We start from the raw sequence: 57,671 nt of genomic DNA on the forward strand, positions 1-57,671 counted from the left end.
CTATATTTTAAAAACAAATATGAATAGCGACAACATCTACGATAATCTGCTAAAAAATATAAGCAATAATCAAATTTGGTCGCACGATGATTTTATAAGCAAAACAAAAAATGGCGTTCTTATGTATGAAAAGGTCGTAGCCGTGCCTACATTTAATGAATACTACGAAGTAAGTGGCGCCGTCATTCTTAAAAAAGATATCACGAAAGAAAGACTCATCGCAAGAGAGTTAAATTTCAAAACGCAAGAGATCAAGAAAAACTCTCTCATAGATAAGCTAACTGGGCTTAAAAACAACATAGCTATTATGGAAAAAATCGATAGAAAGAAATTTGGCAATATTATTTATATAAATCTAAATAACTTTACAAATCTTAGATTTTTCTATAAAAACTCAATAATAGAGCTCATACTCATAGCAGTAGCTCAAACATTAAAACTTTGCATTGATGCTTATAAGATGAACGGTGTGGCTTATAGGATCCAAGGCGATGAGTTTTGCGTATGGTATGAGGGTAACACTTTACAAGAAGACATAAAACGCATCATAGAATACTTCAGTGCTAAAAATATAGAGATAGTCACGGACTACGGAAAAGAGATCTTGCCAAACATAGGCATAACCATAGGCGTAAGCTTGACTCAAGATACGCAAAATACAAATAGACTGACCCAAGCCATACTAGCTCACCACGAAGCCAAAGCAAACGACTCTCAAGTCGCGTATTATAAAGACAATAACTCTACAGAGCAACAGTATCATACAAACCAGCTAGTCTCGAGAATGATACAATACGCGCTAAACCAAAACAAAGTTATAGTAGAGTGTCAAGGGATATTTGATATACAAAATTTCTCTACTCCAAAAATCGCATCTTATGAAGTCTTGATCAGGATATTAGACGGAGAAAATAAAATTCACTATCCAGGAGAGTTTTTAGGAGTTGCAAAACATACTTCGCTTTATATAGCGCTGACAAAAGAGGTCATAAACAAAACTTTCGATCTAGTAGAAACATTTGCGGATAAAAGATTTTCGATAAATTTATCAAGTATAGATATGGTAAATGAGGGCGTTAAAAAGCTCTTTATCCAAAAGCTAAAAGCCTGTTCAAATCCAAACCACTTAACAGTAGAGATTCTAGAAAGCGAAGGAATAGATGACTACGCGTCGATAAATCCATTTATCGAAAGTATAAAAGATCACGGATGCAAGCTTTCTATAGATGATTTTGGAAGCGGATATTCGAACTATTATCGTATGCTAGAGCTAAACATCGACTACTTAAAGATAGACGGTTCTATCATCAAAAAGCTTCCAACTGACGAAAACGCAAGAAGCGTCGTGCGAACTATCGTTGATTTTGCAAATAGACAAGGCTATGACGTTGTAGCTGAATTCGTCGCAACGGAAGAAATTTTAACTCAGGTTAAAAGTTATAATATAAAATACGCTCAAGGTTTCTTGCTAGGAAAACCGACTCACCCTAGTAACATAGACTAAAGGAGTAAGCTTGCATGATATAATAAATGGTGCGGTTAAATTTATGGAAGAAGACTTTTTAGAACATAAAGAACTATTTGAGCATTTAGGAAACAAACAGTCCCCACACACTCTTTTTATAGGTTGTTCAGATTCTAGAGTCGTGCCAAATTTGATAACAAATACGTTGCCTGGCGAACTTTTTGTTGTAAGAAATATAGGAAATATAGTACCGCATTATCGGATCAGCGAAGAGTTTTTAGCAACGACTTCAGCTATAGAATACGCTATAAACATCTTAAAAATCAAAAATATAATCATCTGCGGACATAGTAATTGCGGCGGTTGTGCATCTTTATACGAAGATGAAAAAAAGCTAAATTTAGTTCCTGCGGTAAAAAGATGGCTAGATCTGATATCTGATATCAAAGATGAGGTTTTAAAATACAAAAATTTAGATAACGCAAAAAGAGCGTGGATAACAGAACGATTAAATGTTATAAACTCGCTTGAAAATTTAAAAACATTTCCTTTTGTAAAGGATTTGATAAAGAGTGGAGATTTAAAGGTTTATGGTTGGCACTATGTTATAGAAACAGGCGAACTATATGATTACTGCGAGGATTCAAAAAGTTTTAGATTACTTGAAAAGAGCATAGACTATGATAAAATTTATAACGAAATTTTTACTGATTTTTAGTATATCCGTTTTCGCAAACGAGATCAAAGACGAGCAAAGCTTACCGCAAGTAGTAACGCAGATAATGAACGCCAATCATCAAATTTTGCTCATCAAAGATCAAAATAAAGATAAAAATCAAACCGCAACTTCCGATCTATCACCTATAAATGCACAAAAACACAAGTTACTTGAGAGCATCGCGGTGTTCATCACAAACTACACTGCGCAAGATAACAATCAGTTCAAAAAAGACAAAGCCGCTATAGATAAAAAAGTAAAATTATATGAAAACAACACAAACTCTGAGCGTTATATCACGGCTAAAATTGACTCACTCAGCCTTGAGCTAGATGAGTTTTTCTATCAAACTATTTTAAATTTAAGCACCGCATTTAGTAAAAATGCCAAGCAAGATACTATAAACTCTATCTTACAAGAAGGCATAATGAGTATCCAAACAGGCGGTTATCTTGATATTAAAAATTTCAAAGATACGCTAAGCGATGTATCTAAAAACACATTCGAACAAGAGCTTATAAATTTAGATATCAAAAAAACAAGCTACGATGAAATTTTAGCTTATTTAAAAGACCACTCAGACTTGCTTGCTAGCAACTTTTTATTTTCTAGCTTAAATTTAAACGATGTGATAAGCTATATAAACAAACAAATTCCTATCGATACAAAGGTTTTTAATCCGGGTAAATTTACACTTATAGTTTTGATTTTTCTATTTTTCTTTTCTATAAGAGTAAAACTCTCAAAGATAGTTTTTGTGCTACTCACAGCTTTTTTATCAAAAGACAAAAAAGCACATAGAGATATACAAGAACAGTTTATACTAGTCATCAAAAAGCCTATGGGGATATTTTTAAGTGCGTACGCCATAGACGTTTGTTTGAGTATATTTTACTATCCAAGCCCAGTGCCTATAAGATTTGCGAACTTTTTCGTTATAGCCTATATCATACTTGTTTCGTGGCTGCTCATAGGCATACTTGATGGTTATGGAATGATGGCACTAAGCAAAATAGCGCAAAAAAGCGGTAAAAAAGAAGTTATAAACTTGATCATCAAGATCTTGTATTTTATAGTTATCGTCATCACGATACTGCTCATTTTAAGTAGGCTTGGCTTTGATATCAGCACGATCATCGCATCTCTTGGTATAGGTGGTCTTGCAGTAGCTCTTGCCACAAAAGACATCATAGCGAATTTCTTTGCTTCTATCTTACTGCTTTTTGATAACTCTTTTTCTCAAGGCGACTGGATAGTTTGCGCAGGAGTTGAGGGAACAGTTGTTGAAATAGGGCTTAGGAAAACGACTATAAGGACATTTGATAACTCTTTAGTCTTTATACCAAACTCAAAAATAATGAGTGAAAACGTCAAAAACTGGAACAGAAGAAAAGTAGGACGTCAGATAAAAATGAGCATAGGGCTTACATACTCTACTACACCAGACCAACTAAAAGAGTGTATAACCGAGATAAAAACTATGCTTCAAAATCATCCTGGTATCGCAAAAAGTGGCGAAGATAGCGCACTAAATTCAAGCGATTTTAGACTAAAATACAAACAAAATATGGTTTCTGTAGATGATCTAGCAGGATATAAAAGTAACCTTTTTGTGGTGCTTGATGAATTTGGCGACAACTCTATAAATATACTTATATACTGCTTTAGCAAAACAGTCGTTTGGGGTGAATTCTTAGAAACAAAACAAGACGTTATGCTAAAAATAATGGATATTTTAAGCAAATATGAAACAGAGTTTGCATTCCCATCTCAAAGCATATATATTGAAAAATTACCTAAAATTGAGTATGATATAGTAAATTCAAAGGAGGCAAAAGATGCGTGATGAATTTGATGAAATGAACGATGAAGAGTTAGAGGATTTTGATGAGCAAGATGATGATTATGATGATGCCAAAGAAAACTATGACTATTCATACGATGAAAACGACTACTCATACGACGATGAGAGCGACGAAGAAAGCTATGAGTACTAGCTTATAATAATGCATAAAGGCGAACGTTTTTGTTTGCCTATTCAAAACACACCAAAATAATATTTTTTCTAGAACATCATAAATATAAATTTATAATACTTCCAGAACGCCATTTGCTTATATAATTTTATATATTAGCAAAAACTAGCAATATAAGTAGCTCTTTTGCTAGCTCAAATATCAAATTTAAGCTAACCATCACAGCTACAAACAAATATCAACTCTATAAAGTATGGCTCATCTTATGGATATAGCATAGATGGTAGTGAATATATGGGAACTGATTTTAATAAAGCAGAGATTTACAAAAATGAAATAGACTAGATAGTTTTAAGACCCCACTAAAATAGCATAAAATCACAACAAGATAAAAGCTAAACCATAAAGAATTTAGCCTTTATATCAAATTAAACTAACAGTATATTTTCTTTAAATTTTCGAGCTTAGAGCTTACATTTAAAAGTAACATATCAGCTATCACTAACCTAGCCATAGCAGTTGCTACCACGCTTCCACGAATTCCTATACAAGGATCGTGGCGTCCTCTTAAAGCACATATTACCTCATCGCCATTCACGTTTAAAGTCGGTTGATCCATAAAAATGCTCGGCGTCGGCTTAAAATAGCTTCTTATGATGATATCTTGTCCATTTGAAATTCCGCCCAGAATTCCTCCGGCGTGATTTGACTTGAAGCCATTTTTATCCATAAGATCATTATTTGAAGAGCCGTTTGCTTTTGACGCTTCTATACCATCGCCGATCTCTACTGCTTTTACGCCATTTATCCCCATAAATGCGCCTGCAAGAGCAGCGTCTAGTTTATCGTATAATACTTCTCCAAGCCCTACTGGAACGCCACTTATCACACTTAAAATAGTCGCGCCTACGCTATCTCCACTGTTTTTAGCGTTAAGTATGATCTCTTTCCAAGCTTCATCTTTATTTTTGTCTAAGCAAAATATTTCGCTTGTTTTAGCAAATTCAAAATCAACCTTTTTAGCATCATCTAAGCCCACGCCAAATACACCACTTTTTACGCTTATACCAAACTCACCAAGCATCATCTCTGCTATCGCGCCCGCAGCTACCCGCACCGCAGTCTCTCTAGCACTACTTCTACCGCCACCTCTATGATCGCGTATGCCAAATTTATGGTAATACGTAAAGTCTGCGTGACCCGGGCGAAAAATCTCTTTTATATTATCATAGTCTTTTGAGTGCTGATTTGAATTTTTTATCATAAAACCTATAGGATGACCTGTACTAAAGCCATCAAATACACCGCTTAAAATCTCTACTTTATCGTCTTCTTTTCTATTTGTTGCGTATTTTCCACCCGGTTTTCTCTTATCTAGTTCGCTTTGAAGATATTCTTCATCGATTCTTACTCCAGCAGGTAACCCATCTAGTATCCCACCGATAGCTACTCCATGACTCTCTCCAAACGTACTTAGCCTAAGCCTTTTCCCAAAAGTATTCATTGCTCCATCCCTTGTAAAACTTTAAGAGCAGCACTTTGCTCGGCCTCTTTTTTACTTGAACCAAAGCTTCTTGCAAGCTCTTTACCCTCCAGATACACGGCCATTTCAAAAACTTTTTTATGATCTGGTCCGCTTGAGCTTACTAGCTCGTATTTTGGAGTAACTCCAAATCTAGCTTGAGTGATCTCTTGAAGCGTGGTTTTATAGTCTTTACCTAAACTCTTTAGATCGATATTTTGATACTCTTTTTCTAAAAGTTTCGTAAATATCTCCTTTACTTTTTCAAGCCCACTCTCAAGGTATATCGCCCCCATAAGAGCTTCTAAAGCATCGCTAAGCAAGCTTGGTTTATTTCTACCGTTATTGTTTTCTTCAGCTGTTGAGAGATACAAAAACTCGCCTAAGTTTATACTATTGCTTAGTTTTGCAAAGCTTTTTTCATTTACTAAAGCAGCTCTGAGTTTACTTAAATTCCCCTCATCAGTATGCTCAAATTTAGAAAATAGGTACTCTCCTACTATGAGATCTAAAACAGCATCGCCCAAAAACTCAAGGCGCTCATTATTACAACCAGTTTTCATGCTTTTGTGAGTTAGAGCTTCTTTTAAAAGCTCTTTATTTTTAAATTCGTAACCTACTAAATTTTCTAGCCTTTTTAGCTTATCCATTTTGCACCTTTATCGCTTCGTTTCTTGCTAGAGTGTCGCACTCTTCGTTTTGCGGATGACCATTATGAGCTTTTACCCAGTGAGCACTTACTTTATGGCGTTCTAAAAGCTCTAAAAGTTCCTCCCAAATAGCACTATTTTTTACGTTTTTAAACCTTTTTTTTACCCAACCAGGAAGCCATAAATTTATACCGTTTGCCACATACGAACTATCTGTATAAAGCAAAACTTCACAAGGCTCTTTGAGAGCTTTTAGACCTTCTATGACTGCTATGAGCTCCATTTGATTGTTTGTCGTATTTGCTTTACCGCCGCTTGCTGATTTTTTAGCTCCCCCATACTCGAGTATATATGCCCAGCCTCCACTTCCAGGATTTCCAAGGCAACTTCCATCGCTAAAAAGGCATACTGTTTTCAATCTCATCCTTTGAAATTTGAGTAAGGATCTTGCAGCTTCCTAGCCTCGCACAATTTGGGCAACGATAAAAAAAGATAGGATAGCTAGTCTTACACTGCGAACAAAAATAACTAAAACTAAGAGTCGCATTTATTCCGTTATCTTTTGCCGCTTTAAAAAGAGATAAATTAAAATCTTCGATTTCTATCTCGTCTTTTATTAAATTTAAGCTCTTAAAAAACTGCCTAAACTCGCTGTCTTGTAAATTTACCGGTTCTTTTAGCCTAAACATCAGATCCTTACAGATATCAAGTTTTGGGAAAGTGCTAAGAGAACTAAGCGGTTCGCCGTTTTTTATAAACTGCTCTAAAACCATACGTTTAAGCGGTTCAAAATCATCACTAAGCTCTAAAAATTCCTTTATCTTTTCATCGAATTTCATAGGCTCGTCTCTTAATATAAGCGCTTTTGTATAAGCTATCTCAGCTTTGTCTATCACGCCTTGTTCATCTAATGCGTCAAGCGCTTCAAGGCAGTTTTTATACATCCTAAGTTTTTCGTAACAAACGCTTAAATGCCTAAGGGCCTCATCGTTTCTAGCTCTTAGTTTTATCGCTTCTAAAAACATATCGCTTGCTCGTTTTAAAAAACCGGCTTTTATATAAATTTTACCCAGACTATTTAGCAAAAACTCACGCTCTTTTTTGTCTTTTGATTTTTCAAGCGCGACTAAATATACACTTATGGCTTTGTCAAAATCTCCACTTTTAGCAAATGTAAGAGCTAAAACGCTAAGTGAGTTTATATCGATATCAAGATCTAAAAGCATCTTTTTGTGCTTTTGGCTCAAGCCACTAGAGTTTTCAAATTTTTTGACAAATTTTTCTATACTGCGATTTTCATCTTTTGCGCCCCAAATTCCCAAAGCATAGCTTGAGATAGCGACTAAAAGAAGCGTCGCGAAAAGAACAATTAGCCCAAAAATAGGATCACGATATTCTATAAAAAAGAAATCCAAATGCTAAACCTAATAATCAAATTTAAAGACCATTATAGCAAATTCAAGGTATAATCTCGCTTATGATAGAATCAAGTAGTATAGAAAATTTAAAAGCCATAATAGATATAAGCGATGTCATAGGTAGCTACATACCGCTGAAAAAATCAGGTGGAAACTTTGTGTGCGTATGTCCATTTCACAACGATAAAAATCCATCAATGAGCGTAAGTCCTAGTAAAGGAATATTTCACTGTTTTGCTTGCAAAGCAGGCGGCGACGCTATCAAATTTATAATGGACTATGAAAAACTTAGCTATCCAGAAGCGGTTGAAAAGCTTGCAAATATGTATAACTTTACCCTAACTTATACGCAAGAACAAAACAGCCATAAAATAGATAAAAAAGTACTTGAAAACCTAAATTTGCACTACAAAAGCCTACTTTACAAAAATCAGGAGGCATTAAACTATCTATATAATCGCGGTATAAATGACGCTATGATAGAGATCTGGGAGCTGGGCTGGGCTAGCGAAAACCAAAACACGCTAAATTTACTTCAAAATGAAAATATAGACAAGGAAGCAGCCTTGCAAACAGGCGCGATAAAACAAAACGAACACGGAATTTATGCAAGTTTTATTAACCGCATAACTTTTCCTATCTACAATCATCTTGGAAATTTAGTCGGATTTGGCGGTCGCACGATATCGGGCAATCCTGCAAAATACGTAAATTCGCCCCAAAGCCAGATCTTTGACAAATCCAGACTTCTATACGGATATGACAAAGCTAAAAACGAAATTTATAAAAAAGGCGAGATAATAATCTGCGAAGGCTATATGGACTGCATAATGCTGCATAAAGCAGGATTTAACAACGCCGTAGCCGTCTTAGGAGTAGCCTTAACAGACAAGCATATACCGCTACTAAAAAGAGGCGATATAAAGGTGGTTCTTAGCTTTGATAGTGATGACGCGGGCAGAGGTGCGGCATTTAAAAGTGCTAGACTACTTGCACTAAATGAAATAGATGGACGCGTAGTTCTCATAAGCGGCGAAAAAGATCCAGCTGATATGATAGTAAGCGGCAAAGCTAATGAGCTAAAAACTATGCTTAGCGGTGGAGTCGAGCTTGGAGAGTTTTACATAAAAGAGCTGATATTAAGTAAAAAACCGCAAACCCCATTAGAAATCAGCCATACACTTGAAGCCGTGCAGGAATTCACAAAGAATTTAAAAGAAGTTGTAGCAAACTCATACATACCACTAGTTGCGACTATGCTTAGCTTAGATCCTTCTAGCTTTAGCTTAAGCGCAAAAGGATACCGCAAAACTACAGCAAATTCGGCAAATTCTTTAAAGTCACAACCTAAAAAAGATCTACTTGAACTTGAAATTTTAAAAAATATGCTGATAAATCCGCAAATCTTACAAATAGTAAAAAACGAATGTGACGAAAGTATGTTTATGACGCACAAAGAGACTTATAAGGCTGTAGTTGGCTCACAAAATCCAAATAATCCTTATATTAGAGAGCTAAATTTACAAGGCGATTTAGAGGTATATAAAGACTTTGAGCCTTTAAAACAAGCTATAAAAATTCTAAAAACAAATTTTTGTGATAAAGCTATAAAAACAATCGCAAGTTCGAATTCGCAAGACAAATTTGAACAGATAAAAAAACTTCAAAATATAAAAAAACAACTCAAAGGAATTTGATGAAAACAAGCGAAGTAAGTACTGCTAAAACAAAATGTCTAGCGCTATTTAGCGGAGGTCTTGATAGTATGCTTGCAATAAAGCTTATGAGCCTTCAAGGTATAGAGGTTCACGCGCTAAATATCGATATTGGATTTGGTGGTGATCCAAATAAAATAGAAACTATGACCAAAAGAGCTGCCATGGCAGGAGCGAGCTTTGAGAGCGTAAATGTCAGGAGTCGCTACTTACAAGAAGTACTTTTTAATCCAAAATTCGGCTATGGAAAACAATTTAATCCTTGCATTGATTGCCATGGGTTTATGTTTAGGACAGCGATCTCTATGTTAAAAGATTACGGTGCAAGCTTTGTCATCAGTGGCGAAGTCATCGGTCAGCGTCCTATGAGCCAAAGAAATGATGCTATGGTTCATGTCAAAAATCTAGCCTTAGACACCGAAGATATCGTGCTTCGCCCACTTTGTGCTAAACTACTAAAACCAACAAAAGTTGAGCGCGAAGGCTTAGTAGATAGAGAAAAACTCTTAGCTTTAAATGGTAGAGGCAGAAATCCTCAACTCTCTCTTGCAAAAGAATTTGGTTTTGAAGACTACGAAACGCCTGGTGGAGGCTGTTTATACACTATGGAAAGCTTCGCAAATCGCATAAGAGATTTTATAAAATTTGATAAAGATATGAGCGAAAACGACTTGCAAAGTCTGCGTTATGGTCGTCATTTGCGTCTGCTAGAAGGCGCAAAAATGATAATCGGACGCGATGAAAATGATAATGCTCATCTAGAAGCTTTAAATTTAGATAAGATGCATAGCATCAACTTTGATGATATAGTAGGTGCTCATTCATTCATATCAAAAGATGCTTCAAAGAGAGATTTGGAGTTTGGTGCAAGACTTGCTATAACATACTGCAAAAGTGATCCATCACAAATTTACACCGCAAAAATAGGCGATTTGACCATAGACGTAAAACCTTTTGAAGACAAAAAGGTCGCTAGTGACTTCTTTATAAAATAATGTTTAAAAAAGTCTATATCGAGATAAGCGATATCTGCTCGTGTAAATGTAGCTTTTGTCCATCACCAAACCAGCCAAAAAAAGGCACGATGAGCTTAGAGCTTTTTGAGTATGTTTTAAATCAGATCTCGCCATTTACAAAATGCGTTTGTCTGCATATTTTGGGCGATCCTTTGGAAGTAGCGAATTTAAAAGAGTATATAAATTTAGTAGCCAAATTTGATCTAAAGATCGATCTAGTAACGACTGGTAAAATGCTTTATAGACATAGTTTTGATATGCTTTTAGAGCCTCCTTTTCATCAAATTTCATTTTCTTTGAGCGCATTTTTGGATAAAAACAGTAAATTTAGCGATGATTACGTCTCAAATTTACTCGCATTTTGCAATGCAAGTTTAACAAAAAAAAGCGATACATTTATAAATTTACGCGTCCAAAGCGACTTTTTACTTACAAACGATATAAATTTACAAAAGCTCATAAATGCGTTTGAAAAGCATTTTAATATAAATTTAAATAGCGAGTTAAAACGTATAAAAGAGGACTTTGCAAAAGGTATTTATCCTAAAAATACAAAAATTCGTCTTGCTAGAAAAATACTACTAAACTTAAAAACATCATTTGAATGGAAAAATTCAAACTCGAAAACCATTCAAAAAGCCTGTTACGCACTAAAAGATCAGCTAGGAATTCTCAGTGACGCTTCTGTCGTGCCTTGTTGTATCGACTACGCAGCACAGATAAATCTCGGCGATCTAAAAACCGCAGATCTAGGTCAAATTCTAAACTCACAACGCGCTATAAATATCAAAAAATCATTCGCAAAAGGTATTGCGATAGAAAAAACTTGTCAAAAATGTGGATATATAACAGGCGTTAGTTAACCAAAATTTGCTAAAATTCCAAAAAAATATTTAAAGGATAAACCATGGAAAAAAACAACTTTATAGCAATCAGTCTTGTTATTTCAGCTATAATTCTAGCTTTTGGATTTAGCTCAATAATCAAAGACGAAAGAAGCGTAGTAGTCAAAGGACTAGCTCAAAAAGAGGTAAAAGCGGATCTTGCCTTGTGGCAAATGAGCTTTTCTTTAGGGGATAATGACCTTGCAAATCTTAAAAAAACTATAGAAGAAAAGACAAAGATAGCATCAAATTTCTTAAAAAAACAAGGTCTTGAGAGCAAAGATTTTAGCGTACAAGCTCCAACTATCACAGATAATTCGGTAAATCCGTATATGGACACGCAAAAGATCCGCTACACATACATAGCTAAAGTAAATTTGCTTATTAGAACAGACAAGATAGAACAAGCCAAAAAAGCTCAAAGCAACTCTTTAGATCTAGCAAGTGATGGTATCGCCGTGTCAAATGACTTTGACAATAAAATCACTTTTGAATTTACCAAGCTAAATGATATAAAACCAGAAATGATAGCCTTAGCCACTAAAAACGCCAGACTAGCCGCGCAGCAGTTTGCTAATGACTCAGGAAGTAAAGTTGGCGAGATCAAAAAAGCCACTCAAGGACTATTTAGCGTAGAAAACGCAGCCATAGGGTTAGAAGATATCAAAAGCATAAGAGTCGTTACTCAAGTAGAGTACCAACTAAGATAAACTCACGATATCAAGAGCAAAATATACGAATTTTGCTCTTGAGACGTTTTTTATCTATAAATTTAATAGGCCAACATTGTAATTTTCTCTTTTTACCAAGTATTTTTTCTTGCCGATTTTTTTATCTCTTCATGATAGAAAAAATTTACTATAGTCGGCAAAGCATCAAACGGCTTAGCCCAACTATCGTCGTTATGTATGTATTTTAGTGCATTTTGAGCCGCATATAAACGAATTTCTTTATCAAGCTCTTCCCAGTAAAAACGACTTCTGAGCTGATAAATTTCTTTATATAAAGGCATAAGCTTTGGATATTTTGCTTGTATATAACTCATAATGTCCGCCTTGTAAGTTCCGCGTAAATTTAGATTTTCTAGCCATATTAGATTGCATTGCTCTTTTACTCGCTTTACTATCGCCTTTACATCAGTAATCCCAGGGAAAATCGGCGAGATAAAACAAGTCGTTCGTATCTGCTCATCGTGTAAACGCTTCATCGCTACAAGTCTTCGCTCTATACTCACGGCTCTATCCATATCATTTTTAAACTCTTCATCTAGAGTATTTATACTAAATCCGACTCTTGCATTAGCAAACGTCTTTATCAGATCCATATCTCTAAGCACCAGATCGGACTTTGTCTGGATACTGAGCTTTACATCGCTACCTTGGAGCTGTTCTAAAAGCGCTCTTGTACGTTTGTATTTCTCTTCTTGTGGGTTATACGGATCGGTCACAGAGCCTAAAAATAGCTCTTTTCCGCTGTATTTTTGAGTATCTAGCTTATCCCATAGTTTTACATCCAAAAACTCACCCCAAAGCTCTTTGTGCCCAGTAAATCTTTTCATAAAGCTAGCATAACAATACTTGCAAGCATGAGTGCAACCTACATAAGGATTGCACGAGTAATCACTAATAGGCAGATTTGATTTCGTAAATACGCTTCCCACTTTGATCTCTTTTATGATCGGTTCCAATTACTTTCCTTGTATAAAGCTTTTTTGCGCACTTTGTTGCAAAATATCCGTATCGTTCAAATGCCCCAAGATCAAAGGAGAAGTAAAATCGTGATATTTATAATTTTGGATTGCTTTCTTAGGAGATTTATTTGCGTAGCAGTATTTGCAACCGTTTAAACAGCTATCATAAGCACCGATATCTCTGCTTTCTATGCAATGACAACCCTGCCTCATACCTTTGTGTTTTAGATCTTTAAATTTAACTCCGTTTGCACTTCCTAGCATCTCTAACGTCATACAACCAGATGTTTGGATACCGTACTTAGAATAATCCCCGTTTGTACCACAAGTCTGGATATACAAGCCTTGAGCATTTGCTATGGCTCCAAGCTCACGCGCGATAGCGTCTTTATCTGCTTCACTAAGAGCTTTTAATTCAGGCATATTTACTTCTAGTCTTTTATACATCTCAACAAAACTAAAAATACAACGCTGAACATAAGGAACGATCTGCTTTGCCATATATCCAAAAGTCTTTATATGCGTATCTAGCGTATATATTTTAGTAAAAAGCACTGGATCATACCGCCATGCTATGCGATTTTTGCCCACTATCTCTGAGAGCTTTTGAAGCGTTTGAATGCTTTTATCGATAGATGGTACGCCAGGCTCTATATCTTTGCCATAAGCAGTGATAGTATAGTGAAAATACGTATTAAATTTATCCGTGATACTTCTTATATCTTTCAAAATCGGCTCATAATTTTTCGAGCAGAATACGACGCAATCTACCGTGCGCGGATCTAACTCGTACCTTGAGACTTTATTTGGAAAAAGCGGATTGCGTGAAAGTACATAGCCTTCTTCGAAACGCTTCAAAAGCCATTTAGTATAGTACTGTACACTATCTGTGCGGCCGCCCGTGTTGATGATCATTTTTGATTTTCCTTATTTTTGGTTGTTACCATTGATTATTATGGCCCTACTTGCGATATATCTCTTTTTGTTTTAAATTTGGCGATTTGTCTGATTTGTAACCAATAGCTAAAAAACAAGCCAAATCATAGTCTGCCGGAGCTCTTACTGCTTGCTTAGTATGCTTACTTTCATCTATGATCTAGATATGTTTCTCATGCTCTAAACATCTTCATATCAATGCGGATTAGTATAGTATTATTTAGAATTATTTGCAAATAGTCCAATGGCAAAGAATATCTCTTTTACCGCTTATAAACCATTTCATACGGCGCTATAAGTCATCTGAAATAAGCTCTCGTTTATGATTATTTTATTAAAGCTTAAATTTACTACATTTTACTTTAAACTAGCGATATAAAAATAAAATAAGAAATAGATCAAAAAAGTATAGAATAATTATAAAAATAGAATATATAAATTTAAAAGAGCGAGCAAAAGCTCACCGTTCCTACAAACCTATAAAATCCTATAAAAAGATATAAAACTCTATAAATAGGATTTTTGTTGTATTCCTGTTTCAACCTTGCTAGTTGCTATTTGATTTATTGCTAAATCATTTAACAGAGCTGTCAAGTCCGCAGGCGTAAATTCGGCAAGAACTTTGCCTATTTTTTGCTTTAATTGTGAAAGCAAATTAAGACTAGCATTGTAGTCTCTATCAATGCTAATTTCACATTCATCGCAAATATAAACTCTATCTTTTAGAGCTAAATTTTCTTTTATAGTTCCACAATTAGAGCATAATTTAGAACTAGGATAAAATCTATCTACTTGATAGATTTCTTTATCGTTGTAGCTAGATTTATATTCTAGTTGCCTTTTAAACTCATAAAAACTTACATCGCTTATAGATTTAGCAAGTCTATGATTACTCATCATCCCTTTTACATTTAAATCCTCTAAGCAAAAATATTTAATATTTGCTACCAAGCTAGAAGTAAGCTTGTGTAAAAAATCACTTCTTATATTTGCTATTTTACGATGTAATTTATTTAGCTTAATACTTGCTTTTAGATAATTGCTAGATTTTTTAATGCCTTGCATTGCTTCTTGCTTGGTTTTTGCGTGTTGCTTTTTACTTAGCTGTCTAGCTCTTTTTATCATTAAGCGGTTAAGCTTAGCTAATGGTTTAGGTGCTTTTATCTCTAAGCCATTAGATAAACTTAAAAACGATTTTAAGCCTACATCTATGCCAAGTGCTAAATCATTATTTTTAGCTTTATTATGAGTTTTTAGATACTCATCTTTACTAATTTGCATACTAAAAGAAGCAAAGAATTTATCACCCATTTGAGAAATTGTTACAGAATTAACTTTGCCATTAAATCTCAATTTCTCTTTCATTTTTACAAGTCCTAAATTTGGCACTTTTAAATACTTTTCATCTTTGATTATTGCTTGGTCTCCACCTATGTAATAAGAGCCGAAATTATCTTTCTTTTTCTTAAATTTTGGATAGCTTACTTTACCTTGTTTTAAATCTCTAAAAAATTTTTGAAATGCTAGATTTAGATTTAAAAAAGGCTGTTGCGTAGCATATTTACTTACTTCATACACAAAGGGGAATTGTTCTTTTTTAATGGCATTAAATTCCTTTTTTAAATCTAAATGTGTTACTTTAATGCCTTGCTTGTAGTATTCTTGCCATTTTGCAAGTCCCCAATTATAAGCAAGTCTAGCACAACCAAAGGCTTTTTTAAAATGAGTTTTAGCTTTATTATTTGGCTTTAACTCTATCTTATGAGAAATGCTAATAAGCTCATTATTATTTGCTGACATTTTCTACCACCACTTCTTGCATTTCATCTAAAAGTTTTTTATTTTTCTTTGAGCGTGAGCCATAAAGTCTAGCTGAAAATACTGTGATTATTTCCAACACATCTTTGGCTAATTCTTCTTCAAATTTTACGCTTTCTTCGCCTTTATTTATTATTATTACTTCTACTTCTTTGGCTTCACATATAGCAAATACTAGCTCAGCACCAAAGCGTAAAAGTCTGTCTTTGTGAGTTAAAACTAATCTTTTTACTTTGCCATCTAGAATTTGATTTAGCAATTTAGTTAAGCCTTTTTTATAATAATTCATACCAGAGCCTAAATCTTGTATAACTTCATAATTAAAGCCTTGTTTAGAACAATATAGCTCTAAGACTTGAACTTGCCTTATTAAATCATCTTTTTGGTCGTGGCTAGAAACACGAGCATAAGCAATAGTTTTTAAGCTATCTTTATTAAAAACTAGGTTTTTATTTATAGCTTTTAATGTTTCTAGCTTATACCTACGCTCTCCACCCTTAGTCATATCATCAGGTTTTAATAAGCCTTTTTTATCCCAATTTCTAAGAGTTTGGATAGTAACACCAAGAGCTTTACTAGCTTGACCGATTGATAATAATTTATTCATAGGACTATTTTAGCAAATTTTAAAAAATAAGTCAAGTAAAATCTATAAAATATTTATATAATTTTATAGATTTTTTTAGAATTTACTTAGCAGTTATAAGCCCTTTAAGCAGTCACGTTCTAAACTCTGATAATTTCGCATTTAGCGTTTCGGTCATTTTGCTTAGATGATCGGCTGCTTCAGCCATTTCTTCAGCACTTCTTGCATTTTCTATCGAAAGCCCGTTGATGTTTTTGATGCTCTCAGCCATAAGATCTATCTCATTTACATTTATCAAATAATTATTGACTGTTGCTTCTGTGATCTTAATGGTTTCATCCATAGTACTGCTCATACTAAAGATTTTATCTTTAACTTGATTTGAGATATCGACTAAAGCACTAACATTCTTAGCATTCTTAATCATTCTTTCACTAGAATCAGCGATAGACTGAACGATAACGTTTATGGTAGAGTTTATCTCTATCAAGCTCTTTTGAGTTCTCTCAGCTAGTTTTCTTACCTCATCGGCAACTACGGCAAATCCTCTGCCGTGTTCTCCTGCGCGAGCTGCTTCAATGGCAGCATTTAGAGCGAGTAAATTTGTCTGATCTGCTATATCGTTGATAACAGTTAGTATATCTTTAACTTGTTCTGCATCTTTAGAAAGCTGACTGATAGTCCCGGCAAGCTCGTTTTCGGTATCTGCACTATTTTGAATTTCTTTTGTAAGTCTAGCTATAGACTGATTTGATTCTTCCATATATGCATTTGCTTGTTCTAAATTTATCTTATTTTCTTTAGCGATCTCTATGCCCTCATGCATTATAGTTTTTATATCATCTGCTTTTTGCGTAGTTTGTTTGACTATAGATGATGATTCGTCGATCCTTTTTCTAGATTGTAATGACGTAGCAAAAAGCTCTCCTGCGATAGATGAATTTTCCGATGAGAGATTTTTTGCGTCTATGATCAATTTGCTAAGATTATCTGCGGCTACTTTTAACTGTCCCATAGCGCTTGATTTAGAATTTGCAATGATCTCTTGAGTCAAATCACCTAAAGCTAGACCGTTTATGACTTTTTCTAGTCCAGCTGGAGTACCTCCAAGTACGCACTCAGTGATCTTTGATCCAGCAAAAACTATAAGACCAACTAGGACAATAGTTATAATCAAAACTGCAACAAACAGAATTTGAAGAATATTTAGGTTATTTTGAGCTGTATCGACTTGAGATTTTGTTCTTTTTTCCATTAAAACAAAAAAGTCGTCTAAAGGCTTCATAATCTCTGCTTTGTATTTATGATATTGTTTGCCATTTACAAGATCCATAGCCATCTTCAAGTCTGGTTCGCCTTTTATAGTAAAATTTCCAGAATCATCCTCAAAAATTCCATCTACGGCGTTCATTGCTTTAGTCTCAAGCTCAGCTAGACTACTTGATCTAGCGCTGGATTCTTTTAGTTTTTTAAATTCCTCGTCGCTAAAACCATTTTTCTTCATCAAATCTTCTAAAGATATAAGCTCATTACTATCAGCTCTTGGTTTATCTACACCACCAGCTACAAAATCCCAATATATCCTGTAGTAATCCACAGGACGTACTCTTTTACCAGCGCGTATATCAACTACAGCCATATACTGATCTTTATATGACTTATCTCCAGTAGCCACATATGATCTAACTAGCCTAGTTAAATCATCAGAACTCTGCCTTAATTCATCGGCTAATTTATAAGATAAAAGTTGATAGCTTGCAGCTTGATTTAATGAAGAAGAAGCATTTAGTAATTTGTAGAAAATAATACCCAATGCAAACACCGAAATCACGGAAAACAAGATTAAAAATTTTTGCAAATTTTTATAAAAACTTAGCATGGCTACCCCCCCCCGGACCATTGAGAAATTTAAGATTTATTTATTAAACAATAATTTAGCTTAATTTTAAATTAAAATAAATTATATAAATATAAGGTAGGACGTCATAGATCGTTATGATTAAAATTCGTATTAAGTTTTAGACTTTTTCTTCAAGCTAGCCAAGACTCCAGAGACTATGACTAACGCAAGCGAGATGAGATAAACCCCCAATATTTCTTCGCCAAATACCAAAACCAGCAAAAATGCAGAAAGGATAGGAATCACGAAAATAAACATAGCAGCAAAAGACGCTTCTAGTCCTTGCAAAGCTTTTATCCAAAACAGATACGAAATACCGTTTAAAAACACGCCGTTTATGAGTATAAATCCCCACTCTTTCAAATTTGGAAGTTTAAATTCGCTAAAACAAAAAACACTAAAAAATGAGTACAAAACAGCACCGAAAAAATAGATACAAACTGCATTTATCGCACTAACTTTTACTTTTTTGCTAAGTACGGAAAACAGAGCGAAACTAAAAGCGCCCAAAGCGACAAACAAGATCACGTTCATTTGAGTAAAGTTCACGCTCCATATATCGCCTTTTAAAAGCACTAAAATAGTAGCACTAAAGCCAAACACCAAAGACAATATTTTATTTCGTCCCAAGCTTTCTTTTAGCAATATGACGGATAATAAAACGATAAAAATAGGCCACGTGTATTGCACCACAAGGACTTCTAAACCATTTGATCTTTGGTATCCAAAATATAAAAGAAGATAGTAAAAAAAGTCTAAAAATCCAAGAAAAAATAAAAAAACATAAGTACTAAACTTATAAGAAAATACGCTTTTAATGCTTTTGCTAAATATCAAAACGACCAAGAGTGATGCAAAAGAAACTATGCTTGAGTAAAAAAGATACTGATGATGATCCAAGCTAGTCCCAGCAAATTTAGCAAATACCGGTATAAAAGACCAAAGCAGTATGCAAAGAGCCAAGTAGATACTGCCTTGTAAGTTTATCTTCATTATTTAAAATGATTCTAAATTTAGATAAATAGCGAAAATATCACGCCAAATACGATTAGCGGGATATTGAAAAATATAAAAGTCGGTACACAAGTATCATAGATGTGGCTATGCTTACCATCGGCGTTTAGTCCCGAAGTCGGCCCTAAAGTACTATCGCTCGCAGGGCTTCCGGCGTCTCCTAAGGCAGCGGCTATACCAACTAAAAGTATAGTAGCAGGAACACTAAATCCAAGGCTCACGCAAAGCGGCACGTAAATAGCTGCTATGATAGGGATAGTCCCAAAACTAGTTCCGATACCCATAGTTACAAGAAGTCCGATAACTAGCATTATGATAGCTCCACCAAGCTTACCACCGCTTATAGAACTCGCAAAATTTATAAGCTCACTTATACCGCCAGTTTCTCTGATAACCGAACCAAATCCAGCAGCCACAAGCATAATAAAAGCGATAAACGCCATCATAGCAAGACCTTGTTCCATCACTTTATCCATCTTTTTATACTCTATACCGCCAAATATTATCATAACGATAAGTCCCAAAATAGCTCCTAAAGGAAGAGAACTGCTCCAAATTTGCACACCAAAAGCGATCACTGCACCGCCAAGCACTACCCACTCTTTTTGCCCCATACAAAGATCTTCTTTTTGTGCTACTTTTAGCTCTTTACTTTCTAAAGCACTTTGCGTATAATCTCTAGGTTTTCTATAATAAAATAGAGCCAGAACTAAACCGATGAGCATAGCTACGCCGCCTATCCACATAACGCTACTTATATCGCCTATCTCTACGTTAATGCCGTTATTTCCAAGCTCTTTTTTAAGAATAGTATGAAACAAAAGACCAAAACCGACTGAAATACTGACATACGGGGCTTGTAGTCCAAAAGTAAGTGCGCACGCCACAGCTCGTCTATCTATCCTAAGCTTATTCATCAAAGCAAGCAAGGGTGGTATCAAGATAGGTATAAAAGCTATATGAACTGGTATGAGATTTTGAGAAAAACATGCTATAAAAGCTATACTCAAAGAAAACCAAAAAACCTTTTTACTGATAAATTTACTAACGTAATGTATCAAAATAGGAGTTAAATTTGTCATACTGATAGCCGCGGCAAGCGCTCCAAGAAGTATGTAGCTAAGTGCGGTTTCTAAGTTGCCTTGCATTCCTGTTATAAGTAAATTCGTGGTCTCTACCAGACCTTTTCCAGCAAGCATTCCAGCGGCCAAAGCCGAGATAAGTATGGCTAAAAAGACGTTAAAGCGCAGTAAGCACAAAACACACATAAGTAAAACGCTAAGCACCACGGGATTTGTTAGTAACATTATCACCCTTTTTTTGTTTATATTTTATCTGCCATTTTACAAATATATAGCTTAAATTTAAGAATTATTTACTACTAAATTTGCTAAATCATCATTTTATAAACGACACTGCTGATAGTAAGAAGCCCTGTGAGCAAAACAAAACCATCAAGAACTAAATTTTTATGTTTGTGTAGTTTTTTAACACTATAAATAGCAACGATAGGCATAACAAACAAAATAGCAGCTATGATAGGACCACCTAAATTCTCTATAAAATCAAGTATGCTAGGATTTACGTAAGCCACTATGATGATGGTAACTAACATAAAAGTCGTACTGAATTTCTTGATATTATATACGTTTGGTCGCTCGTTGCCGCTCATTTTGATACCTTTACGAATTATCCCATTTAGTCCTTCATAAGCTCCGAAATAATGTCCAAAAAACGAACTAGCAATAGCCAAAAACGCGACAAGTGGTGCGCCATAAGATATGAGATTATTATCAAATTTATCGGCAAAATATGAAAGGATAGGTATATTTGCCGCTCTAGCTGCGCTAAAATCATTTACATCTAGACACAAAATACAAGAAAATACAAAAAACATAGTAAAACTTACTAACATTATAGTGGTGTTAAATAGTATCTGATTGCTCTTTGCGTGAGCATTTTGCGGATATCTTCTTTTAACGCTCATAGTAAAGGTTGAGATCGCAGGCGAATGATTAAATGCAAACACTAGCACAGGAAGCGTTAGCCAAACAGTGACCAAAAAGTCTTTTAAGCTTCCTATTTGAGACACTGACTCTAATTTCCAATGAGGAATGAGATACAAAGAAAATGCAAATAAAACAGCGCAAAGCGGATAGACTAGCATATTACAGGCTCTTGTGATAAACTCTTCTTTTAAAAACATTACCATTGTCATAAGAGCGACTAATACAGCAGAAAGCACGGCTCTTATCCACGGATACAAAGTCATAGTCGTAGGATCAAACAAGCTAGTAAGACCTAATTGATAAATGAAAAAATTTGCAAATGTATTTGTGATGCCAACTCCATAAGCCAAGCATATAGGATAGATAGCGAAAAAATACAAAATCGTAATAGCAAAGCTAACTCCCCTGCCCCAGTACTCTTCAGCTGCTTGTGTGATGTCGCGCTCACCATCGGCCGAGCCTACGAAACGACTAAGAGATCTATGCGATAACCAAACCATAGGAAATATCAAAAAAGTCATAACCACAACAGGAGGGAAGCCGCCTACTCCGGCTTTTATCGGTAAAAAAAGAATTCCCGCCCCAATAGCCGTTCCAAATAGCGACAACATCCAGCGAGTATCAAATTTAGTCCATTTCATATAAATCCTTATGAAAAAATGAGTTAAGTATAATATAAAAATTCAAAAAATCAATTTAAATTTATAAGAAATATTTAATATAAATTTACGAATTTTCACATATTGTTTTATCGCCTAGCCAAAGCTTACGTATTTTTAATTTTTTTAAATAAATTTTGGCTACAATGCAAGCAAAAATACAAAAGTAAAAGGATACAATATGCGAAGCGATATCATAAAAGACGGTTACACAAGGACTCCACACCGCTCACTTCTAAGAGCGACTGGGCTTAAAGATGACGACTTTAAAAAACCGTTTATCGGCGTGGCAAATAGCTTCATAGAGATAATCCCTGGACATTTTTTCTTAAACAAATACTCAGAGATCCTTAAAGACGAGATCCGCAAAAACGGCTGCGTACCGTTTGAGTTCAATACTATCGGTGTTGATGATGGTATCGCTATGGGGCACGAGGGTATGCTTTACTCGCTTCCAAGCCGTGAGATCATCGCAAACTCTGTTGAAACAGTGATGAACGCTCACGCACTTGACGCACTTGTTTGCATACCTAACTGCGACAAGATCGTCCCTGGAATGCTTATGGGCGCACTAAGAGTAAATGTACCGACCATATTTATAAGCGGCGGTCCTATGGCTGCTGGAGTCGGAGCTAAAGGTGAAGCTTTGGATCTAAACTCTGCTTTTGAAGCAGTCGGTGCTTATGAGACAAAGCGTATTGATGAAAAAGAGCTTAAATTTATCGAATGCAACGCCTGTCCAAGTGGCGGAAGCTGCTCAGGAATGTTTACTGCAAATTCGATGAATACGCTTTGTGAAGCTATGGGCGTAGCTTTAGAGGGAAATGGCACCGTGCTTGCACTCACTCCTGAGCGCGAAGAGCTCATCAGAAAAGCAGCGCGCAGGATCTGCGAGATTGCACTTGATGAGCGCTATAAGATCAGAAATATAATCAATGAAAAAACTATCAAAAACGCTATGGTCGTAGATATGGCAATGGGCGGAAGCTCAAATACAATTTTACATATGTTAGCTATAAGCCGTGAAGCTGGCTCACCGCTAGACATAGCTAGTCTAAATGACATAAGTCGCTCAGTACCACACATAGCTAAAATAGCTCCGAGTCTGCCTAGTGTACATATGCAAGACGTCGCTAGAGCCGGGGGACTAAGCGCAGTTATAAACGAGATAGCTAAATTTAATAGCGATTTACTAAGTTTAGACGCTCTTACCATAAGCGGCGAGAGCTTAGGAGATAGGGTAAAAAATGCTGAGATTTTAGATGAAAGCGTGATCCATACAGTAGAAAATGCTTACTCAAAAGTAGGCGGACTAGCTATTTTATTTGGAAATTTAGCAGAGCAAGGATGCGTGATAAAGGTTGCTGGTATCATCGGCGGCAGACAATTTAGCGGAAAAGCGGTCTGCTTTAACTCTCAAGATGAAGCTATAAATGGAATTTCAAGTGGGAAAGTTCAAAAAGGGGATGTCGTAGTTTTAAGATACGAAGGACCAAAAGGAGGTCCCGGAATGCAAGAAATGCTAAGTCCAACTAGCCTTATAGTGGGACGTGGGCTTGGAGCGGACGTAGCTCTCATAACAGACGGTAGATTTAGCGGAGCGACAAGGGGACTTAGCATAGGACACGTAAGCCCAGAAGCAGCCGAAGGCGGTATGATAGGGCTCTTAAAAGACGGTGACATTATAGATATCGACGTAGATAAATTTAGTATAAACGTACGTTTAAGCGACACTGAGATAGAAGCGAGACGCAAAGAGTGGAAATACGCTGGAAAACAAGTAAATAGCCGCTGTCTAAGACAGTACCAAAAACTAGTCACAAATGCAAGCAACGGCGCGATTTTAGAGGCGTGAGAGTTAAAATATAGGGATAACAGAAATTGTAGCAATTTTCTCAGTTATTATTTCAATTATATCACTGTGTTATTCTTTAAAATATAATAGACTAGACCAAAACTTTAAAGAATTAGATGCACTATTAAAAGTTCAGGGTTCAAATCAAAAATACACTGAACTTTTATTTGAAACATACTTTTTATTTAAAAATATGTTTAATCAATTTATAGATTTAAATAATGAAATTTATGAAAATATCAGATATAAAATTGATAACTACAAAACAGAAAATGTTTTAAATTTACGCCATAAATTAGATGATGTTATAGATATCTTTAAAGAAAATCAAAATGTTAAATATCAAAATATAATATACATTAGAAACAATATAGCAAATTTTATTTATAACAAAATGGCTAATGATTTTATTTTAAATAATAATAAAGAAAGTATTGAATATCGCTTAAAAAATATCTATGAGAATTTTGATTTGAGTAAGATAGATGAATTTTGCAGTTATACCGAATGTGAGCTGGAAAAGCTAACAAAATTTCATTTGAATCATAAGGATAAAATAGATGAAAGTATAGAAATTTTAAAAAGAGAATTTATAAAATTCAAATTTATGAATAAAAATATAAATAACCCACTAGAACATAAATTTAAAATGCTAATTGAAACGCTAGAAAGCATAAATGAAATACAATATCATTTTAAAATATACAATGATAAAAACTATTTTCTTACTAATATTATTGCTAATCTATTACTAATTGAAACCATAAATATAAAAATACAAGATATCATATGTCAAAATTATGAATAATTTAAATTTACCATACCATAAAAAAACTTTTGATATAATCCTCAGATTAAAATCAATAGGAAAAAAGTAATGGATAAATCAAAACAAAATCATTCGCAAGGCGATGTTTCTTCAAAGCAAACAAAGTATATTTTCGTAACGGGTGGCGTTTTATCAAGCCTTGGAAAAGGTATCGCTGCTGCTAGTATCGCTACACTCTTAAAAAATGTAGGATTGAAAGTCAGCATACTAAAAGCTGATCCGTATATAAACGTAGATCCAGGTACAATGAGTCCGCTTGAACACGGCGAAGTTTTTGTTACTGATGATGGAGCCGAAACCGACCTAGATCTAGGACATTACGAAAGATTTTTAGATGAGAGCTTAAGCCAAAAAAACAACTTCACAACAGGAAGAGTTTATAGCTCTGTCATAGAAAAAGAGCGTCGTGGCGACTACCTTGGTAAAACTATTCAAGTCATACCGCATATCGTCGGTGAGATAGTTGAGCGCATAAAAAAAGCTGGAGAGGGAAAAGATATCCTTATAGTCGAGATCGGAGGGACGGTAGGAGATATAGAAGGGCTTCCATTTTTAGAAGCTATACGCGCTCTAAGAAGTGAAGTAGGACGCAAAAACGGTATGTTTATACACTTGACTTTGGTACCTTACATAAAAGTTGCAGGTGAGTTAAAAACAAAACCTACTCAGCATAGCGTAGGCGAACTACGCCGCATAGGCATCAGTCCTGATATGATAATATGTCGTTCAGAAATTCCACTTAATCGTGAGCTAAAAGATAAAATAGCAAGCAGTTGTGGAGTTGAGCGAAACTCTGTTATAGAAAGCCCAGATCTTGGGAGCATTTATCAAGTCCCACTCAGCTTTTTAAAACAAGATATTTTAACGCCTATCGCAGAAGTTTTAGATCTTGGAGAGCTTAAACCAGATATGGAAAAATGGGATAATCTAGTAAAAAGAGTCATAGCTCCGAGCGATAGCGTAACCATAGCATTTGTCGGAAAGTACATAGACTTAAAAGAGAGCTACAAAAGCCTCACTGAAAGCATCATCCACGCTGGAGCAAATTTAGACGCTAGAGTGAATATAAAATGGTGCGATAGTGAAAAAATCGATGAAAACAACGTAGAAGAGACGCTAAAAGACGTAGATGCAGTGCTAGTCGCTGGCGGATTTGGCTCACGTGGCGTACTTGGTAAGATGCAAGCTATCAAATACGCTAGAGAAAATAAAATACCATATCTAGGCATCTGCCTTGGTATGCAACTTAGTATGATAGAATTTGCCAGAAATGTTCTAAATTTAGAAGACGCCGACTCGATCGAGTTTAAAGAAGACTGCAAAAATCCTATAATCTATCTCATAGATAGTTTCATAGACGCAAGCGGTAAAAAACAACTCCGTACGCACAAAAGCCCACTAGGTGGCACTATGCGACTTGGAAGCTACAAATGCAACATATTACCAAATTCGCTTTTGAGCAGAGTTTATAACGGAGTAAAAAGCATAAAAGAGCGCCATAGACACAGATATGAAGCTAATCCAGCTTTTAGAGAAGCTTTTGAAAAAAACGGACTTATAGTAAGCGGCGAGAGCGACGGGCTAATAGAAGCAGTCGAACTAAAAGATCATCCGTTTTTCTTAGGTGTGCAGTTTCACCCTGAATTTACGTCTCGTCTAACAAACCCAAATCCAGCAATTTTAGGTTTCATAAAAGCTGGAATTGAAAATAAAAATGTTAGATAAAAATGAAATTAGGAATCTACTTAGCCAAAGATTTGAGAGCGATCTACACAAGAAACTTTCAGAGATTCCTTTACCTTGCGAACTCAAAGATACCTATAAAGCCGCTCACCGTATAAAAACTGCCGTGCAAAACGGTGAGCTTATAGCTATAGTTGGAGATTACGATGTCGATGGCGTAGTCAGCACGGCTATAATGGCCGAGTTTTTCACCGACATCAGCGCTGATTTTATCATAAGAATCCCAAATAGATTTAAAGACGGATACGGCTTAAACGCCGATATCATAAACGAGCTAGAAAACGTAGGACTCATAATAACCGTAGATAATGGTATAAGCGCAAACGAAGCCGGAGAGCTTTGCAGCGCAAAAGGTATCGATCTCATCATCACAGATCATCATATGCCTCCGCCGATCTTGCCAAAAGCCTATGCTATCATAAATCCAAAACAACCAGAATGTACATTTCCAAATATCGAAATTTGTGGTGCACAAGTTGCTTGGTATCTAGTCGGCGCTCTAAAAGAAGTATGCAACATCAAAAACTACGATATGGGTAAATTTTTAGATCTCTTAGCTCTTGCTATCGTAGCTGATATGATGGAACTTAGGGATCTAAATCGTATATTAGTAAGACTTGGCATAGGTAAAATAAACTCAAGTAAACGCCCTTGTTTTGAAGCTATAAAATGCTTTTATGGCAAAGATAAATTTGAGTTTGATGATATAAGTTTTCTCATATCTCCGCTTATAAATTCAGCTGGAAGAATGGATGATGCGAGTATATCATTTAAATTCTTGCGTAGCAAAACATTAGAAGAAGCAAACCGCTACTTCGATATGATAGTCGATTTTAATAACTCCAGAAAAGAAGAGGAAAAAGCGCTTTTTGAGTCTTCTATAAAAGACATAGACGATAATGAAGATATCATCATCACTTGGGGCGATGAATGGCACGAGGGCGTCATAGGCATAGTCGCATCGCGTCTTGCTAAACGCTATAAAAAACCAGCTATCGTATTTAGCATCGATGGATGTAAGGCAAAAGGAAGTGCAAGAAGCGTCGGTAAATTTGATATCTTGGCGTTAATAGCCTCGCAAGAAAAGCTTTTGTGCGGTTTTGGAGGACATAAGGGCGCAGCAGGACTCGTCATAGATACAGATAAACTCGAGATCTTCAAACACGCCATAAATAACTCGTGTTTTTTACAAGATCTTTATGATTTTAGCGGAAATGATGAAGTTTTAGGCGAGATAGATCACAACTCTATTGATTATGAGCTTTTGGAAATCTTAGAATACTTCGAGCCTTATGGTCAAAAAAACCCACGTCCTCTTTTCGAGCTGAAAAACGCAAGAGTGAAAAATATCAAATTTATAGGTAAAGACGAAAATCATCTAAAAATAATCATTCAAAAAGATAACAAATCCTATGAAGCGATATTTTTCAACTACGACTACGCTCCAAAAGTCGGAGATGTCATAGATATGCTAGTTTCTATCTCAAAAAACTCATTTAGAGGACTTATCACACCGCAACTTCTTATAAAAGAAATTTACACGTAGCTTCTTTTTTGAAGCTACATATAGTTAAATTTGGCTATTAAAAAAATATATTTTATACTAATTTTATATTATAAATTTACCATTTGCTACACATTATAAAAATAAATATTGCTTATATAAAAACTTAGTAAAAAGCCTAAAAATAGAGATTTAAAGAGCAAATTTAAAGCATAAAATGCCTATTTTTCTATAAAATATAAATATTTTACAAAGCAAATTCGAAGTAAATTTTAAATGAAGTTGGTATAATAATTACTCAAAAGTAACCTCAAAGAGTTTAAACATAATAGAGCCTTAGTTATGCTTGAGCTTACCTAGATTGGTGTTATATTTTTTATTTGATGATTTAAATAGGAGAGCGTATGAATTTAATCTTAAAATTTGTAAAGCACGAGTCTTTTGGCGGTGTTTTATTGATCATATCTACAGTCTTAGCACTGATCTTCCAAAACGGTTTTTTAAGCGAATTTTATAGAGAAATACTAAGAGCTGAGTTTAGTATAGGTTTTCGTGATTTCAACCTTTCTAAGCCACTTATTTTATGGGTAAATGACGGACTTATGGCGATATTTTTCTTTGTCGTCGGACTTGAGCTTAAACGAGAAATAGCAGATGGCGAACTATCCAAACCATCTCAAATAGCACTTCCTACCATAGCCGCACTTGGTGGAGTGATCTTCCCTGCGTTTATATTTTGGTTTTTTAACCATTCAAACGAATTTGCTATTCGCGGCTGGGCGATACCTACTGCAACAGACATAGCTTTTGCTCTTGGAGTTTTGCTCTTGCTAGGCAAAAGAGTGCCATCAAGCCTAAAGATATTTTTACTAACTCTTGCTATCATAGATGACCTATGTGCCATTATCATCATCGCGTTATTTTACACAAGCACGCTTTTATTTAGTGCATTTTTAATGGCCATTATCTGTCTTTTTGCTCTTGGCGTACTGAATTATTTCAAAGTCGGCATAAAATCAATCTATATCTTGATAACGATAATTCTTTGGCTAAGCGTTTTAAAAAGCGGAGTACATGCTACTATAGCAGGAGTAGTAGCGGCGTTTTTCATACCTTTAAAAGACAAAGACGGTAGAAATTTTTTAGAAGAGTTAGAGCAAGACTGGCATGGGATCGTAAGCTACATCATACTTCCAGTTTTTGCCTTTGTCAATGCAGGAGTCGGACTTAGCGGAGTTCACATAAACCAGCTTTTAAACTCAGTTAGCCTCGGTATCTTCTTTGGATTATTTATAGGAAAACAAGTCGGAGTATTTTTATTTAGCTTTATATTTATAAAATTAGGATTTGGAAAACTACCAGAAGGCTCGACGTGGAAGCAGTTTTATGGTGTTTGCATACTAACTGGTATAGGATTTACGATGAGCTTATTTGTGGATTCTTTAGCTTACAACGACAGCGCCGCGTTTTTCCACGCCGATAAGCTTGCTATCTTATTAGCTTCATTTACTGCAGGAGTTATAGGTTTTATTTATTTATATATCTTTTCTAAAAAGATTAAAGATTAAAGAGTTAAAATGCAAAATTTAGATAGCATTCAAAATGAAATGGACTTTTTTATAAATTCATTTAAGAGTCTTTTTATAGCTAGTTTTAGCTCTCATCCAGTAGCTTCTTACGCTCCGTTTATCAAAGAAAACGATAGTTTTTATATCTGCATTTCTAGCGTGGCGGAGCATTTTGAAGCTATCAGATCAAATAGCGATAAAATTTCCATAATGTTTTTAGAAGACGAGAGCAGCGCAAGCACCGTTTTTGCTAGAAAAAGAGCGAGTTTTAGAGTAAAAGCTACTTTCTTTGAAAACGAGCCTAGGGACGAACTATTTGATAAATTTCAAGCTAAATTTAAAGATGAACCGGTTTTGGAAATTATTAAAAATATGCTTGACTTTCATATAGTAAAACTTGACGTGCTTGAGGGAAGATTTGTAAAAGGTTTTGGGAAAGCATATAGCACGGACGGATTAAAAGTCGTAAGCCACATAGCAAAATCCCATATAAAAAATATCTAAATTTAAAGTACGTTTAGCTTTAAAGTTCAAACAAATAAAATCAACGTGAAATTCTGTATTTAAGAATAAATAATGGTGCCTAGGGGGAGACTCGAACTCCCGACCTCCGGCTTATGAGACCAGCGCTCTAGCCAGCTGAGCTACCGAGGCGCACCAAAAGAAAGCGAATTATATCAAAATTAAGCTTATATTAAAATTAATATTTTTAAATCCAAATTCATCTTTTTAGGGTAAAATAATAGAAGTAAATTTTTAAAGGATATAAATATGAAAAATTTTCTTACTAGCCTAGGAACAGGGATTTTGTTTTTGATACTTTTTGTAGCTGGAGCATTTTTCAATGAGTTTTTAACAGCCGAAAAAAGCTTTAATGCGAACAAAAGTATCAATTTTTCAAGAGACATAGAGGTCTCAAAGTCTATCACACCAAATTTATTTGTATCTGAGCCAAATTTCGTAGCAACTGAAATTTTAGCAAATAAAACGTCTCTAGATACAGATGAAAAGGCACAAATTTCAAAGCTATTTTCTATGATTATAGAAAGAGCAAAAAAAGACGGGATTTGCGTAGGCGGTAGCTACTCAGTAGAGCCAAGGATCAGCTATAAAGACGGCGCGGAAAATATAGTCGGACAAAGAGTAAATGCTCATCTTACTTGCACCATCACAAAAGACAAACTTCCGCTTTACAATGAGCTTTTAAACGATATAGATTCTATCCTAAAAACTAGCCAATTCGTAGCGGTTTCTCTACCTTCACTAAGAGCCATAGTAGATTTGAGTGAGGCTCAAAAAAATGAAGAAGCATTATACGATGAGCTTTTACAAAAATCACTCGAGCTTGAAAAACACTACTCACAAACATTAGGTAAAAACTGCTCAGTCTCAAATTTAAACCTAAGCCCATCTATATCTCGCGTAGCATCGTTAAATAGTATGAAAGAAAGCACTCAAATGGACTTAGCGCTTCCTATAGTAAAAGATGAAATTCAAAAAGCAAGTGCAACCGTAGTTTATATTTGTAAATAGTATTTTAAAGGCTTTAGTCAAAGCTTGTAGTAAAAATTGCAACGACGTAAAAATCGTTGCAAGTAAAGCGTAGAAAAAAGGGCTTTAAGCTCCTAAAATCATTGTTTTAATTGTAAAAGAGTATTTAGCATTTGGTCACTTGTGGTTATGGTTTTAGAGTTTGCTTGATAACCTCTTTGAACGATGATAAGCTGAGTAAGAGAGCGAGATAGATCGACGTTACTCATCTCAAGACTGCTCGCATTTACTTTGCCACGACCTGCTGTTTGAGCTGTACCGATGACTGGATCGCCTGAGTTTGCAGTTTGTACAAATACATTTCCACCATTACTTTCTAAACCTTCATTGTTTGTAAACTTAGCAAGCGCTACTTGAGCTAGTCCAAAACTTCTACCGTTTGTAAAAGCTCCTATGATAGTTCCGCTTTCATCGACTCTTAACTCGTTTAATGTTCCGCCGGTATATCCGTCTTGTTTGATGTCATCTGTGCTACTTTTACTATCGTAGCTAGTCATACCGTTAAAGTCTGCAGTTTTACCGAAATTTAGCTCTATGCTTTGCTCAGCAGCACTACCGTTGTTTGCTGTAAAAGTTATATTTGAAGGGTTAAATCCTAGTAAGCTACCATCTGGTTTAAATCGTAAATTTCCAGTCAATACGTTTGTAGGTTCACCATCAAGGTTATTTATCTTTGCAGGCTCTGGGACTTGTATCACCATAGACCATTCAGTTCCATTTTCTGCGCTATATCCTGTTTTTGCAAAGTCTATCTTGATCTCATGTTTTGAGCCAAGACTATCAAAAATCTCTATAGTAGAGCTATGAGTCGCCATATATACTCCAGCTGAAGTTCTATTGCCATCACCGGTACTTAAACCACCTGCTAATGCTTTGAACGTGTCGGCAAATTTAGTATTTTCATTTATATTTGCTGCAGCATCACTAAATCCAGTAACAGCTAAAGTGATATTATAGTCGTTGGTGTATGTGTCTCCATTTGTTGGTGTATTCGCAACTCCATTGGCTCCAGTTGTAGCGTCCGGATTATCTGTAACAGAAGTATTACCTGTTCCAGTCAAATGACCATCATTTTCTCCAAAAGGAGCGTCACCTTCAGGGTTTTTGATGACAAACTGCCCTTTTTCGTTTATAGTTACTTCTACACCATCATTTCTATTTCTTTCTTGAATACTGCCGTTACCATGAGCATTACCAGTAGCAGGAGGAACATTGCCTCCAGGAGCAACTTTAGGAGCAGTCCAATCATTAGCGTTATTACCGACAAATTCACCGGTATAGTTTACATACTCCCTAGCATCTGTTTGCATAGCTTTTCTTAGATCTTCGGTAGTATGCACAACCCTTGCCATACTATCGTCATAAGAGTGAGTTGCGGTTCCAGCAACAGTACTATATGTATATTTATATGCAGTGATCACATTAGTTGCTAAACCAGTGATGGCATTACCATTGAGTGCAGTAATATTGATATTTTTCATGCTATCGGTAGTCCCGGACGCATTTTGGTTTACTAGTTGAATTTGATTACCGTTTATAATGCTAGCAGTTACTCCAGTTTTATCTGTTATGCTATTTATCTTAGATACTACATCATTTAAAGTAGTTACATTTGTAGCGGGTATCTCTATACCATTTATAGATATATGTAATTGCGCTGCCGCTCCGCCTGCTGCAAGACCACCTGGGGTTAAAGTAGCCTTAGCATCGGCGTAGCTTACCCACATACCTTGTCCCTCTCTTAGGTTAAATCCTTCTCCACTATCATTAAACAGTACTCCAAGATCTACGCCGCGCTCTTCAAGTTTCATCTGTTTGTTGCTATCTACATAAAATTGGTTGTCATTTACATCATTTTCATTATGTACTTCATTGTCTTCTTTTATATTATTGCCATTTAGATCTATCCAACCGTTTTTAGAGTCAAGCGAATAAACTGGGGATTTTTGCGTACCGATAGAGCTACCTGAGTTTAGGTTACCTTTCATGCTTATTTCACTTGTCGGATTTGCAGGAGTGCTAAGACCTGGCTGAATTTGGATATTTTTTATAGGACTAGTAGGATCTATGACGCCAGTTGCGTCATCTCTCATCCAGCCTTGAACTATATAGCCATTTTTATCGACGAAATTTCCTAAGCTATCACGGCTAAAATCACCATTTCTGGTATAATAATTTGTCTTACCGCCATCAGGTGAAACTACGAAAAAGCCGTCGCCTTGTATCGCAAGGTCTGTATTTTTATCTGTTGTTTGAACAGAGCCTTGTTTAAATATTTTGGTTACGGCATTGACTTGAGTACCAAGACCGATTTGCATAGAGTTTTTACCGCCGAGCTCTCCTTGAGGGGCAGTGGCGACCTTTGCTGTTTGGCTAAAAAGGTCTGCAAAACTAACTCTTGAGTATTTGAAGCCTACGGTATTTACGTTTGCTATATTGTCACCTTCGACATCCATCGCTATCTGGTGAGCTTGAAGTCCGGTAACTCCAGCCCAAAGTGATCTCATCATGTTTTATCCTTTTATCAGCTTTTTAATGGTCGTACCAATTAAAAATTAAAATTTGGAAAAATATAAGCAAAAAATATTCCAAATTTAGCTAAAAAAGAGAATTGATTAGATTTATGAATGAATTTTGAAGTAGCCAAGCGATTTAAATTCTATCAAATTTAGTTAGGTCGTAAAGCTTTATGGTTTTTTCGAGTTGTTTTACATAAATTTCGCCCATTTGAGAGTATGATTCCATAGTTTTTGCAGCGTCAAGCCCAGTGTATATGAGATCATCTTTACGAAATTTAAGTCTGATCTCACGAAACTTTGAGTATGCTGGATGCGAGTTTAAATTTAGCACATATGCATCAACAGCTGCACTTGGGCTATCAAAGATCTTTATCTTGTGTGTTTTGTTTTCATCTCTATTTAGTGGTACGAGTCCTTTGCCGCCCCAAGTCCAGTGCCCATAAAAGTTATTTGCTTCTTTAGCAAAACGGCTCTTTCCCCAGCCACTCTCGACTGCTGCTTGAGCGATAGCGAGTGAAACGGGAATGGCGTCTAGTTTGCTTATGTATTCGTTTGGATCAAAGATTTTTTGGATTTTATAAGTCTTAGCTATGCTAAGGAGTTTATCTAAATTTGATAAATCCAAATCCCTAAATGATTTTTTATATATCAAATTTAGATAATTTAGGGCAAATTCCCTACTGCGTAAAGTATTTTGGTTGGAGTCTTGAACCATTTGGCTGATGATCTTTGGAAACTCCTCTTTTTGTTCTTTTATGCTCAGTTTATAGTAGCTCTGTTCAAGTCCACCAAAAAGCTCACAGGCTACTAAAATGAGCAAAAATTTAATAAATCGTCGTATCAAAACAGTGCTTTACCATTCCTTTAAAATAGATAATATCATCATCAAATCTAAGCCAAAGATCTTCGCCGCTTTTTGGATTTACTTTTAGACCCCTACCAAATATTTTGGTATCAAATCCGGCATAAAAAGAAGCCGCCATACCTGTGCCACAGGCGTTTGTTTCATTTTCTACACCGCGCTCAAAAGTCCTAACTTTCAAGCTTTCACTCTCAAATTTAGCGAAATTTACGTTGGCGTTATATTTTTTTCTCATATTAGCACAGATTTGTAAATCAAACTTATCTAAATTTGTAACAAAGGTTACTAAATGAGGAACACCAGTATCATAAAAATGCCACTTAAAACCACCTTCTATAAAAGGCTCTTTTAGTTTTTTTGGACTAGTTAATGCGACTTCGACTAAATCCTTTTCTATGCTTGCTTTTATGACGCCAGCTCCAGTTAGAAATCTACATTCATCATCGCAAAGTCCGTTATTTTTCGCATAAAGCACAGCTGCCCTTGAACCGTTTCCGCACATCTTTGCACCGCTACCGTCACTGTTGTAAAACTCCCATTTAAAATCATTTTTATCATCGGGCAAAAGCACGATAAGACCATCTGCCCCAACTCCGCTAAAACGATCACAAAGCCTCCTAGCTAGCAAGCTTCTGTCTTTGCCTATAAATGTATGAAAAATCACGAAATCATTTCCGCTGGCATTATATTTTGAGAGTTGCATATCTTTCCTTTAGTTCTCTTATAAAATTATCCACTTCTAAATTTAAATTTTTTAAATCTTTATCGTTGTTAATGATGAAATTTGCTTTTTGCTTTTTAAGCTCGATGTCAAGCTGGCACTCTAGCCTTTGCAAAGCCTCTTTTTTGCTAAGTTTATCACGACTCATAACTCTATTTATTAGCGTATTTTTTGGCGCATAAACTAACAAAACATTGCTAAAATCGTAGCCTTGTTTTTCAAAAAAAAGCGGTATATCTACAAAATAAGGCAAACCTTTGATCTCTAAATTTAGAGCTTCTTTGTAAATTTTATCTCTTATGAGCGGATGAAGGATATCTTCTAAAAGCTTTAGTTTTGACTTATCGCCAAAAACCAAAGCTCCTAACTTTTTGCGATCGACTTTAGATCCACAAACAAACTCTTTACCAAATGTTTGCTCTATGGTTAGTACATTTTCATCAAGTATTTGATGTGAAATTTGATCCGCATCAATCACGCTAAAACCGTAAAGTTTTAGTAAATTTATGACCGTACTTTTTCCTGAGCCTATACATCCAGTTATAACATAAGCGTTAGTAAATTTGTTAGCTTTTATGAGCGATTACCTCAACTTCAAGCTTTACACCTTTTGGCAAGTCTTTTACCGCTACGGCGCTTCTTGCTGGGTAAGGCTTCTCAAAATAAGTAGCGTATATCTCATTTACAGCGCTAAAATCATTTATATCGCTTAAAAATACGGTAGTTTTAACAACGTTTTTATAGCTTAAGCCAACTTCATTTAGTAGTCCGCCGACATTTTTCAAAGCCTGATGAGCTTGAGCTTCAAGGCTTGCAGGAATCTCATTTGTAGCTGGATCTATAGGGATTTGACCTGAACAAAAAACAAGATCTCCTACTACTCTATACGCACTATATGGCCCGATCGCCGCTGGGTAATTCATCTATCTTCCTTTGGTTTAATAACTTTTATTTTAATAGATTGTAAGTTAAATTTAGATAAAATCGCTCAAATTTTTTAAAGGCAAGGTATGATAAGTTATAAAGAAGCCGGTGTCGATATAGACGCTGGAAATAGTTTTGTTGAGCAGATAAAACCATTTGTAAAATCAACTATGACTCCAAATGTTATCGGCGGTATAGGCTCATTTAGTGGAGCTTTTAGACTTCCTAGCGGATACAAAAAACCTGCTTTATTAGCCGCGACTGATGGAGTGGGAACAAAGCTTCGCCTAGCCATAGATACAAATAAACTTGATACTATAGGACAAGATCTAGTAGCGATGTGTGTAAATGATCTCATCTGCAACTTTGCAACCCCTATGTTCTTTTTGGACTATTACGCTACGGCTAAACTCGACGTACAAAGTGCAAAAAGAGTCGTAAAAGGCATAAGCGACGGCTGCAAACTTGCACGTTGCGCCCTTATAGGCGGTGAGACTGCTGAAATGCCAAGTATGTATGAGGGTAAAGACTTCGACCTAGCCGGCTTTGCAGTAGGTATAGCCGAAGAAGACGAGATAGATAGAACCAAATTTGTGGGAAATGGCGATATCTTAGTAGCATTGCCTAGTAGTGGACTTCACTCAAACGGTTACTCACTAGCCCGCGCAGTGATAGCAAAAACAGGGCTTAAATTTGATGATAAATTTGCAGATACGACTCTTATAGACGCACTTCTTGCTCCTACAAAAATATATGTCGAAACGTTTTTAAATTTAAAAGATAAGATCAGCGCGCTTGCACACATAACAGGTGGTGGCTTGGTAGAAAACTTACCGCGCGTATTTCCAGATGGTCTTGGCGCAAAGATAGAAAGAAACGCCATAAAAACGCCTGAGATCTTTAAACTAATAGCTAAAAACGTAGAACAAAGTGAAATGGATAGGACATTTAACTGCGGCGTAGGCATGGTCTTAGTCGTACCAAAACAAAATGTTGATTTAGTGCTAAGTGCGAGCGATGGTTACGTGATCGGTGAAGTCGTGAAACAAAGCGGCGTACAGCTATGCTAAACATAAAGAAGTCATACTTGTATTTATGACTAAAATGCGCTCGTTTGAAATAAATAAATGGGCGCTACACTACATTTATACAAATCAAACTTGCCTTTTCTTTTGCTATTTGATTAGAGATTTTAAACTTCAAAACTCTTAAAAGCTAGATATAAAGTTCATTTGGATTTGATCTTTTGTAACCACTCGTCCATCGTCTTTTCAAAACCAACTCCGCCGCTCTCGTAGAATTTAAGCTTTTTACTCATATAATCTTGCTCCACCCAGCCTCCAAAATCATGTGGATAGAGATAATCTTTCTTTTGTGGATCACTGTTTATGAGATATTTTGGAATTTGTAGCGGTTCATTTTGCTTGACGTAGTTTAGCGCATCGTTTATGGCTTTATAGCTTGAGTTTGACTTTGGCGAACTTGCTAGATATACCGCGCATTGGGCGAGCAAAATCCGCGCTTCTGGATAACCTATCTTACTAACTGCTAACATTGTGTTAGTTGCTAAATTTAAAGCGTTTGGATTTGCATTCCCTATATCTTCACTAGAAAATATCACTAAACGTCTGGCTATAAAAGCCGGATCTTCGCCACCGTTTATAAGCCTTGCTAGATAGTATAAACTCGCGTCTATATCGCTTCCTCTAAGGCTTTTTATCATAGCGCTTGTTAACTCATAATGAGTGTCGCTGCTACTAGCGCCTTCGACTTGACTTTGTGATCTAAGAACGACTAACGTATCTAAACTAACATTATTTTCTATAGTTAGCGCAAAATCAAGCAAATTTAAAAAACTTCGCCCATCGCCTGAACTACTGCTTATAAGATAATTTATCGCTTCATCAGATATCTCAAATTTAAGTTCGTTTTGAACTAACGCCAAAAGCTTTGTTAGATCATCTCTACTTAATGGCTTAAACTCAAATATCATCATACGTGAGCGAATTCCACTACTAACTACGAATTTTGGATTTTCTGTAGTAGCACCCATTATTATGCATTTTGCCGTTTCCATCGGTATAAGAAGTGTTTCTTGTTGAGTTTTACTAAGACGGTGAAATTCGTCTATAAAAATAAGCGGTTTATACAAACTCCCATCAAATTTAGCTATGATCTTTCGTATATCTTCACTCTTTAAATTTGCGCCATCAAGCTCGAAAAATTCATACTGCATCTCTTTAGCTATGACTTTTGCCATAGTAGTCTTTCCACATCCAGCACTACCGAAAAATAAGCTGTGAGGAATTTTACCAGCTTTTATAAATTTAGAAAAAACTTCCACTATTTCTTTTTGTCCTACTACGGAACTTAAATTTTTCGGTCGAAATTTAGCAGCTAGATCCATACTGGTCCTTTTTTGATAGCAAAATAACGCAAAGCATAATAAACGCAAATCCAACGTAATCCAAAAAAACGAAGCTAGTTCCTAACCAAACAAAGCTAAAAAATGCAGCTGCGACTGGCTCTATACAAGCTATCAAACTAGCTTTCGAAGCACCTATAATGCCAACTCCAGTCATATAAAAGCTAAACGCCATCACAGTTCCAAATAAAATCACTCCACTAACTGCAAGGTATCCTCCAAGATCCCTAACACCATCAAGCTCCCAAACGCGCATATAAAGACTAAGAACCACTCCGCCTATGATGAGTCCCCAACCAAGTATCAAAGATATAGGAAAGTTTTTATTTAAAGTTTTTGGCGCGAGGTTATAGACCACTACACATAGAGCGCTTATAAAGCAGAATAGTAAAGCCTTTTGACTGATAACGAGTTTTTCAAAACTTCCGTGAGTAGCTAGCAAAAATACTCCAAAAATAGCCAAACTAAGCGCAACTAGCTCTTTTGAGTGCGGCAATCTTTTCTCTATGATACAAACGATCGCTAGTATAAAAACAGGGGCTGTGTACTGGATAACTGTCGCAACAGCTGCATTTGATAACTCAATAGAATAAAAGTAACTATACTGAGTAAGCATAAGTCCGATTATAGCATAGACCAAAATTTGAGGTATGTTTTTTAAATTTTTAAACGGAAGAAAGATAATTTTTGGATTTTTTATGATATAAACCGAAAGCAAAATAATACCAGATATCAGCAGCCTATATGGAACTAACCAGTCCGAACTGATGCCTTTTTGTTCGAAAAGATATTGACCGCAAGCACCACTAAAACCCCACAAAATACCACCGAGAAGCGTAATGAAAACGCCAAAAAGATAGCTTCTATTTTTCATTACGCTATTATATCAGATTTTATAGTCTTTGACTGGTATCTAAAATTTATTAATGATGTCCGCAGCCACAACCACAGCTACTGCTCAAAGCCGCTATTATCGCTTCGTAATTCGGCTCAGTTGTAATCTCGCTAACTATCTCTTTATAGATCACTACGCCGTCTTTGTCTAGCACGAAAACAGCCCTAGCTAAAAGTCCAGCAAGCGGACTGTCTTTTAGTAAAAGTCCATAAGCTTTTGCAAATTTAGCACCTCTGAAATCGCTACCAACTTTTAAATTTTCTATACCTTCAGTCGCACAAAATCTTCCCATAGCAAACGGCAAGTCCATAGAGATAACATTTACACTAACTCCGTTTTTACCGGCAAGTTTCTCATTAAATTTTCTAGTTTCTGTTGCACAAACTCCAGTATCTAGTGAAGGTACGGCTATCAAAACTTGAAATTTTCCATTAGCTCCACCAACTTCAAAAGAAGAAAGATCTTTACCTACTACTTCTACCACCGGTGCTTTTTGTCCGACATTTACAGTATCTCCTTCTAAGCTTACAGGAGTTCCTTTGAAAGTTACGTTTGACATTTTTATCCTTTTTTTAAATTTTTATTATTATATCAAAATAGGATAAATCAACTCTTAATACTTAAATTTAACTTTTTAAGTAAAGCTAGCATTATGCGTTTAAATTTAAACGGCTTGTGCGTCTTTTTTAGATACGGGTATAGTACCGCTCAAGATATCGTGCAGATTTCTTTTGTCTTTTCTGAAAAAACAAAATAGAGATCCACCAAAAATAAACGTAGTAATAAAAAAGAAATATCGAAGCATATAAATGATAAATCCTGCTTTTTTACCGCTTAAATTTATTATATAAATATTTTGAGATCTATATCCTGGACTTTGAGCATTAAAAGTAAAAAATAGGCTTTGGATAGTACCAAAAACTACCCAAACACCAAATATGGCAAACTGGTTGTGTTGAAAATCGTTCTTGCCATCTAAAATAAAATACGTAGTCACGTACAAAAGCGGTACGGCTATGAGAAACATATCGACTATAAAAGCCTTTACACGGCTAATAATAAGCGCCGGTACGGCTTTTTGTTTTTGCATATTTTTCATTTAAATTTACTAAAATTCAAACTAATTGCCGCGACTTCCAGGTTTAATAGCCTTGCTTCCAGTTTTACAAAGAGGACAAGTACTAGGCTCATATATCTCAAACTCAAAATTTCCAAGAGCAAAAAGAGGCTTATCAAACGGCAATTTACAGCTAACTTTTGCTTCGTTATTTAAATTTGCAACTTTACAAAAACCGCGATTTGCAAGTGCAGCAAACCCAACAACCACACCGCCGTTTTCTTCTATGATCTTTGCACTTTCTAAAGCCGATCCGCCAGTCGTGATGATATCTTCGCAAATGATAAATCTCTCGCCTTTGCTGACATTAAAACCGCGTCTTAGACTCATGACTTTCTCAACCCTCTCAGTAAAGATAAATCTCTTTTTACCTGCACGTGCAAGCTCATAACCTGCTAAAATTCCGCCCAGTGCTGGAGAGCAAACGCTGTCAAACAAAACCCCAGCTTTTTCTATCACTCTAAAAAGCTCATCGGCTAATTTACCAGCCAAAATAGGATCCTCAAGCACCTTTGCGCTTTGGAGATAGTACTCTGAATGATTTCCACTACTTAGCAAAAAATGCCCTTTTAGATACGCCTTTGCATCACGATAAATTTCTTCTAAATTCATAATCAAACCTTTAAAAGCTCAGCCTCTTTTTCTTTAACGATCTGATCCACTTTTGCGATATAGCTATCTGTTATTTTTTGAACCTCGTCGTAACCTTTTTTTATCTCATCTTCACTTGCTAACTTGTCTTTTTCTATCTTTTTAACTTCGTCATTTGCGTCTTTTCTGATATTTCTTATGGCGACTTTCGCCTTTTCGCCCATAGATTTCGCCTCTTTTGCATTTTTTTGTCTATCTTCTGTAGTCATCGGAGGAAAAAATAACTTAACGCTTTCGCCATCATTGTTCGGATTGACGCCGATATTTGCAGCTTGTATAGAAGAAGCTATGGCTTTTAGCATACTTTTTTCCCAAGGAGTGATAGAGATAGTGCTAGCATCTGTAGTAAGGACTGTAGCAACTTGATTTAACGGTGTAGGACTGCCATAATAATCAACATAGATATGATCTACTATATTTATACTTACTTTACCGGTTCTAAGTGTGCCAAAATCACGTTTTAAAGCCTCTAATGCTTTATCGCAGTGAGCTTTTTGATCGTTATAAATTTCATTTAACATTTTTATTCCTTTACTATGAGTTGTGTTGCGGTTTTGTGTTTGTCTGTTATTATTATTCTAACTCGTCTTTTGTTTATCTTTTCAAAGATTTTTTCATCGATCATGCCGTTATTTACTTTTACTTTTCTAGTTCCAAGTCCGGTTACATATAAGTAAGTTTCGGTCGTATTTTCGTCTATTTTAGCCACTACTTTATCTAAGATATTGTTTTTTGGATATGCTAAAGGTAAGATAAAATCGGCTTTTAAAAATTTGCTTGATAACATAGCTTTTAAATTTGTTCCATTCATCGAGGGAATTCTATCTAAGTTCAAGAGATCCGCGTCTTCGTTTATGGCGCCAGAGTTTTGGTTAAATGCACCATCAAATTTATATTCTTTTGTCAATCTTTTAACATCAGCATCATACTCGCCGTATGGATAGCTAAAATATTTTGGTTTAAATCCTAGTTCATTTTCAAATACATTTATACCTTGCTCAAAGTCGTATTTAAGCTCTTCATCTCCTAAACTAGCCATATTGTGATGAGAATAACTATGATAAGCCACCGATGCACCAGGATATTTTTGTATCTCTTTTATATCTTCAAAGGTCAAAAAATCACCGTATTTTTTAGCCGAAGCTTCCACGTATATAAAAAGAGTAAAAGGATAGCCAAATTCCTTAAAGATCTCAAATCCATTTTTATAAAAGCTCTTGTATCCATCATCTATAGTAAGAGCTATCCAGTTATCAGGAACTGGTTTTTTATCTTTGACATATTCTACTAACTTATCTAAAGGAACTATCTCATAACCTTTATCTTTGAAAAATTGAAACTGTTCGCGAAGATTTTGTGATGAAATATTTGTACTTGGATATCTGCTATCATCAAATCTATGATAAATGAGCACATGCCCATCAGCAAACATCCAGTGTACGAAAGTTAGTAAAAACAGTAACGACCGCATTATTTAGCTGGTGCAACCGGTGCTGCTGGAGCCTCTGTTGTAGCTGGTGCTGGTACTATGGATTCTTTAAACTCATCAGTATTTACAACTGAATTTCTTAAGCTTTGGTTATAAGTATAGCCAAGAGCCAATGTGTTTAATATAAACAATAACCCCATAAAAAATGTAAATTTTGCTAGAAATCCCGCAGGACCTTTTGCGCCAAATAGACTTTCATTGCTTCCGCTATATGCGCCAAGACCGATCGAAGAACTTTTTTGAAGTAAAATAGCTATTGTTATGATAACGGCTAGCATAAATTGTAGAACTAATAAAACTGAACTCACAAATATCCTTTTAGTAGATTATTAACTCATGATTATAGCAGTAAATATATAAAATTTAGTTAAAAAGTGCCGCTGTTAAAAAGCGACACTTTGAAAAACTACTCGTTTTTACTAAATATGCCAAGAAGTTGAAGTAGTGAAATAAATAAATTTAGTATATCAAGATACAAAGCAACCGCCGCTAAAACAGGACTATCATATCCACCGCGAATTATCATTTGAGTATCATAAAGTATGTATGCGCTAAAAAGTATAGCTCCGATAGCCGCTACAACAGTTGCTAAAATAGCACTTTGGAAAAATAAATTTAGTAAGCTTGCAACCACTATAACTATCAAAGTTATAAATAGCATTTTGCCCATAGCCGAAAAGTCTTTTTTTGTGTTAAACGCAAAAACAGTTAAACCACCAAAAGCAACGCTAGTCATCAAAAATGCTTGAGTGATGATGTGTCCCATACCAGCGCCGATATAAGTATTTAGCACAGGACCAAGAGTAAGACCGCTTACAAACGTAAATCCAAAAAGCATTACCAAAGCCAAAGTAGGATTTTTCCTAGAAAACATAAGTCCAAAAAGTAGTGCAAACTCTACTATAAGAAGCATCCAGCTAAATGACTTAACATAATCAACACCGATATAAGCTCCCGCAGTTGCTGCTAAAAGTGATGCGGTAAGAAGTTTATAAGTCTGTTTTACGAATTCAGCTCTAGCAGTTTGAACACTGCTTGATTCTTCTACGCCAACATCTTGAGTATAATTTCTGTCATATAAACTCATTTTGTCTCCTTTTAAATTTTTGGCGAGTTTATCCAAAAATGATAAATATATAATAAATTTTGTTTTATGTTTATAAAACACAAAATTTAAAAAATAATTCACTATATAAATTTAAAAAATTTAGCAAATACTCTTGACATACACCTACTGTTATGCTTTATAATTTTTCAAAATAGCAAAGGGAAAAAATGAATCATCGCAGAAACTTCATCAAAAAAACAGCGACTTTAGGTGCTTTTATAAGCTTTGGAGGTATAAACTCACTTTTTGCAAACAAAAGGATCCATCTATGCAACAAAAAGTTTTGATCGTTTCAGGACATACAAATTTACAAGGCGATTCAGTAGCAAATAAAAATATCATAGCAAATTTAAAAGAGTTGTTGCCCTCATCTACCATAATAGATTTGGGAAGTATGGATTATAAATTTGACGTAAAAAAGAACAGCAACTACTTTTAGATCACGATATTATCGTTATGCAATTTCCACTATTTTGGTATTCGTGGCCCTCAGCTATGCAAAAATGGGTAGAGGACATCTTTACTCACGGCTTTTCTCACGGAAGCACCGGAAATAAACTAAAAGGAAAAAAGATTTTATTTTCTCTTACGACTGGAGCAAGTGAAGAAGCATATAGCAAAAACGGATTTATGAAACATGAAATAGGCGAATTTCTATACCCGATGGACGCTGTGGCAAATTTAGCTCAAATGCAAAATTTAGGTTTTGTCTGTACATATGGAGTTAGTTACTCTATGCGCTCATCTAAAAAAGATGAAATTCAAAGAAAAGCAAATGAACACGCCAAACGCGTAGTAGAAGCTCTACGATCATTTGAGCTTACTCGAAACGTCTAGCAAATTTAAATAAATTTATAAAGGAGAACGGATGCAAAGTCGCAGAAATTTTATGAAAAATGGAGCTATTATCGCAGCTGGTGGTATGGCGCTTGGTGCAGATACACTAAATGCAGCACAAAATACAGGAGCACAAATGAAAACAGATACTATACGAAATCTCACCCCAAAAGCTAAAGAAAACTTTATCGCTTTTTTAAAAACCACAGAACTGCCGGTTGGATACAGTGATCCAGAATTTATAAGCAATTATATAAATTTCGCTTTTGATGAGAGTTTAGAAAAATCAGGCATAGATCATAAAACCGCGGTTTTGATCATTATGGCTAGCTTGGTGGCTTGTGGTGGAGAAAATGAGTACGAACATATGGTAAATGCAGCTTTAAACTTAGGAGTAGATACAGTAAGCATAAAAGAGACCTTATACCACACTACTCCTTATGCAGGCATAGGAAAAACAGCGCAATTTACCAGAGCGATGAATGCGGTCTTTACTAAAAGAGGTATAGATACAAAGCAAAAATCAGAGCAAACCGTCTCTAAAGACGATCGATACGAAAAAGGCTTACAAGCACAAATTGATATATTTGGCGAGAGAATGAGAAACTACAAAGACTCATATACTCCAGACACTAGACATTTTGCCGACTTTCTAAGCGCTAATTGCTTTGGGGATTATTACACTAGAACCGGTTTGGATTTGAAATTTAGAGAACTACTTACGTTTGTGATACTAGCGAGTCTTGGTGGAGTGGAATCACAACTAAAAGCTCATATCACAGGAAATATAAGAGTAGGCAACGATAGAGCAAAACTCATATCAGTAGTCACACTTTTGGTGCCTTACATAGGCTATCCACGCTCACTAAATGCACTAAGTGCGATAAACGAAACCGCACCATATAAAGAAAAATAGGGAGATAAAATGAAAAAATTGCTATCAAGTTTAACCATCTTAACACTTTTAGGAGGAACGATTATGGCTGATGAGGCTAAAAATTTCAAACAACCTTTTGAGCTTGGAGAAATAAATCCATACAGTAAATTTTTTACCGGCACAACATATCTAAATAACTTAGACAATGGAAAAAGCGGTAGAAAAGTAAATATATCTAACGTAACTTTCGAGCCTTGCAGTCGCACAGACTGGCACTATCACACAGCAGGACAAGCTCTAGTAGTTACAGCAGGAAGCGGAATTTATAAAAGCGCTGGTAAAGTAGCTAGGATAATCGAACCAGGAGACATAGTCAAGATAGATCCAAATGAAAAACATTTTCACGCCGGCGGAGCTACTACGTGGATGGCTCATTTATCGATCATGGATGCTAAAGACAATAAAACAGTTTGGTTAGAAAAAGTAAGTGATGAAGAGTATAAGGCTGCTACTAAAGAAGCGACTAAACAGTCAAATGATTAAAGGATAGATATGAAAAAACTACTTTTAGGGCTTATGCTGATCTTTGGTGCTGCTTTTGGGGAAGATGCGCCGGTAAAAACACTCATCATCGCTTCTCATCCCTACAAAGAAACAAGCACGTTTTTTAAAGGACTTAAAGAAGCGGCGCAAACTGTCGGCAACGTGACTATTCGTGATTTGGAAGAAATTTATGGTTATGACACGCGATCTATCGACGGTGAAAAAGAGCGCCAGATCACACGCGAACATGAGCGGATCGTGTTTTTATTTCCGACTCACTGGTTTAACATCACACCTATGATGAAGGCCTATCTAAATGAAACGTGGGGAAGTGTCGGTCCAGGGCTATGGCAAGGCAAAGAAATGTTAGTAGTTTCTACGGCTGCTGGAGGAGCGTCTACATACGGTAAAAACGGACGTATAGGAATGGAATTAGCGGACGTATTTACACCTATGAAAGCAAGCGCACTACATTGTGGTATGACGTATCTACCGCCGCTTGTATTTCAAGGAGTGAGCCACTCGCAACTACCAAAATATCAAGAAGCATTTATAGAAAGGCTGAGTAAATAGCCAAAAAATCATAGATAGATGATACTTAATGGCATTTGGATTATTAAATTTATAGCCAAATACCATTTTGATATTCTATGAAAATTATCATTTATGAGATATTGGCTTGTATTATTAAAATATCACTTATATCTTGCTAAAATATTATGCTAATATAAAAACTAGCTTTAGTCTATTTCTTAAAGTTTGCTTTATCTAGCTTTCCCATTGATTTTCTTTGTAGATACCTAAAACAATTATTGTATCATCTTGAATTAAAAAAGGTATAACATAACCTTTAAAAATAAAATCCCTTATGTTGTCGTTATCGCTCGTAACTGATTTTCTAAATCTAAAAGGCATATTTGATAAATCTTTGCTTTTTACTAATAGCTCATTTTAAAAGCTCTAGTCCTTGCCTTGCTGTCTTGTGCGATAAATTTAAAAATAATGTGTAGCTCTGATTTAAAACGTTCGCTAAATTTTACCATTGTTCGCTTTCTTTGATTAGCTCTTCAGTAGAATAAAGCTTAACGGCGCCGTTTAACACTTCATCAACCCTATTTTTATAATCGGCTTTTAGCTCTGATAAGCTGTTATAACTCTTTGGCTGTGGCGCTTCATTCTTGATAATCTCTGCGTTGGGGTTGCACTTTACAAGCTCTAAAATGGCATTTATGAGTGTATCGTTGCCCTTTATTGTGATACTTTGCATTAGATGACCTTTTTTGCTTTTTATGTATAATATCGAAACAAAGTTAAAAAATGCTTTTATAGTATTTATGAGCTACTCCTAAACTATGTTAATATTTAAGTTGTTTTGCTTTAGCTTATTTTTTAGTTAGTTGTGGTATAGTTTTGGTATTAGCCGATGAAAAATGCTCTTTGCTGGTATTCATTTGCACCCCGAGCACTTGTTGCTTACGTTGAGATTTGGGTGTCTCAACCACCGGCTTATTATTCAAAATCTTTTTATCGGTTTCACTCATTTTTTATCGCTTGTTTTAGTAGCGATATACGCCATATTCGGATTTTTAAAACTATTACCGGCATAATCTTGATAGCCTATAAGCATTTTGATAGTATTGTAAATATCCCTTTTATTTTTAAACATTTTTTATATTAATTTTGTGGATATTTTGCTTTTGCTACTTTTTGCAGTAGTTCAGGGCTAAGCTCTTTATCATAAAGCTCATAGCTTATTTTCTTTATTACGCTATTTTTAGCCTCGTCGCTATCTAAGTCTTTTATTTTTGCAGTTATAATCTTCCTAAGTGTTGATTTTTGGTTTGCGTCTCCTTTTGTGCTTTTTATCAAATTTAGCATATTATGCGTGAAAGTAAAAAAATCATTATGCTTTGGGGCGTTTTTATGCTCAAACCCTTTAAAATTCCATTTGATTAAACTTGCTTTATCTAGTAATTCATTATTTAATCTCTTGCCGTTTAAAAGATTATATACTTCATTTAGAAGCTGTGGTTTTTTGATATTAGATAATGTGTCAGTATTCATAATGTTTTTATCTAGTATAGCTCTAAGCTTTTGAATTTGGCTACTACTTCCTTTTACGCTGTCTAAAATACTGTTAAATTTAGTATTAGCTTCTATACTAGCTATACCATCTATTAATTCACTATCCTTTTTTAATAAATACTCGTAAATATTATCATCACTATAACCAGCTTTTTTTAAAGCATCTATCTTATCTGATAAGGTGCTAACTTTAGCCTTATCTAGAGCAATTCCCATCTGTATTTTATCCATGCCAGATATCTTATTATTATCAAATAACGCTTCCTTTGCTTCTTGACTAAGATTGTCTACTATTTCACCATCTCTTACAAATGCAAATCTTCCACCGTTATCATAAAATTTAGTCGTTTGCTCTTCTGGTATAGATACTTTTTTATTGTCAATATAAACGCTAAAATCTTTATTTTTCTCACTACCATAAACTTTTAATGTCTTAACCTTAAAATCCCCGTCATCTGTGTATATTTCTTCTACGGTCTTCATTAGCTTAGTTAAGACGTTTGGCTCTTCTAAATTTGGCTTAGCTTCTTTTTGTTTAACGTTTTGTTGTGCTAATTGCCCCTTGCTTCCATTCTCTTTTTTGATTACTTCCGTTTTTACTACTTCATCTTGCGGTTTTATAGTAGTTTTAGTGTTTTGTGGTATAATACCGGTATTAGATAAAGTGTTAGAGTGTAGATTAGCCCCATCACTCTTAGCAATTTGGCTACTTGGTAGAAAATCTGAGCTAGGCACTTTATCTACTTTATACGCTGTAATAATCCAGTTATTATCCCCTTTATTATAAAAGCCCTTGCTAAGTCCAACCCTAAAATTATTATCCCCCTTTTTGTAAATAATAGTATTAATGCCGTTATCAGATACTATCTTGCCATTTTTTATAATCTCATTTAAGCCATTTGCCATTTTTTCTTGCGGTGTATCGCCGTAAAAACTAGCAAAGTCATTAAGGTGCTTAGCTTCTATCTTGCTAAGCCCATAACCCTTTATATCGCCATTTGCGGTTTTAGCTTCGCCCCAGACTAAGTCTATGTCGCCTAACTCTTTTCTCTCAAACGCTCCTGCGACTTGTCCTTGCCTTTCAACTAAGAGCTTTTTAATAGCATTTTTCCCGTCGTGGTAAAACTCTGCGTAATTTATGCCAAACTCTTTAATTGGGGTTATGTTATACTTAGCTTCGATATCTTTGCGATACTGAGCTAAATTTTCAGCTTCTTTTATGGTTTGGTTTGGTATAGTTTGAGTATTGGTGCGATTTTTAATAATTTCGCCCTCCACCCCATTATTTGGGCGAGTGGTCGCTGGTGCTGGCGTCCCAGCAATCGCACCATCTGTCCTACCCAAAAGTGCTTTAGCACCATTCGCCGTTGGCTCTGCGGTTTTACCGAAAGTGAGTTGTGTAGGAGTAGGCGACCCTACTGGGTAGGAATTTCTTTTTAATAATCTCTCATTTTCTTTTTTAGCATTACTTGAATATGTAGCGTGTCTTACTTGTAAATTATCGCTATTAAAATCCTTTTGAATGCCTATTTTACCTAATTTGCCATTTTCTAAAATACTGCCAATTAAAGCGATGTTTGGTTGATTGTTAGTATAAAAGAATGTAGGATTTTCTTTGACTGCTTTTATAAGCTTAAACACTTCGCTAGGCTTACTAAATAGCTCTTTGTGCTTTTCATATAAAAGCTCTAAATCTGCTATTATTTGCTTATTTGGATTAATACCAGCCAACTCTTTAAACCACTCATCTACGCTTATTTTTACACTTAAATCACTCTTTGGCTCTACTCCCTTATCACTCATTACAAATCCATCGCCTTTTATAGATTGATTAGCCAAATTTGCTTGATTTTCAGCTTCTATTTTGTTTGGTTGTGATATAGTTTGGGTATTATTCAAGATATTCTTATTAGTTTGGCTCATTTTTTTATTTTATTTCGTAAAATTAGCTTTTAAAACTCACTTTTACATCTCTAGCCCTGTCATTTTTGCAAGGGCTAGGACTGTCATTAATAAATTTAATTTAGTTCAGAATAGTTCGCAATATGTGTCCTTATTTATCTTTTTATCGGATGTGATGTAGTGTGAACTTGGGGAACTAGGTAAATGCTCAATGGTATCTTTTTATCTTTTAGTCATACCCTATAATCTTTCATTTATCTGTTTATTGGTTATGGCATATTGTAGGATTAGGCAAGTCTTGGGATAGATAAATTTATATGCATTACCAAACCCATTTCTTAAGCATAAGTTTACGCCTATGTTTTAGCTAGTATGTAATCCCATTGTTAGCGGTGTTTAGTACTAGCTTTAGTTGCTAAATTTAAACAAGCTGATTTTAAAAAATGAAATCGTCTGAAATCGATAGCTTATAGAAGTTTTATCTAATTCTTAGGTTTCTATTTTTTACAATTCTTATAGAATTAGGCAAGAGATTTTAACGAGCCATTCTTTCGGCTAGTTGATATTTTACTGGGTCAAATTTAAAGGCTTGATTTTGGTTTTGATTGATTTTTATTAGATTTTATCTTTTAACGTAGCTTGGCGTTTGTAATATGCGTCGCTGTAATTGATTGCTGGTTCTTTTGTTGCTAGGTTTAAAAATAAGCCGTAATCGTTCAAACTTTGGTAAATGTAAGCTCTAAGTGCTGTTTTCTGTTTAATTGTTCATTTTTAGCGTTTAAATGCGGTATGTTAATGGTTGCTTCGGCTCTGCAACATTCAAAATCTAAATTATTTTTAATTGTTTTGTTGTAGATACATATTTTTAAGATATTAGCTAAATTTGGCGTGTTTATATAAATTGTATTACCTTGATATTTTGTAGGTTGATAAATCTCGAAATACTCTTTTATTGCTTCGATATTGTAGGGCTTATAACTATCAAAGCATAAATCTAGGCTTGAGATGTTACCTACTAAATCTAAAAGTTCTGTGATAAGATTTTGGCTTGTGGCTTCGTGGTGGTATTGCTTTGAGCCGTAAATTATTAGCGTGGCTTTGTCTTTGTCTTTTTTGATGTGATTGAGGTAGTAAACTCGCTCGGTTGCTTTAGTAGTTAGATTTTTTAAAATATAAGCGTTAGCTAAATCTTCGCTTGATAGTCTTTGCTTTAGTTTTTGATAATTTGGGCTAAATTTAGCGACTTTGACAAACTTCAAACTATACCGTTTAACATGCCTTTTTAAGTGTCTTTATTTATTTTTAAGCTATTTAAGTAAGTTAAGCAATGCCATTTTAAGCCTTTAAATTTTGTCTTGCCATTATCTAACCTTTATTTTAATATTTTAGCCCCTTTTTTGTGGGGGGGGGGCTTGGTTATATTGATTGTCTTGCTACGCTGTCAATTTTAGTAAGGGCAAGATTTAATCTATTTAAAATAAAGTTAATGGTTAAAAACGATTTATTAGGGTCTTTTGAATATGCATCCATAAAGCCATTTTCGCTACTTTGTAGTAATTGGGCTAAATTTTGTTTTGTATCTTGAAGCATTTTAGGGCTTTTGCTTAATGCGTTCTTGCCGATTGTATAATCCACTATTTGGCTAATCTGGGCTTTTTGCGTATTAGCATTGTTTATAACTTCAACAAAATCGTAATATAAATCATACGCTAATTTTAAAAGTTGTGGATTTTCATCATTGGGGCTAATCTTATAAGCTTTTAAAAGCTCTGCGAAATCGCTTTTTATTTTTGCCTCGTCTATTGCTAAATTCATTTTTTATCCTTTGTGTTGAAATTGGTTTTATTAATTTTTATTATCTGTTATTAAGCTGTCTAAGTAGTCACTCCACCATTGCATTAATACGCCACGCTCGGCTAATCGCTCTGATTTATCATAGATAGTCTTTACAGTACTTCGCTCTCTATGGTCTAGGCAAAGCTCTATAACTTGGGGGCTTTGTTTGTGTATAGGTATGTTTTCGTTGGCTATGGTTGAAAATGTTTTTCTTAGTCCGTGAAACTTAGTAAAGTCGCCAAATCCTAACCTAATAATAGCTTTTGTTGGCGTTTCTGCGTTTAGTTGCTTATTGGCTCGGAAGTTGCTAGGAAATACAAAAGGGCTATTAATAAAATAATTAGCCTTTTTACTGTGTTCTAAAATAGCCATTGTTTGGTTTGTAAGTGGTAGTTTAAAGATTTGTTTTAATTTTACTGTTTGGGCTGGAAATGTGATAATATTTTTATCAAAGTCAATAAAATCCCATTTTAACGCCGTAAGCATTCCCACTCTTAAAGCTGTATGAATACCAAATAATAACGCTTGTTTTGTAACAAAATCGCCCTTATATCTAACAAAAGCTTCATAAAGTTCTGTAAGCTTTTTGGGGTCTATAATGGCTTTGTATTCGCATTTAACGTGACTTTTAAAGCTGTTTGGTATCTGATGTCATTAGCTGAGTTTTTATCAATGTAGGCTCTATTTAGTGCGAAATTTAAAATGCTTCTAATAACTCTAAAAAGGCGTTCGCTTCTATCGTGTGATAAATTATTATCCATTTCATACTGTTGGCGTTTATCGATAGTGCTTATTATTACGCTTCTATCAATTGTCTTAATATCTGTGCTAGGGTTTAGGAAATCAAATATCATCTTTATAAGCTTTTTGTGGTCGCTTACTGTCTTTGGGCTTAATCTATTATCATTTAGCTCTTTGCTTAACCAGCCATTGGCTACACTCTCAAGTGTTATTATTTGGCTTTGTGCGTGGGCGTTAGATAGATATATTGATTAGGTCGTGTCCCCTTTGTCTTAGTGTGGTGTATTCATAAGCCTTATTTCTTGCTTCGTGTAAGCTTATGGCTGGATAATGACCGGTAGTTATTCGTTTTTCTTTTTTATCGTTACCATAATAGCGATAAATAAATATTTTTGATACATTGCTAATTTTTATATAAAGACACTTAGTAGCACTATCGCCGACTAAAATAACTTTATTTTTTCTGTAGTGAGCTTTAAAGCTTTGATTTGTGGGTCTGTGTTGAATGTCGCTATTACCATTTTCCTCTGTTAAAATTGTGATTGTTGAAAAATCACAATAATAAACACAAAATCACTGTAATTTTTAGTAATTGAATGATAACGAATGAAAGCTTAATTTTTGTTAGATGATGATTTTAAGGTGTTTTGGAAGTATTTTGAAAATGATTGAAATTGGGTTTTGGTGGGTTAAGCTCACTCATTTAAAAGTCTTTAAATGTCTATTATATCGGCTTTTAAATGAATAACAATCCACACACTACATTATCCCAACTACACGATTAAGCTTTTGCTTTTGCTTAAAAAGACAAAATTGTAGCAAAAAGTGGTTTAAATGCCGATGAAATCGGAGTTTTTTAAGTTTTTTAGTTTTTTATTAGTTTTTTAATTTGGGTTAAAAAACTAAAAAACATCGTGGCATCGGTGTTTGAAGGCATTTTTTTGTTCAGTTTTTTAAGTTTTTTGACCCCTTAGTAGATAAGCAAACTTTAAGAATTCAAAAAAATGCTTATAAATGCCGATTTTATCGTTATTTGCTCGTATTTTTGCAAATTTTTTAAGGTTTGGAGCGTTTTTTACGTTTCCTTAAATTGTTACGCTATTTTTTAAACTCGCTTAAAATATAATAAAAGCATAAATAAGAAAAATACAATCTATTTAATTTATAATAAATACAAAAATAACAAAAAAGCTAAAAAAACAATAACATATAAATAATTTTTAAGCATTTATTAAGCTAAAAATTATTTATTTTTTAACATTGATTTTATTGCTAGGCTGTTTTCATCTGCTTTAAACATTGCATCCATTGCCCTTTTATACGCAAAAATTACTGCATAACAGCAAAGATTAATCTCATCTAAGCCAACATAGCATTTATAGACGCTTTCTAAGCGTTAAAACTAATTTTTAAAAGGATTAAATTATGTATATAACCGAAATTGAAAGTGGCGACTTTTTGACGCCTACACAGCTTAAAAGGCTACTTGGGCTTAGTATCCCTACACAAGCCAAGATGAGAGCTAGGCAAGGATGCTTTGCTAATGTGGCTCATCCACTGCCGTTTATCAAACTTGGGGCTAGGGTGCTTTATAGAAAAAATGCCATTGATGAGTGGATCAAGGCTAATGAAAATAGCGGTAAAAAAAAGGGGGGGGGATGAAAAATGCGAGAATTAAAAGGGGCGAATGCCCCACGAAGAAAATTTGATGATATTTTATCGTATTTGTCTGAAAATAAACTAACAAAGGAAAAATTAGAAATGGTAAAAAGTGAGTGGTTGGTAGAGAATTTTATCTACAAAGGTTCTCTTGTGATGATCTATGCTAGTGCAGGTAGCGGCAAGAGTTGGTTTGCACTTGCGTTGGCTAAATATATTTTAGAGCAAGAGCTGTTGCGTACAGGTGAAGAGTTTGCTAAAAATGGCATATTTAACAGCAAATGTGAAGTGTATTATCTAAATGCTGATAATAGCGAGAGAACGCTGAAAAATAGAAATATTGAAGTGCTTACGAAGTATGATAATTTTAGCCTAACACCGATAAAAGGCGAAAATAAAGAAGAAGTCATTAATAAATTAGCAAAAAGTAATTTGACTAATAAAATCATCATCTTTGATAGTATCCGCAACTTTATGGGCGATATAAATTTTAACGATGATAGTGCCGTTACTCGCTTTATGGATAAGTTGCAACAAATGAGAGATAACGGTGGGACGATTATATTTTTGCACCATCAGCCAAAGCAAACGGATGGCGAAAATAACAAGCTATACAAGGGTGCGACTGCTTTTGCTGATAGTGTAGATGAGGCATATTTTCTTAACAAGGTTGAGTTTGATGATGAGTCTAAGTTTCTTTCGTTTTGCCTTGAACCGCAAAAACGCCGCGATGAGACAAAAACACTTTCGTGCCGTGTAGATACAGACTTTTTAAACTTACTCATAATGGATGAGACAAAAACTTTACAGCTTTCGCTAAACGAAAAAGAAAAAATTACGATTGATTTGGTCTGCGAAATTTTAGATACTAGCGGGGTAATCAATCAAGGCACTCTTGCAAAAAAATTAGACTCACTTGCAAAAGATAGAGCGGTTGAAGTTTTGGGACTGAATTCTTTGTGGCGATTGCTAAATAAATTTGAAAATATTTATTTTAAAATTGACAAAGCCAAAGCAAAAAATCAAAAATTCTTTTCACGGATTTAAATCCGTTTTTTCTCCCATTTTTAAAAAGAAAAATTGAAAACTTTTTCAACTTTTCTTACTACTTTTAGTTTTTTAAATTTTTGATAGCCTGATTTATTTTTTGATAGTTTGTTTTATTTTTAAAAAATGGTAATTTTTTAAAATCGCCCTTAAATGCCGTAAAATCGGCGTTTATGGCTAAAAGTGATATATATAAGGGGTTATCCTGCCCCTACACTTTTTATTTTTTCTATGCTAACATCTTTTTATCTTTTTACAAATATTTTTTTAAAGTTGCAAGGATTTTTTTTGACTAGTGCTGAGTATGATGAGATTTTAGAAACATTGCGAGTTGTAAGAGCTAGACGCACTCATTCACAAAAATCACACCATCAGCATGTTTCTTTTGGTGGAATGACTTTTGCAAAAAATAAATTTTCTAAACAAGCAGTTGTGAAAATGATTTCAAATTTACCAAAGGATAGGATAAAAAATTGTATTGATTATACTCTAAAAAATTCACTTGATGGCTACGCCATTAATGATAAAGGGGAGAAAGTTTCAAGCGATGATATTATTAAAGAGTGGAGCAAGGACTTTGGATCGCATCCAAATTCAAAGGACGCTTGGCATTTAATATTTTCAATTAAAGAGCCGTGCAGTGATGAGAGAGCTTTGAAAAAATTACAATCTAGCGTGATGGAAGTTATGAATAAAAATTTCTTTGGTCATAAATATTCTATGGTGCTTCACACTCATCAAAATAATCCGCACATCCATGTCGTGCTAAACAAACGCAACATTTTTTCTGATAAAAAAATTCATTTTGATAGCCGTGATGAGATCAAAGATTTCTTTGATGATGTTCGCACGAACTTTGCTTATGCTTTGGATCAGCGTGGACTAAATTATACAAATACTAGCTCACTCTCTAAGGATTTGAAGCAAGAATGGAATAAAATCAAAAAGAGCGTTAAGCTTGAAACAGATGATTATTTTGCTAAAGATTTTATCAATGACTATTACATGAAATTGCAAGAGCGTAATAAAGAAAATCACAAGGCTACGGCTTCTCGCATTGATGTCTTGCTTGAAGAAACTGTTGTATTGAAAAACGAACACGAAAGACTTTTTCAATTGCTAATAAATTTGAAAAAGAAAAAAAATAAACGCTGGTATAAGGTTTCAAAAGAATACAAAGAGCAAGGCAATTTTTATGTAAAAAAATTAAACGAGATAAAAGGCGAGGTTGAAAAACTTAGAAAAATAGAGTATCGAGCTCAAAAAATTGCAGAATTTCATAAAGCTAATTATCAAGATAAAGTCGGCGGTGTCGTTAGGCTTGAAAATTTTGTTTATAACTACAATCAAATGAGAAAGGCTGGATTTAAAACTTCTAAGAGCGATTTTGAAAATTTCAAAAGAGCTAAACGAGCCATTGCAATTCATCGTAAAAAAGAGAGCGAACTAGCTATAAAATACTTTGATGATAGTTTGATTGTTTCTCGTATGCTAGGTGCTAGTGATAGCATTTTCAAACTAGATAAAAAATTAAAAAATTTGGATCAAGCTCTGCACTCTTTGCATAATTCTAGCGTGGGCGATGAGTTGATAAATTTGTATGATAAACGACTAAAAGCAAATAAAGAATTTATCACTGATGTTGTTACTAAACGCTTTGAGCGTGTGTCGCAAAGGCTTTTAAAAGCTGAAAAAATAAGCAAGGATGACTTTCTTTTCAAAGAGTATTTCAAAGGCGTGGAAGTGCTTGGTGTTCGTGCAGATGAGCGTTTGCTCAAAATTAAAAATGAAAAAAGACTATATAAAGACGTTTTAGCCGAGCGTGGCATAAAAATTGCAAAGCCAAACGCTCACAGCTTCTCTCATAAAAATCACGATCTAAGCAGTGAGCGTGGTTTGTGACTAATAATTTTTAAATAAATCTTGATGTCTGCCGATGCGATACAATGTGAGAGTGTTTTCATCTCTTTGATAAACTGTTTCTAAATGAGCTATTTTATAAACATCATCAGCATTGTATAAATAATAACCATTTGGCTGTTTTATTGTGCGAATTTTGCCATTTTTGACATACTTCCATAAAGTTACACGAGAGATTTTTAGTAGTTTTAGAACTTCGTTTGATTTCATTTAGTTAAATCCGAAATCTCTGACAAATTTGGTTTCCAAAGATTTTGTTTATAAATACCTAAAATATAAATATCATTAGAAATTAAAAAAGGCACAACATAACCTTTAAAAATTAAGTCTCTGATATTTGCATTATTCATTTGTGGGTCTTGTCTATGAGCGTATGGGAAAATCACAATATCATCAATTTTAGATGAAATTTCAGCTTGAAAATTCAGTGCGTTTTGTGGGCTGTGTTTTGCTATGTAAGTTAATAAATCATAAAATTGATTTTGAA

General features: G+C 34.9%; 59 protein-coding genes, 1 tRNA gene and 1 pseudogene (2 of these 61 only partly in view). 24 read left to right on the top strand and 37 right to left on the bottom strand.

Annotated features, from left to right (window positions below; all coding sequences use genetic code 11):
- The 4 genes in view from CHHT_RS08565 to CHHT_RS08580 are tightly spaced (at most 10 nt apart) and all read left to right on the top strand, a layout consistent with a single transcriptional unit that may run on beyond the window.
- Positions 1-1,504 carry the 3' portion of a bifunctional diguanylate cyclase/phosphodiesterase gene (locus tag CHHT_RS08565; RefSeq protein ID WP_034961689.1) on the top strand. The gene continues 941 nt to the left of window position 1, outside the view, so the window shows 1,504 of its 2,445 coding nt (coding positions 942-2,445); its start codon lies off the left edge, out of view; its stop codon occupies positions 1,502-1,504.
- 10 nt (positions 1,505-1,514) lie between these two features.
- On the top strand, positions 1,515-2,183 hold the full coding sequence (locus CHHT_RS08570) for a carbonic anhydrase (protein ID WP_034961687.1): 669 nt from the start codon (positions 1,515-1,517) through the stop codon (positions 2,181-2,183).
- Positions 2,146-4,029 (top strand): mechanosensitive ion channel family protein, encoded by a 1,884-nt coding sequence (locus tag CHHT_RS08575; RefSeq protein ID WP_034961685.1) that lies wholly within the window; start codon positions 2,146-2,148, stop codon positions 4,027-4,029. Before CHHT_RS08570 ends, CHHT_RS08575 begins: the two co-directional genes overlap by 38 nt.
- On the top strand, positions 4,022-4,180 hold the full coding sequence (locus tag CHHT_RS08580; RefSeq protein ID WP_034961683.1) for a hypothetical protein: 159 nt from the start codon (positions 4,022-4,024) through the stop codon (positions 4,178-4,180). Before CHHT_RS08575 ends, CHHT_RS08580 begins: the two co-directional genes overlap by 8 nt.
- 412 nt (positions 4,181-4,592) lie before the next feature.
- On the opposite strand, the gene aroC is transcribed toward CHHT_RS08580, so the two are convergent.
- From aroC to CHHT_RS08600, 4 genes are read right to left on the bottom strand one after another with little or no spacing between them, the layout of a single operon-like run.
- On the bottom strand, positions 4,593-5,663 hold the full coding sequence (aroC, locus tag CHHT_RS08585) for a chorismate synthase (RefSeq protein WP_034961681.1): 1,071 nt from the start codon (positions 5,661-5,663) through the stop codon (positions 4,593-4,595).
- Positions 5,660-6,331, bottom strand: coding sequence for a ribonuclease III (gene rnc, locus CHHT_RS08590; protein ID WP_034961678.1), 672 nt, complete (start codon positions 6,329-6,331; stop codon positions 5,660-5,662). The genes aroC and rnc overlap by 4 nt, the downstream gene beginning before the upstream one ends.
- On the bottom strand, positions 6,324-6,749 hold the full coding sequence (gene rnhA, locus CHHT_RS08595; protein WP_034961676.1) for a ribonuclease HI: 426 nt from the start codon (positions 6,747-6,749) through the stop codon (positions 6,324-6,326). Before rnhA ends, rnc begins: the two co-directional genes overlap by 8 nt.
- Positions 6,727-7,746, bottom strand: a complete 1,020-nt coding sequence (locus CHHT_RS08600; RefSeq protein ID WP_034961673.1) for a tetratricopeptide repeat protein — start codon at positions 7,744-7,746, stop codon at positions 6,727-6,729. The genes rnhA and CHHT_RS08600 overlap by 23 nt, the downstream gene beginning before the upstream one ends.
- A gap of 62 nt (positions 7,747-7,808) precedes the next feature.
- On the opposite strand from CHHT_RS08600, the gene dnaG reads away from it, so the two are divergent.
- Genes dnaG through CHHT_RS08620 form a run of 4 tightly spaced genes read left to right on the top strand, consistent with a single transcriptional unit; the run spans position 7,809 to position 12,074 of the window.
- A complete protein-coding gene (dnaG, locus tag CHHT_RS08605; protein WP_034961671.1) occupies positions 7,809-9,446 on the top strand; it encodes a DNA primase in 1,638 nt (545 codons plus the stop codon).
- Positions 9,446-10,459 (top strand): ATP-binding protein, encoded by a 1,014-nt coding sequence (locus CHHT_RS08610; protein ID WP_034961669.1) that lies wholly within the window; start codon positions 9,446-9,448, stop codon positions 10,457-10,459. Before dnaG ends, CHHT_RS08610 begins: the two co-directional genes overlap by 1 nt.
- Entirely contained in the window at positions 10,459-11,343 is an 885-nt protein-coding gene (locus CHHT_RS08615) for a radical SAM/SPASM domain-containing protein (RefSeq protein ID WP_034961667.1), read from the top strand. The genes CHHT_RS08610 and CHHT_RS08615 overlap by 1 nt, the downstream gene beginning before the upstream one ends.
- A gap of 44 nt (positions 11,344-11,387) precedes the next feature.
- Positions 11,388-12,074: an SIMPL domain-containing protein gene (locus CHHT_RS08620; RefSeq protein ID WP_034961665.1), complete on the top strand. Its 687-nt coding sequence runs from the start codon at positions 11,388-11,390 to the stop codon at positions 12,072-12,074.
- A 92-nt stretch (positions 12,075-12,166) separates the two neighbouring features.
- Here the strand turns inward: CHHT_RS08620 and CHHT_RS08625 are convergent, their stop codons facing one another.
- The 8 genes and pseudogenes from CHHT_RS08625 to CHHT_RS08660 form a co-directional block, all read right to left on the bottom strand.
- The gene (locus tag CHHT_RS08625; RefSeq protein ID WP_034961663.1) at positions 12,167-13,051 is read right to left on the bottom strand and encodes a radical SAM mobile pair protein B; all 885 of its coding nucleotides are present in this window, start codon (positions 13,049-13,051) and stop codon (positions 12,167-12,169) included.
- Entirely contained in the window at positions 13,052-13,969 is a 918-nt protein-coding gene (locus tag CHHT_RS08630) for a DUF1848 domain-containing protein (protein ID WP_034961661.1), read from the bottom strand.
- A gap of 528 nt (positions 13,970-14,497) precedes the next feature.
- Positions 14,498-15,790, bottom strand: a complete 1,293-nt coding sequence (locus tag CHHT_RS08635; RefSeq protein ID WP_172506194.1) for an RNA-guided endonuclease InsQ/TnpB family protein — start codon at positions 15,788-15,790, stop codon at positions 14,498-14,500.
- Positions 15,777-16,415: an IS607-like element ISChh1 family transposase gene (locus CHHT_RS08640; RefSeq protein ID WP_002782963.1), complete on the bottom strand. Its 639-nt coding sequence runs from the start codon at positions 16,413-16,415 to the stop codon at positions 15,777-15,779. The genes CHHT_RS08635 and CHHT_RS08640 overlap by 14 nt, the downstream gene beginning before the upstream one ends.
- A 456-nt stretch (positions 16,416-16,871) precedes the next feature.
- Positions 16,872-18,294: pseudogene (locus CHHT_RS08645) on the bottom strand (methyl-accepting chemotaxis protein); the annotation flags it as partial.
- Positions 18,295-18,405: 111 nt separating this feature from the next.
- Positions 18,406-19,287, bottom strand: coding sequence for a DMT family transporter (locus tag CHHT_RS08650; protein ID WP_034961657.1), 882 nt, complete (start codon positions 19,285-19,287; stop codon positions 18,406-18,408).
- A gap of 20 nt (positions 19,288-19,307) precedes the next feature.
- Complete coding sequence (locus tag CHHT_RS08655; protein ID WP_074898777.1) at positions 19,308-20,615, bottom strand: Na+/H+ antiporter family protein; 1,308 nt, start codon at positions 20,613-20,615, stop codon at positions 19,308-19,310.
- Positions 20,616-20,698: 83 nt separating this feature from the next.
- Entirely contained in the window at positions 20,699-21,958 is a 1,260-nt protein-coding gene (locus tag CHHT_RS08660; protein WP_034961654.1) for an aromatic amino acid transport family protein, read from the bottom strand.
- Positions 21,959-22,157: 199 nt separating this feature from the next.
- On the opposite strand from CHHT_RS08660, the gene ilvD reads away from it, so the two are divergent.
- The 6 genes from ilvD (at position 22,158) to CHHT_RS08690 (ending at position 29,979) form a co-directional block, all read left to right on the top strand.
- On the top strand, positions 22,158-23,831 hold the full coding sequence (gene ilvD, locus CHHT_RS08665; RefSeq protein ID WP_034961652.1) for a dihydroxy-acid dehydratase: 1,674 nt from the start codon (positions 22,158-22,160) through the stop codon (positions 23,829-23,831).
- Positions 23,832-24,024: 193 nt separating this feature from the next.
- Positions 24,025-24,639 carry a hypothetical protein gene (locus CHHT_RS08670; RefSeq protein WP_034961650.1) on the top strand — a complete coding sequence of 205 codons (615 nt, stop codon included), beginning with the start codon at positions 24,025-24,027 and terminating at the stop codon, positions 24,637-24,639.
- Between the two features lie 69 nt (positions 24,640-24,708).
- Positions 24,709-26,385: a CTP synthase gene (pyrG, locus tag CHHT_RS08675; RefSeq protein WP_064019923.1), complete on the top strand. Its 1,677-nt coding sequence runs from the start codon at positions 24,709-24,711 to the stop codon at positions 26,383-26,385.
- Positions 26,369-27,949 (top strand): single-stranded-DNA-specific exonuclease RecJ, encoded by a 1,581-nt coding sequence (gene recJ / locus CHHT_RS08680; RefSeq protein ID WP_172506213.1) that lies wholly within the window; start codon positions 26,369-26,371, stop codon positions 27,947-27,949. The genes pyrG and recJ overlap by 17 nt, the downstream gene beginning before the upstream one ends.
- A 362-nt stretch (positions 27,950-28,311) precedes the next feature.
- Positions 28,312-29,475 (top strand): Na+/H+ antiporter NhaA, encoded by a 1,164-nt coding sequence (gene nhaA, locus CHHT_RS08685; RefSeq protein ID WP_034961648.1) that lies wholly within the window; start codon positions 28,312-28,314, stop codon positions 29,473-29,475.
- 9 nt (positions 29,476-29,484) lie between these two features.
- Entirely contained in the window at positions 29,485-29,979 is a 495-nt protein-coding gene (locus CHHT_RS08690; RefSeq protein ID WP_034961647.1) for a pyridoxamine 5'-phosphate oxidase family protein, read from the top strand.
- 73 nt (positions 29,980-30,052) lie between these two features.
- On the opposite strand, the gene CHHT_RS08695 is transcribed toward CHHT_RS08690, so the two are convergent.
- Positions 30,053-30,129 (bottom strand) — tRNA-Met (locus CHHT_RS08695).
- Positions 30,130-30,246: 117 nt separating this feature from the next.
- Between CHHT_RS08695 and CHHT_RS08700 the strand changes: the two genes are divergently transcribed.
- Positions 30,247-31,008 carry a hypothetical protein gene (locus CHHT_RS08700; RefSeq protein WP_034961645.1) on the top strand — a complete coding sequence of 254 codons (762 nt, stop codon included), beginning with the start codon at positions 30,247-30,249 and terminating at the stop codon, positions 31,006-31,008.
- Between the two features lie 98 nt (positions 31,009-31,106).
- Here the strand turns inward: CHHT_RS08700 and flgE are convergent, their stop codons facing one another.
- The 5 genes from flgE to CHHT_RS08725 all read right to left on the bottom strand — a co-directional run bounded on the left by flgE (position 31,107) and on the right by CHHT_RS08725 (position 36,051).
- The gene (flgE, locus tag CHHT_RS08705) at positions 31,107-33,536 is read right to left on the bottom strand and encodes a flagellar hook protein FlgE (protein ID WP_034961643.1); all 2,430 of its coding nucleotides are present in this window, start codon (positions 33,534-33,536) and stop codon (positions 31,107-31,109) included.
- Positions 33,537-33,678: 142 nt separating this feature from the next.
- Complete coding sequence (locus CHHT_RS08710; protein ID WP_034961639.1) at positions 33,679-34,389, bottom strand: glucosaminidase domain-containing protein; 711 nt, start codon at positions 34,387-34,389, stop codon at positions 33,679-33,681.
- On the bottom strand, positions 34,370-35,110 hold the full coding sequence (dapF, locus tag CHHT_RS08715; protein WP_034961636.1) for a diaminopimelate epimerase: 741 nt from the start codon (positions 35,108-35,110) through the stop codon (positions 34,370-34,372). Before dapF ends, CHHT_RS08710 begins: the two co-directional genes overlap by 20 nt.
- Positions 35,091-35,705, bottom strand: coding sequence for a dephospho-CoA kinase (gene coaE / locus CHHT_RS08720; protein WP_034961634.1), 615 nt, complete (start codon positions 35,703-35,705; stop codon positions 35,091-35,093). Before coaE ends, dapF begins: the two co-directional genes overlap by 20 nt.
- A complete protein-coding gene (locus tag CHHT_RS08725) occupies positions 35,695-36,051 on the bottom strand; it encodes a Rid family detoxifying hydrolase (protein ID WP_034961632.1) in 357 nt (118 codons plus the stop codon). Before CHHT_RS08725 ends, coaE begins: the two co-directional genes overlap by 11 nt.
- 87 nt (positions 36,052-36,138) lie before the next feature.
- On the opposite strand from CHHT_RS08725, the gene purM reads away from it, so the two are divergent.
- Positions 36,139-37,122, top strand: coding sequence for a phosphoribosylformylglycinamidine cyclo-ligase (gene purM, locus CHHT_RS08730; RefSeq protein ID WP_064019928.1), 984 nt, complete (start codon positions 36,139-36,141; stop codon positions 37,120-37,122).
- A 158-nt stretch (positions 37,123-37,280) separates the two neighbouring features.
- On the opposite strand, the gene CHHT_RS08735 is transcribed toward purM, so the two are convergent.
- The 9 genes from CHHT_RS08735 to CHHT_RS08775 all read right to left on the bottom strand — a co-directional run bounded on the left by CHHT_RS08735 (position 37,281) and on the right by CHHT_RS08775 (position 43,716).
- Positions 37,281-38,459, bottom strand: a complete 1,179-nt coding sequence (locus CHHT_RS08735; RefSeq protein ID WP_034961627.1) for a replication-associated recombination protein A — start codon at positions 38,457-38,459, stop codon at positions 37,281-37,283.
- A complete protein-coding gene (locus CHHT_RS08740) occupies positions 38,443-39,351 on the bottom strand; it encodes a DMT family transporter (RefSeq protein WP_034961625.1) in 909 nt (302 codons plus the stop codon). Before CHHT_RS08740 ends, CHHT_RS08735 begins: the two co-directional genes overlap by 17 nt.
- A gap of 49 nt (positions 39,352-39,400) precedes the next feature.
- On the bottom strand, positions 39,401-39,931 hold the full coding sequence (tpx, locus tag CHHT_RS08745; protein ID WP_034961622.1) for a thiol peroxidase: 531 nt from the start codon (positions 39,929-39,931) through the stop codon (positions 39,401-39,403).
- A gap of 105 nt (positions 39,932-40,036) precedes the next feature.
- Positions 40,037-40,471 carry an RDD family protein gene (locus tag CHHT_RS08750; protein WP_305954510.1) on the bottom strand — a complete coding sequence of 145 codons (435 nt, stop codon included), beginning with the start codon at positions 40,469-40,471 and terminating at the stop codon, positions 40,037-40,039.
- A gap of 21 nt (positions 40,472-40,492) precedes the next feature.
- The gene (gene pyrE, locus CHHT_RS08755) at positions 40,493-41,101 is read right to left on the bottom strand and encodes an orotate phosphoribosyltransferase (protein WP_034961620.1); all 609 of its coding nucleotides are present in this window, start codon (positions 41,099-41,101) and stop codon (positions 40,493-40,495) included.
- A 2-nt stretch (positions 41,102-41,103) separates the two neighbouring features.
- The gene (frr, locus tag CHHT_RS08760) at positions 41,104-41,661 is read right to left on the bottom strand and encodes a ribosome recycling factor (protein WP_034961617.1); all 558 of its coding nucleotides are present in this window, start codon (positions 41,659-41,661) and stop codon (positions 41,104-41,106) included.
- 2 nt (positions 41,662-41,663) lie between these two features.
- On the bottom strand, positions 41,664-42,611 hold the full coding sequence (locus CHHT_RS08765; RefSeq protein WP_034961614.1) for a polysaccharide deacetylase family protein: 948 nt from the start codon (positions 42,609-42,611) through the stop codon (positions 41,664-41,666).
- Entirely contained in the window at positions 42,611-42,907 is a 297-nt protein-coding gene (secG, locus tag CHHT_RS08770) for a preprotein translocase subunit SecG (protein ID WP_370510348.1), read from the bottom strand. Before secG ends, CHHT_RS08765 begins: the two co-directional genes overlap by 1 nt.
- Positions 42,908-43,035: 128 nt before the next feature.
- Positions 43,036-43,716 (bottom strand): Bax inhibitor-1/YccA family protein, encoded by a 681-nt coding sequence (locus tag CHHT_RS08775; protein ID WP_034961609.1) that lies wholly within the window; start codon positions 43,714-43,716, stop codon positions 43,036-43,038.
- A gap of 289 nt (positions 43,717-44,005) precedes the next feature.
- Here CHHT_RS08775 and CHHT_RS09070 point away from each other — a divergent pair, with 289 nt between their 5' ends.
- The 5 genes from CHHT_RS09070 to CHHT_RS08795 are packed head-to-tail and all read left to right on the top strand — an operon-like array spanning position 44,006 to position 46,567.
- Entirely contained in the window at positions 44,006-44,176 is a 171-nt protein-coding gene (locus CHHT_RS09070; protein WP_197736257.1) for a hypothetical protein, read from the top strand.
- Between the two features lie 17 nt (positions 44,177-44,193).
- On the top strand, positions 44,194-44,574 hold the full coding sequence (locus CHHT_RS08780; RefSeq protein ID WP_197736258.1) for an NAD(P)H-dependent oxidoreductase: 381 nt from the start codon (positions 44,194-44,196) through the stop codon (positions 44,572-44,574).
- 31 nt (positions 44,575-44,605) lie between these two features.
- Positions 44,606-45,490 (top strand): carboxymuconolactone decarboxylase family protein, encoded by an 885-nt coding sequence (locus CHHT_RS08785; protein ID WP_232051118.1) that lies wholly within the window; start codon positions 44,606-44,608, stop codon positions 45,488-45,490.
- Between the two features lie 9 nt (positions 45,491-45,499).
- On the top strand, positions 45,500-45,994 hold the full coding sequence (locus CHHT_RS08790; protein ID WP_051663705.1) for a cupin domain-containing protein: 495 nt from the start codon (positions 45,500-45,502) through the stop codon (positions 45,992-45,994).
- 9 nt (positions 45,995-46,003) lie between these two features.
- Positions 46,004-46,567 carry an NAD(P)H-dependent oxidoreductase gene (locus CHHT_RS08795; protein WP_081047197.1) on the top strand — a complete coding sequence of 188 codons (564 nt, stop codon included), beginning with the start codon at positions 46,004-46,006 and terminating at the stop codon, positions 46,565-46,567.
- Positions 46,568-47,030: 463 nt separating this feature from the next.
- Here CHHT_RS08795 and CHHT_RS08800 read toward each other — a convergent pair whose 3' ends face one another.
- The 8 genes from CHHT_RS08800 to CHHT_RS09345 form a co-directional block, all read right to left on the bottom strand.
- Positions 47,031-47,261, bottom strand: a complete 231-nt coding sequence (locus CHHT_RS08800) for a hypothetical protein (RefSeq protein WP_034961604.1) — start codon at positions 47,259-47,261, stop codon at positions 47,031-47,033.
- Positions 47,262-47,376: 115 nt separating this feature from the next.
- Positions 47,377-47,535: a hypothetical protein gene (locus tag CHHT_RS08805; RefSeq protein ID WP_159428481.1), complete on the bottom strand. Its 159-nt coding sequence runs from the start codon at positions 47,533-47,535 to the stop codon at positions 47,377-47,379.
- A 133-nt stretch (positions 47,536-47,668) separates the two neighbouring features.
- On the bottom strand, positions 47,669-50,002 hold the full coding sequence (locus CHHT_RS08810; RefSeq protein ID WP_172506196.1) for a putative barnase/colicin E5 family endoribonuclease: 2,334 nt from the start codon (positions 50,000-50,002) through the stop codon (positions 47,669-47,671).
- Between the two features lie 695 nt (positions 50,003-50,697).
- Entirely contained in the window at positions 50,698-51,240 is a 543-nt protein-coding gene (locus CHHT_RS08815) for a hypothetical protein (protein ID WP_051663759.1), read from the bottom strand.
- Between the two features lie 157 nt (positions 51,241-51,397).
- Complete coding sequence (locus CHHT_RS08820) at positions 51,398-51,796, bottom strand: hypothetical protein (RefSeq protein ID WP_034962874.1); 399 nt, start codon at positions 51,794-51,796, stop codon at positions 51,398-51,400.
- 30 nt (positions 51,797-51,826) lie between these two features.
- Positions 51,827-52,462: a tyrosine-type recombinase/integrase gene (locus CHHT_RS08825; RefSeq protein ID WP_083427827.1), complete on the bottom strand. Its 636-nt coding sequence runs from the start codon at positions 52,460-52,462 to the stop codon at positions 51,827-51,829.
- Entirely contained in the window at positions 52,411-52,671 is a 261-nt protein-coding gene (locus CHHT_RS08830) for a hypothetical protein (RefSeq protein WP_051663761.1), read from the bottom strand. Before CHHT_RS08830 ends, CHHT_RS08825 begins: the two co-directional genes overlap by 52 nt.
- A gap of 121 nt (positions 52,672-52,792) precedes the next feature.
- The gene (locus CHHT_RS09345; RefSeq protein WP_082864121.1) at positions 52,793-53,101 is read right to left on the bottom strand and encodes an Arm DNA-binding domain-containing protein; all 309 of its coding nucleotides are present in this window, start codon (positions 53,099-53,101) and stop codon (positions 52,793-52,795) included.
- A gap of 882 nt (positions 53,102-53,983) precedes the next feature.
- Here CHHT_RS09345 and CHHT_RS08840 point away from each other — a divergent pair.
- From CHHT_RS08840 to CHHT_RS08850, 3 genes are all read left to right on the top strand, one after another.
- Positions 53,984-54,220 (top strand): helix-turn-helix transcriptional regulator, encoded by a 237-nt coding sequence (locus CHHT_RS08840; RefSeq protein ID WP_115600646.1) that lies wholly within the window; start codon positions 53,984-53,986, stop codon positions 54,218-54,220.
- A gap of 3 nt (positions 54,221-54,223) precedes the next feature.
- The gene (locus tag CHHT_RS08845; protein ID WP_074898806.1) at positions 54,224-55,264 is read left to right on the top strand and encodes an AAA family ATPase; all 1,041 of its coding nucleotides are present in this window, start codon (positions 54,224-54,226) and stop codon (positions 55,262-55,264) included.
- 288 nt (positions 55,265-55,552) lie between these two features.
- Positions 55,553-57,166 carry a relaxase/mobilization nuclease domain-containing protein gene (locus CHHT_RS08850; RefSeq protein ID WP_159428482.1) on the top strand — a complete coding sequence of 538 codons (1,614 nt, stop codon included), beginning with the start codon at positions 55,553-55,555 and terminating at the stop codon, positions 57,164-57,166.
- Here the strand turns inward: CHHT_RS08850 and CHHT_RS09455 are convergent, their stop codons facing one another.
- Both CHHT_RS09455 and CHHT_RS08860 read right to left on the bottom strand, forming a co-directional pair.
- Positions 57,167-57,394: a helix-turn-helix domain-containing protein gene (locus CHHT_RS09455; RefSeq protein WP_034962876.1), complete on the bottom strand. Its 228-nt coding sequence runs from the start codon at positions 57,392-57,394 to the stop codon at positions 57,167-57,169.
- Positions 57,391-57,671, bottom strand: the 3' portion of a protein-coding gene (locus CHHT_RS08860; RefSeq protein WP_034962879.1) for a type II toxin-antitoxin system RelE/ParE family toxin. Its footprint extends 25 nt past the window's final position; 281 of the gene's 306 nt are visible here — the last part of the coding sequence; the start codon falls outside the window, past its right edge — the gene reads right to left on this strand; the stop codon is at positions 57,391-57,393. The genes CHHT_RS09455 and CHHT_RS08860 overlap by 4 nt, the downstream gene beginning before the upstream one ends.

This window comes from Campylobacter hyointestinalis subsp. hyointestinalis (genome assembly GCF_013372145.1).
In the GTDB taxonomy this organism is placed as follows: Bacteria; Campylobacterota; Campylobacteria; order Campylobacterales; family Campylobacteraceae; genus Campylobacter; species Campylobacter hyointestinalis.

Excerpts from the sequence above, each read along its gene's own strand:
- CHHT_RS08575 (WP_034961685.1), top strand. The coding sequence starts at position 2,146 with ATGATAAAATTTATAACGAAATTTTTACTGATTTTTAGTATATCCGTT.
- CHHT_RS08580 (WP_034961683.1), top strand. The coding sequence starts at position 4,022 with ATGCGTGATGAATTTGATGAAATGAACGATGAAGAGTTAGAGGATTTT.
- aroC (WP_034961681.1), bottom strand. The coding sequence starts at position 5,663 with ATGAATACTTTTGGGAAAAGGCTTAGGCTAAGTACGTTTGGAGAGAGT.
- rnc (WP_034961678.1), bottom strand. The coding sequence starts at position 6,331 with ATGGATAAGCTAAAAAGGCTAGAAAATTTAGTAGGTTACGAATTTAAA.
- dnaG (WP_034961671.1), top strand. The coding sequence starts at position 7,809 with ATGATAGAATCAAGTAGTATAGAAAATTTAAAAGCCATAATAGATATA.
- CHHT_RS08610 (WP_034961669.1), top strand. The coding sequence starts at position 9,446 with ATGAAAACAAGCGAAGTAAGTACTGCTAAAACAAAATGTCTAGCGCTA.
- CHHT_RS08615 (WP_034961667.1), top strand. The coding sequence starts at position 10,459 with ATGTTTAAAAAAGTCTATATCGAGATAAGCGATATCTGCTCGTGTAAA.
- CHHT_RS08620 (WP_034961665.1), top strand. The coding sequence starts at position 11,388 with ATGGAAAAAAACAACTTTATAGCAATCAGTCTTGTTATTTCAGCTATA.
- CHHT_RS08630 (WP_034961661.1), bottom strand. The coding sequence starts at position 13,969 with ATGATCATCAACACGGGCGGCCGCACAGATAGTGTACAGTACTATACT.
- CHHT_RS08635 (WP_172506194.1), bottom strand. The coding sequence starts at position 15,790 with ATGTCAGCAAATAATAATGAGCTTATTAGCATTTCTCATAAGATAGAG.
- CHHT_RS08640 (WP_002782963.1), bottom strand. The coding sequence starts at position 16,415 with ATGAATAAATTATTATCAATCGGTCAAGCTAGTAAAGCTCTTGGTGTT.
- CHHT_RS08650 (WP_034961657.1), bottom strand. The coding sequence starts at position 19,287 with ATGAAGATAAACTTACAAGGCAGTATCTACTTGGCTCTTTGCATACTG.
- CHHT_RS08655 (WP_074898777.1), bottom strand. The coding sequence starts at position 20,615 with ATGTTACTAACAAATCCCGTGGTGCTTAGCGTTTTACTTATGTGTGTT.
- CHHT_RS08660 (WP_034961654.1), bottom strand. The coding sequence starts at position 21,958 with ATGAAATGGACTAAATTTGATACTCGCTGGATGTTGTCGCTATTTGGA.
- ilvD (WP_034961652.1), top strand. The coding sequence starts at position 22,158 with ATGCGAAGCGATATCATAAAAGACGGTTACACAAGGACTCCACACCGC.
- CHHT_RS08670 (WP_034961650.1), top strand. The coding sequence starts at position 24,025 with ATGTTTAATCAATTTATAGATTTAAATAATGAAATTTATGAAAATATC.
- pyrG (WP_064019923.1), top strand. The coding sequence starts at position 24,709 with ATGGATAAATCAAAACAAAATCATTCGCAAGGCGATGTTTCTTCAAAG.
- nhaA (WP_034961648.1), top strand. The coding sequence starts at position 28,312 with ATGAATTTAATCTTAAAATTTGTAAAGCACGAGTCTTTTGGCGGTGTT.
- CHHT_RS08690 (WP_034961647.1), top strand. The coding sequence starts at position 29,485 with ATGCAAAATTTAGATAGCATTCAAAATGAAATGGACTTTTTTATAAAT.
- CHHT_RS08700 (WP_034961645.1), top strand. The coding sequence starts at position 30,247 with ATGAAAAATTTTCTTACTAGCCTAGGAACAGGGATTTTGTTTTTGATA.
- flgE (WP_034961643.1), bottom strand. The coding sequence starts at position 33,536 with ATGATGAGATCACTTTGGGCTGGAGTTACCGGACTTCAAGCTCACCAG.
- dapF (WP_034961636.1), bottom strand. The coding sequence starts at position 35,110 with ATGCAACTCTCAAAATATAATGCCAGCGGAAATGATTTCGTGATTTTT.
- CHHT_RS08725 (WP_034961632.1), bottom strand. The coding sequence starts at position 36,051 with ATGAATTACCCAGCGGCGATCGGGCCATATAGTGCGTATAGAGTAGTA.
- purM (WP_064019928.1), top strand. The coding sequence starts at position 36,139 with ATGATAAGTTATAAAGAAGCCGGTGTCGATATAGACGCTGGAAATAGT.
- CHHT_RS08735 (WP_034961627.1), bottom strand. The coding sequence starts at position 38,459 with ATGGATCTAGCTGCTAAATTTCGACCGAAAAATTTAAGTTCCGTAGTA.
- CHHT_RS08740 (WP_034961625.1), bottom strand. The coding sequence starts at position 39,351 with ATGAAAAATAGAAGCTATCTTTTTGGCGTTTTCATTACGCTTCTCGGT.
- tpx (WP_034961622.1), bottom strand. The coding sequence starts at position 39,931 with ATGTCAAACGTAACTTTCAAAGGAACTCCTGTAAGCTTAGAAGGAGAT.
- CHHT_RS08750 (WP_305954510.1), bottom strand. The coding sequence starts at position 40,471 with ATGAAAAATATGCAAAAACAAAAAGCCGTACCGGCGCTTATTATTAGC.
- pyrE (WP_034961620.1), bottom strand. The coding sequence starts at position 41,101 with ATGAATTTAGAAGAAATTTATCGTGATGCAAAGGCGTATCTAAAAGGG.
- frr (WP_034961617.1), bottom strand. The coding sequence starts at position 41,661 with ATGTTAAATGAAATTTATAACGATCAAAAAGCTCACTGCGATAAAGCA.
- CHHT_RS08765 (WP_034961614.1), bottom strand. The coding sequence starts at position 42,611 with ATGCGGTCGTTACTGTTTTTACTAACTTTCGTACACTGGATGTTTGCT.
- secG (WP_370510348.1), bottom strand. The coding sequence starts at position 42,907 with ATGCTAGCCGTTATCATAACAATAGCTATTTTACTTCAAAAAAGTTCT.
- CHHT_RS08775 (WP_034961609.1), bottom strand. The coding sequence starts at position 43,716 with ATGAGTTTATATGACAGAAATTATACTCAAGATGTTGGCGTAGAAGAA.
- CHHT_RS09070 (WP_197736257.1), top strand. The coding sequence starts at position 44,006 with ATGCAACAAAAAGTTTTGATCGTTTCAGGACATACAAATTTACAAGGC.
- CHHT_RS08780 (WP_197736258.1), top strand. The coding sequence starts at position 44,194 with ATGCAATTTCCACTATTTTGGTATTCGTGGCCCTCAGCTATGCAAAAA.
- CHHT_RS08785 (WP_232051118.1), top strand. The coding sequence starts at position 44,606 with ATGCAAAGTCGCAGAAATTTTATGAAAAATGGAGCTATTATCGCAGCT.
- CHHT_RS08790 (WP_051663705.1), top strand. The coding sequence starts at position 45,500 with ATGAAAAAATTGCTATCAAGTTTAACCATCTTAACACTTTTAGGAGGA.
- CHHT_RS08795 (WP_081047197.1), top strand. The coding sequence starts at position 46,004 with ATGAAAAAACTACTTTTAGGGCTTATGCTGATCTTTGGTGCTGCTTTT.
- CHHT_RS08800 (WP_034961604.1), bottom strand. The coding sequence starts at position 47,261 with ATGCAAAGTATCACAATAAAGGGCAACGATACACTCATAAATGCCATT.
- CHHT_RS08805 (WP_159428481.1), bottom strand. The coding sequence starts at position 47,535 with ATGAGTGAAACCGATAAAAAGATTTTGAATAATAAGCCGGTGGTTGAG.
- CHHT_RS08810 (WP_172506196.1), bottom strand. The coding sequence starts at position 50,002 with ATGAGCCAAACTAATAAGAATATCTTGAATAATACCCAAACTATATCA.
- CHHT_RS08820 (WP_034962874.1), bottom strand. The coding sequence starts at position 51,796 with ATGAATTTAGCAATAGACGAGGCAAAAATAAAAAGCGATTTCGCAGAG.
- CHHT_RS08830 (WP_051663761.1), bottom strand. The coding sequence starts at position 52,671 with ATGATATTTGATTTCCTAAACCCTAGCACAGATATTAAGACAATTGAT.
- CHHT_RS08840 (WP_115600646.1), top strand. The coding sequence starts at position 53,984 with ATGTATATAACCGAAATTGAAAGTGGCGACTTTTTGACGCCTACACAG.
- CHHT_RS08845 (WP_074898806.1), top strand. The coding sequence starts at position 54,224 with ATGCGAGAATTAAAAGGGGCGAATGCCCCACGAAGAAAATTTGATGAT.
- CHHT_RS09455 (WP_034962876.1), bottom strand. The coding sequence starts at position 57,394 with ATGAAATCAAACGAAGTTCTAAAACTACTAAAAATCTCTCGTGTAACT.